The 57671-nt window shown below is 70.8% G+C and carries 49 protein-coding genes (2 of these 49 cut by a window edge); 16 read left to right on the plus strand and 33 right to left on the minus strand.

The annotated features are described in order from the left end of the window. The 6 genes from ACW9TB_RS07415 to ACW9TB_RS07440 all read left to right on the plus strand — a co-directional run. Nucleotides 1–260, plus strand: the final stretch of a protein-coding gene (locus ACW9TB_RS07415) for a glycosyltransferase family 4 protein (protein ID WP_472747184.1). It extends 862 nt beyond the left edge of the window; only the last 260 of its 1122 coding nucleotides appear in the window; its start codon lies beyond the left edge, outside the window; the stop codon is at nucleotides 258–260. A 356-nt stretch (nucleotides 261–616) separates the two neighbouring features. After that, a complete protein-coding gene (locus ACW9TB_RS07420) occupies nucleotides 617–1654 on the plus strand; it encodes a Gfo/Idh/MocA family protein (RefSeq protein ID WP_472747185.1) in 1038 nt (345 codons plus the stop codon). Between the two features lie 228 nt (nucleotides 1655–1882). Further along, nucleotides 1883–4099, plus strand: a complete 2217-nt coding sequence (locus tag ACW9TB_RS07425) for an aminotransferase class I/II-fold pyridoxal phosphate-dependent enzyme (protein WP_472747186.1) — start codon at nucleotides 1883–1885, stop codon at nucleotides 4097–4099. Nucleotides 4100–4103: 4 nt separating this feature from the next. Beyond that, nucleotides 4104–4538, plus strand: coding sequence for an NUDIX hydrolase (locus ACW9TB_RS07430; protein ID WP_472747187.1), 435 nt, complete (start codon nucleotides 4104–4106; stop codon nucleotides 4536–4538). Beyond that, a complete protein-coding gene (locus ACW9TB_RS07435) occupies nucleotides 4535–5359 on the plus strand; it encodes an inositol monophosphatase family protein (RefSeq protein WP_472747188.1) in 825 nt (274 codons plus the stop codon). The genes ACW9TB_RS07430 and ACW9TB_RS07435 overlap by 4 nt, the downstream gene beginning before the upstream one ends. Next, entirely contained in the window at nucleotides 5331–6644 is a 1314-nt protein-coding gene (locus tag ACW9TB_RS07440; protein WP_472747189.1) for an MFS transporter, read from the plus strand. The genes ACW9TB_RS07435 and ACW9TB_RS07440 overlap by 29 nt, the downstream gene beginning before the upstream one ends. Before the next feature lie 165 nt (nucleotides 6645–6809). Here the strand turns inward: ACW9TB_RS07440 and ACW9TB_RS07445 are convergent, their stop codons facing one another. The 8 genes from ACW9TB_RS07445 to gltB all read right to left on the minus strand — a co-directional run bounded on the left by ACW9TB_RS07445 (nucleotide 6810) and on the right by gltB (nucleotide 23928). Continuing rightward, on the minus strand, nucleotides 6810–7847 hold the full coding sequence (locus ACW9TB_RS07445; protein WP_472747190.1) for an LLM class F420-dependent oxidoreductase: 1038 nt from the start codon (nucleotides 7845–7847) through the stop codon (nucleotides 6810–6812). Further along, a complete protein-coding gene (locus ACW9TB_RS07450) occupies nucleotides 7826–8668 on the minus strand; it encodes a thioesterase II family protein (protein ID WP_472747191.1) in 843 nt (280 codons plus the stop codon). Before ACW9TB_RS07450 ends, ACW9TB_RS07445 begins: the two co-directional genes overlap by 22 nt. Nucleotides 8669–8777: 109 nt before the next feature. Next, the gene (locus ACW9TB_RS07455; protein WP_472747192.1) at nucleotides 8778–13595 is read right to left on the minus strand and encodes a non-ribosomal peptide synthetase; all 4818 of its coding nucleotides are present in this window, start codon (nucleotides 13593–13595) and stop codon (nucleotides 8778–8780) included. Beyond that, nucleotides 13592–13906 carry an acyl carrier protein gene (locus ACW9TB_RS07460; RefSeq protein WP_472747193.1) on the minus strand — a complete coding sequence of 105 codons (315 nt, stop codon included), beginning with the start codon at nucleotides 13904–13906 and terminating at the stop codon, nucleotides 13592–13594. The genes ACW9TB_RS07455 and ACW9TB_RS07460 overlap by 4 nt, the downstream gene beginning before the upstream one ends. A gap of 290 nt (nucleotides 13907–14196) precedes the next feature. Continuing rightward, nucleotides 14197–15627, minus strand: a complete 1431-nt coding sequence (gene pyk, locus ACW9TB_RS07465; protein ID WP_472747194.1) for a pyruvate kinase — start codon at nucleotides 15625–15627, stop codon at nucleotides 14197–14199. Between the two features lie 258 nt (nucleotides 15628–15885). Then, a complete protein-coding gene (locus ACW9TB_RS07470; protein ID WP_472747195.1) occupies nucleotides 15886–17601 on the minus strand; it encodes a S8 family peptidase in 1716 nt (571 codons plus the stop codon). A 278-nt stretch (nucleotides 17602–17879) separates the two neighbouring features. Beyond that, complete coding sequence (locus ACW9TB_RS07475; protein ID WP_472747196.1) at nucleotides 17880–19358, minus strand: glutamate synthase subunit beta; 1479 nt, start codon at nucleotides 19356–19358, stop codon at nucleotides 17880–17882. A 64-nt stretch (nucleotides 19359–19422) separates the two neighbouring features. After that, nucleotides 19423–23928, minus strand: a complete 4506-nt coding sequence (gene gltB, locus ACW9TB_RS07480; RefSeq protein ID WP_472747197.1) for a glutamate synthase large subunit — start codon at nucleotides 23926–23928, stop codon at nucleotides 19423–19425. 199 nt (nucleotides 23929–24127) lie between these two features. Between gltB and ACW9TB_RS07485 the strand changes: the two genes are divergently transcribed. After that, nucleotides 24128–26005 carry a bis-aminopropyl spermidine synthase family protein gene (locus ACW9TB_RS07485; protein WP_472747198.1) on the plus strand — a complete coding sequence of 626 codons (1878 nt, stop codon included), beginning with the start codon at nucleotides 24128–24130 and terminating at the stop codon, nucleotides 26003–26005. Here ACW9TB_RS07485 and ACW9TB_RS07490 read toward each other — a convergent pair. The 14 genes from ACW9TB_RS07490 to ppk2 form a co-directional block, all read right to left on the minus strand. Beyond that, on the minus strand, nucleotides 25980–26594 hold the full coding sequence (locus ACW9TB_RS07490; RefSeq protein ID WP_472747199.1) for a hypothetical protein: 615 nt from the start codon (nucleotides 26592–26594) through the stop codon (nucleotides 25980–25982). The genes ACW9TB_RS07485 and ACW9TB_RS07490 overlap by 26 nt on opposite strands. Nucleotides 26595–26630: 36 nt before the next feature. Continuing rightward, nucleotides 26631–27473 (minus strand): hypothetical protein, encoded by an 843-nt coding sequence (locus ACW9TB_RS07495; RefSeq protein ID WP_472747200.1) that lies wholly within the window; start codon nucleotides 27471–27473, stop codon nucleotides 26631–26633. Then, nucleotides 27470–28189, minus strand: a complete 720-nt coding sequence (locus ACW9TB_RS07500) for a VIT1/CCC1 transporter family protein (RefSeq protein ID WP_472747201.1) — start codon at nucleotides 28187–28189, stop codon at nucleotides 27470–27472. The genes ACW9TB_RS07495 and ACW9TB_RS07500 overlap by 4 nt, the downstream gene beginning before the upstream one ends. Nucleotides 28190–28322: 133 nt before the next feature. After that, the gene (gene lgt, locus ACW9TB_RS07505; RefSeq protein WP_472747202.1) at nucleotides 28323–29678 is read right to left on the minus strand and encodes a prolipoprotein diacylglyceryl transferase; all 1356 of its coding nucleotides are present in this window, start codon (nucleotides 29676–29678) and stop codon (nucleotides 28323–28325) included. A gap of 26 nt (nucleotides 29679–29704) precedes the next feature. Continuing rightward, nucleotides 29705–30469, minus strand: coding sequence for a DsbA family protein (locus tag ACW9TB_RS07510; protein WP_472747203.1), 765 nt, complete (start codon nucleotides 30467–30469; stop codon nucleotides 29705–29707). Next, nucleotides 30469–31002 carry a MauE/DoxX family redox-associated membrane protein gene (locus ACW9TB_RS07515; protein ID WP_329424438.1) on the minus strand — a complete coding sequence of 178 codons (534 nt, stop codon included), beginning with the start codon at nucleotides 31000–31002 and terminating at the stop codon, nucleotides 30469–30471. Before ACW9TB_RS07515 ends, ACW9TB_RS07510 begins: the two co-directional genes overlap by 1 nt. A gap of 200 nt (nucleotides 31003–31202) precedes the next feature. After that, nucleotides 31203–31997 (minus strand): tryptophan synthase subunit alpha, encoded by a 795-nt coding sequence (gene trpA, locus ACW9TB_RS07520; protein WP_472747204.1) that lies wholly within the window; start codon nucleotides 31995–31997, stop codon nucleotides 31203–31205. 69 nt (nucleotides 31998–32066) lie between these two features. Beyond that, nucleotides 32067–33287 (minus strand): tryptophan synthase subunit beta, encoded by a 1221-nt coding sequence (gene trpB / locus ACW9TB_RS07525; RefSeq protein ID WP_472747577.1) that lies wholly within the window; start codon nucleotides 33285–33287, stop codon nucleotides 32067–32069. Between the two features lie 27 nt (nucleotides 33288–33314). Next, nucleotides 33315–34124: an indole-3-glycerol phosphate synthase TrpC gene (gene trpC / locus ACW9TB_RS07530; protein WP_472747205.1), complete on the minus strand. Its 810-nt coding sequence runs from the start codon at nucleotides 34122–34124 to the stop codon at nucleotides 33315–33317. Between the two features lie 169 nt (nucleotides 34125–34293). Continuing rightward, nucleotides 34294–34713 carry a DUF2752 domain-containing protein gene (locus tag ACW9TB_RS07535; RefSeq protein ID WP_472747206.1) on the minus strand — a complete coding sequence of 140 codons (420 nt, stop codon included), beginning with the start codon at nucleotides 34711–34713 and terminating at the stop codon, nucleotides 34294–34296. A gap of 231 nt (nucleotides 34714–34944) precedes the next feature. Then, nucleotides 34945–35376 (minus strand): DUF4190 domain-containing protein, encoded by a 432-nt coding sequence (locus tag ACW9TB_RS07540; RefSeq protein ID WP_472747207.1) that lies wholly within the window; start codon nucleotides 35374–35376, stop codon nucleotides 34945–34947. A gap of 323 nt (nucleotides 35377–35699) precedes the next feature. Beyond that, a complete protein-coding gene (locus ACW9TB_RS07545; RefSeq protein ID WP_472747208.1) occupies nucleotides 35700–36347 on the minus strand; it encodes a Trp biosynthesis-associated membrane protein in 648 nt (215 codons plus the stop codon). Then, on the minus strand, nucleotides 36344–36691 hold the full coding sequence (gene hisI / locus ACW9TB_RS07550; protein ID WP_472747209.1) for a phosphoribosyl-AMP cyclohydrolase: 348 nt from the start codon (nucleotides 36689–36691) through the stop codon (nucleotides 36344–36346). Before hisI ends, ACW9TB_RS07545 begins: the two co-directional genes overlap by 4 nt. A 249-nt stretch (nucleotides 36692–36940) precedes the next feature. Then, the gene (gene ppk2 / locus ACW9TB_RS07555; RefSeq protein WP_472747210.1) at nucleotides 36941–37897 is read right to left on the minus strand and encodes a polyphosphate kinase 2; all 957 of its coding nucleotides are present in this window, start codon (nucleotides 37895–37897) and stop codon (nucleotides 36941–36943) included. A 308-nt stretch (nucleotides 37898–38205) separates the two neighbouring features. Here ppk2 and ACW9TB_RS07560 point away from each other — a divergent pair, with 308 nt between their 5' ends. The 4 genes from ACW9TB_RS07560 (at nucleotide 38206) to ACW9TB_RS07575 (ending at nucleotide 41625) form a co-directional block, all read left to right on the plus strand. Continuing rightward, nucleotides 38206–39261: an amino acid ABC transporter permease gene (locus ACW9TB_RS07560; protein ID WP_472747211.1), complete on the plus strand. Its 1056-nt coding sequence runs from the start codon at nucleotides 38206–38208 to the stop codon at nucleotides 39259–39261. After that, on the plus strand, nucleotides 39258–40022 hold the full coding sequence (locus ACW9TB_RS07565; RefSeq protein ID WP_472747212.1) for an amino acid ABC transporter ATP-binding protein: 765 nt from the start codon (nucleotides 39258–39260) through the stop codon (nucleotides 40020–40022). Before ACW9TB_RS07560 ends, ACW9TB_RS07565 begins: the two co-directional genes overlap by 4 nt. A 47-nt stretch (nucleotides 40023–40069) precedes the next feature. Further along, entirely contained in the window at nucleotides 40070–41065 is a 996-nt protein-coding gene (locus ACW9TB_RS07570) for an ABC transporter substrate-binding protein (RefSeq protein WP_472747213.1), read from the plus strand. A gap of 116 nt (nucleotides 41066–41181) precedes the next feature. Next, on the plus strand, nucleotides 41182–41625 hold the full coding sequence (locus ACW9TB_RS07575) for a GNAT family N-acetyltransferase (RefSeq protein ID WP_472747214.1): 444 nt from the start codon (nucleotides 41182–41184) through the stop codon (nucleotides 41623–41625). Nucleotides 41626–41630: 5 nt separating this feature from the next. Here the strand turns inward: ACW9TB_RS07575 and ACW9TB_RS07580 are convergent, their stop codons facing one another. Together ACW9TB_RS07580 and ACW9TB_RS07585 are read right to left on the minus strand one after the other, a co-directional pair. After that, complete coding sequence (locus ACW9TB_RS07580) at nucleotides 41631–43409, minus strand: ABC transporter ATP-binding protein (protein ID WP_472747215.1); 1779 nt, start codon at nucleotides 43407–43409, stop codon at nucleotides 41631–41633. A gap of 49 nt (nucleotides 43410–43458) precedes the next feature. Then, nucleotides 43459–45261, minus strand: a complete 1803-nt coding sequence (locus ACW9TB_RS07585; protein WP_472747578.1) for an ABC transporter ATP-binding protein — start codon at nucleotides 45259–45261, stop codon at nucleotides 43459–43461. Nucleotides 45262–45412: 151 nt separating this feature from the next. Between ACW9TB_RS07585 and ACW9TB_RS07590 the strand changes: the two genes are divergently transcribed. Further along, a complete protein-coding gene (locus ACW9TB_RS07590) occupies nucleotides 45413–46042 on the plus strand; it encodes a TIGR03085 family metal-binding protein (protein WP_472747216.1) in 630 nt (209 codons plus the stop codon). 58 nt (nucleotides 46043–46100) lie between these two features. Here the strand turns inward: ACW9TB_RS07590 and ACW9TB_RS07595 are convergent, their stop codons facing one another. The 6 genes from ACW9TB_RS07595 to ACW9TB_RS07620 all read right to left on the minus strand — a co-directional run bounded on the left by ACW9TB_RS07595 (nucleotide 46101) and on the right by ACW9TB_RS07620 (nucleotide 52605). Next, entirely contained in the window at nucleotides 46101–46910 is an 810-nt protein-coding gene (locus tag ACW9TB_RS07595; protein WP_472747217.1) for a DUF1295 domain-containing protein, read from the minus strand. Beyond that, entirely contained in the window at nucleotides 46903–48453 is a 1551-nt protein-coding gene (locus ACW9TB_RS07600) for a class I SAM-dependent methyltransferase (RefSeq protein WP_472747218.1), read from the minus strand. Before ACW9TB_RS07600 ends, ACW9TB_RS07595 begins: the two co-directional genes overlap by 8 nt. Beyond that, on the minus strand, nucleotides 48450–49676 hold the full coding sequence (locus ACW9TB_RS07605; protein WP_472747219.1) for a class I SAM-dependent methyltransferase: 1227 nt from the start codon (nucleotides 49674–49676) through the stop codon (nucleotides 48450–48452). The genes ACW9TB_RS07600 and ACW9TB_RS07605 overlap by 4 nt, the downstream gene beginning before the upstream one ends. Beyond that, nucleotides 49673–50296, minus strand: coding sequence for a DUF1365 domain-containing protein (locus tag ACW9TB_RS07610; RefSeq protein ID WP_472747220.1), 624 nt, complete (start codon nucleotides 50294–50296; stop codon nucleotides 49673–49675). Before ACW9TB_RS07610 ends, ACW9TB_RS07605 begins: the two co-directional genes overlap by 4 nt. Before the next feature lie 179 nt (nucleotides 50297–50475). Further along, entirely contained in the window at nucleotides 50476–51735 is a 1260-nt protein-coding gene (locus tag ACW9TB_RS07615; protein WP_472747221.1) for an NAD(P)/FAD-dependent oxidoreductase, read from the minus strand. Between the two features lie 51 nt (nucleotides 51736–51786). Continuing rightward, nucleotides 51787–52605: an alpha/beta fold hydrolase gene (locus ACW9TB_RS07620; RefSeq protein WP_472747222.1), complete on the minus strand. Its 819-nt coding sequence runs from the start codon at nucleotides 52603–52605 to the stop codon at nucleotides 51787–51789. A gap of 424 nt (nucleotides 52606–53029) precedes the next feature. Between ACW9TB_RS07620 and ACW9TB_RS07625 the strand changes: the two genes are divergently transcribed. From ACW9TB_RS07625 to ACW9TB_RS07640, 4 genes are all read left to right on the plus strand, one after another. Further along, nucleotides 53030–53191: a hypothetical protein gene (locus tag ACW9TB_RS07625; protein WP_329093223.1), complete on the plus strand. Its 162-nt coding sequence runs from the start codon at nucleotides 53030–53032 to the stop codon at nucleotides 53189–53191. A gap of 557 nt (nucleotides 53192–53748) precedes the next feature. Continuing rightward, on the plus strand, nucleotides 53749–54144 hold the full coding sequence (locus tag ACW9TB_RS07630; RefSeq protein WP_472747223.1) for a hypothetical protein: 396 nt from the start codon (nucleotides 53749–53751) through the stop codon (nucleotides 54142–54144). Between the two features lie 321 nt (nucleotides 54145–54465). Beyond that, a complete protein-coding gene (locus ACW9TB_RS07635) occupies nucleotides 54466–55860 on the plus strand; it encodes a glutamine synthetase family protein (RefSeq protein WP_472747224.1) in 1395 nt (464 codons plus the stop codon). 135 nt (nucleotides 55861–55995) lie between these two features. Beyond that, a complete protein-coding gene (locus tag ACW9TB_RS07640; RefSeq protein WP_472747225.1) occupies nucleotides 55996–56292 on the plus strand; it encodes a hypothetical protein in 297 nt (98 codons plus the stop codon). A gap of 79 nt (nucleotides 56293–56371) precedes the next feature. On the opposite strand, the gene ACW9TB_RS07645 is transcribed toward ACW9TB_RS07640, so the two are convergent. The 3 genes from ACW9TB_RS07645 to ACW9TB_RS07655 all read right to left on the minus strand — a co-directional run. Then, the gene (locus ACW9TB_RS07645; RefSeq protein WP_472747226.1) at nucleotides 56372–56914 is read right to left on the minus strand and encodes a Uma2 family endonuclease; all 543 of its coding nucleotides are present in this window, start codon (nucleotides 56912–56914) and stop codon (nucleotides 56372–56374) included. A gap of 164 nt (nucleotides 56915–57078) precedes the next feature. Beyond that, nucleotides 57079–57543, minus strand: a complete 465-nt coding sequence (locus ACW9TB_RS07650) for a (2Fe-2S)-binding protein (RefSeq protein WP_472747227.1) — start codon at nucleotides 57541–57543, stop codon at nucleotides 57079–57081. Then, on the minus strand, nucleotides 57540–57671 hold the 3' portion of the coding sequence (locus ACW9TB_RS07655) for an FAD binding domain-containing protein (protein WP_472747228.1). 753 nt of this gene lie beyond the right edge of the window; the window shows 132 of its 885 coding nt (coding positions 754–885); its start codon lies off the right edge, out of view — the gene reads right to left on this strand; it ends in the stop codon at nucleotides 57540–57542. Before ACW9TB_RS07655 ends, ACW9TB_RS07650 begins: the two co-directional genes overlap by 4 nt.

The following is a 57671-nucleotide window of genomic DNA, read 5'->3' on the forward strand; positions in this document are numbered from 1 at the left end:
TCGCTTCGGACACCGGTGGGCTGAGCGAGATCGTGCAGGACGGGCAGACGGGCCTGCTGGCCGCTCCGGGAGATGTCGAGGGCACCGCCGACCGCATCGCGATGCTTCTACGAAATCCTGACCTGGCGGCAAAGATCGCGATCGACGCACGAGCGGCGGTCGTTCGTGACTTCGACCAAAGCTCCACTTACGCGCGAACCCGGGATGCGTACAGTCAGTTGCTGGGCGATAGACGAACCCCGAAAGAAGAAAACGACTAACGGAGCCGGGCAGGGAACAGCCCCGCGGAACACTGGCCGCACCTTGACTCTGTCCATCAGTGCGGCGATGAGCCTTTGAGGTGAATCAGGCTTCGTCTGGCACCTTTTCTGGTACGGCTTCACGACGAGGCCCTCGTCGTATACCCCTCCAACGTGGAACCTCTTTGGCACCGCGGTGCGGTAAGGCCGTCCGGGAGTTATTCCCCGGGGCCCTGTGGCATGTCTCTTGCTTGATTCGACCCAGGCGAACCATCGCACCGGAATCGTCTTGCCGATCGTTTCCCGCACGGTTGCGATCAAGGCTGGCTTGCGGAAACAGCACATCAGGATACGCCATCTCAGATGGGGGAAAAACTATGCGTATCGCTGTCGTCGGAGCGGGAAGAATGGCCGAGGTCAGGACCGCGGCACTGGCTGAAATCGACGGTGTCCAGATCTGCGGCGTCGCGGCCCGCCGACAAGAACGCGCACAGAGGTTCGCCGAGCGGATCGGCGGCGCGGTAAGTACCGAGCGGTACCAGGAGTTGGTCGAAACGAAGCCTGACGCCCTCCTTGTCGAGGTGCCGCACCAGGTTCAGGACGAAGTGGTGCGGTGGGGGCTCAAGTCGGGCCTGCATGTCCTTGTTGGTGGATGCCTCGCGTCCAACCTGTCGACCGCGCGTGAGGTGCGGCAGACGGCTGCGGAGCGGCGGCTGGTCGTTGAGGCCGGCTATGAATGCCGCTACAAGCAGGTCTGGCACACGGCCGCGGAGCTGCTCAGGTCAGGCGCGATTGGCCAGGTGCTCTGTGTACAGACCACCGCGTTGATCGACCAGGACCCGAACTCCTGGTACTACGACGAGGCCAGTAGTGGGGGCATGATCGTCACCCACATGAGCTACACATTCATCAATCCGCTCCGGTGGCTGTTCGGAATGCCCCTGACGGTGGCCGCCATCAGTAACCGCAAGGTGCACACGGGGCCGGGCACCGTCCGGCACGAGACCTGTGTCGCCACCTTTTCCTTCGCCGATGACGTCCTGTGCACCATGACCGCCGGTTACGTCAAACCCTCGGGGCTGGAAGCGTGGAGCGTCCGAATACTCGGATCGGCCGGGAGTTTGGAGATCACCCCCGGAGACATGGAACCCGGGAAGCTGCTTCACTACCCCCAGCACGGAGCCCCCAGAACGTACGACTTCCCTCAGAACAATGCCTTCCGCGAACAGGCCAAGGCGTTCGTCGCGGCTGTACGCGGCACGGGTAAGGTGCTCAACCCTCCCGATGACGCGATTCTCGACCTTGAGCTGTGCCATCTCATCGCGGACTCCGCAGCTGACGGAGGTAGACAGCGCACCGTCAGGCCAACACCTGATCTTGAGCGACAGATGGGCACGACCGTCGGCCAGGCGTGAGTCCCGTCTGAACAACCGGGTCGATCCACGCGAGGACCTGCCAGGCCGACAGCGACGTTTGAGGTGCAGGAAACACGTCGACTGGTGACCGTTTCCAGTTTCGGTCGCCCGATCGGTGACGTCGCTACCGAACCAGCCTCACGACCCCTCACCGCACCCGAAACAGGTGGCTGCTCAGAGCCATTCTTCGGCGTTCCACTGGTACCCCTGGACCCTGAGGAGAACGTTATGATCACCACAAACATCGTGCAGCAGGACGTCACTTTCCAGTCCGGCACCACTGGATCTCGGCGGGTCGTCGTCACCGGAGCCGGCGGCTATCTCGGATCTGTGCTCGTCCCCAAACTGCTGTCCGCCGGTCATGACGTCGTCGCGATAGACACGTTCTATTTCGGAAGAGAGGTGCTCGCAGAGGTAGAGGCCGATCCCCGCCTTCGCATCGTCGAAGCGGATGCCAGGGAGCTGTCGGGCGACCTGATCGAGGGCATCGACGTGGGAATCTGTTTGGCCGCGCTGAGCAACGACCCGGCGGGCGACATCAACGAGTCCTGGACCGAGTCGGTCAATGTGGAAGCCGCCATTCATTTCGCCCGGTTGGCGAAGGCGCAGGGCGCCAGGGCCTTCATATTCGCGTCATCGTGCAGCGTGTACGGGGTGAGCGACGCCGAATCGCTTGACGAAAGTGCCGACGTGTCCCCGCTGACGGCGTACGCCCGCTCGAAGGTCGCGGCGGAGGAGGCGATCGCGGCCGAGGCGGAGGCGGGGTTCACCGCGGTCTCCTTGCGCATGGGAACGCTCTTCGGCCCTTCTCCTCGTATGCGCTACGACTTGATGATCAACACGATGACCGCCTCCGCGGTGCTCCACAAGACGGTGAAGGTGGACGGAGACGGCAGGCAACGCCGACCACTTCTGCATGTCGCGGACGCGGCCGACGCGTATGTCACCCTTGTGAACGGCGCGGAATCCCTGCCGACGACTTCGGCCGTCTACAACGTGGTAAGCGCCAACGCATCGGTTCGCGATGTCGCCGAAGAGGTGGTGACCGCGGTGCCCGGCGCCTACCTGGCTACGACGAACAAGGGACTTGACGCGCGAGATTACGCCGCGGACGCGTCGGCGCTCAACCGTGACACGGGCATCGTCTCTCCTCACCTCCCCATTGACGGCATTCGTGAGATACAGGCGTTGGCTGTCAAAGAGGGCCTCACCCCTGTCCAGGTCGAGGAGGCCAGCACTGTCAACACGTTGCTGAGACAGGCGAGGAAGCCGGCACTTCTTGGCGGGGAGCCGGTCCGTCAGCGGTATTTGCAGCTGGCGGTCGCCGACATCGGTCCCGAGGAGGAGGCGGAGGTCATCGACACTCTGCGCTCCGGGTGGCTCACCACGGGCCCAAAAACCAGAAAGTTCGAGTCGATGGTGCGCGAGTACGTGGGAAGCCGGCACGCCATCGCGATGAACAGCTGCACCGGGGCGCTGCATGTGGCTCTCGCGGCGGCCGGTGTCTCCTCCGGGCACGAGGTCATCACGACGCCGATCTCCTGGCCCTCCACCGCGAACGTCATCTGGCACCTCGGTGCGCGCCCTGTTTTCGTCGACGTCGAAGCGACATCCTTGAACATCGACGCGAGGCTGATCGAGAAGGAGATCACGCCAAGAACGAAGGCCATCCTGCCGGTGCACATGGCCGGGCAGGTGTGCGACATGGACGCTATCGAGAGCATCGCCAACCGACACGGCCTGGTGGTCATCGAGGACGCCGCACATGCGATCGGCGCCACCTACGGGGGCGCACCGGTCGGGTCACGAGGAAACATGACCGCCTTTAGTTTCTATCCGACGAAGAACATGACGACCATCGAAGGGGGCATTCTCGCGTTGGACGACGAGGAGCTGGAAAATGTCGCGCGAATGCTTACCTTGCATGGAATATCCAGTGACGCATGGAAGAGGAACACCGCCTCCGGATCGATCCACTGGCAGTTGCACATGCCAGGTTATAAATACAATATGACGGATGTTCAGGCAGCCGTCGGCATACATCAACTGCCCAAGCTCGATCGGTACATCGACGCCCGTGAGCGCATCTCACAGAAGTACGACGAGCAACTTGCCGACCTTCCCTGGCTGGCGCCGCTGAACACCATCAGGCCCCTCGACCGGCACGCTCGCCACCTGTACATCGTCGCTCTCCAGGAGGGCATGTCGGAGGCACAGAGAGACAGCGTGATCGCCCACCTTCGCGCCGAGGGCATCGGAGCGGGGGTCCACTTCCGCGGGATGCATCTTCAGCCTTTCTACAGGGAGGTGTTCTCGGATGCCGAACGTGACCTGCCGGTGGCCACGTCGATGTCCGACAGAATCATTTCCCTCCCGCTCTTCCCTCTCATGTCGGACAGGGATGTGGAAGACGTGGTCTCCGCCCTGAGAAAGGTGCGGGTCTAGTCGTATGCCGAATCCCGAGGAACACACTCACGGCACTGTCGGCGCACAGGTGATCATCCTTACCGACGCGGACGAGGTCCTGCTTCAACTTCGTGACGACAAGCCTTCCATCGCGTACCCAAACACCTGGTGCATCCCGGGCGGCCATGTTGACCACAATGAGAATGCGCAAGACTGCATTATCCGCGAACTGTACGAAGAGATGCAGCTGGTTGTGCAGCCGGAAGACGTGAAGCACCTATGGTCGAAGCAACGGTCCTACGGATTTGAACATACTTTCTGGACGCGTACGCGGATCGATGTGAACGCCATCCGTCTGGTCGAGGGCCAAGCCCTAAAACTATTCACCCGAAGCGAAATCATCGGGATGAAGCTTGGCTACGAGGACAACGACGTCCTGGCCCACTTCTTCGACGCTCTCGAAGGAGGGAGGTTGTGACGGATGAGCCCGGGCGTCCCGGTGCCGCCAACTCGCCGTCTCGATGTGCCGACCTGGATCGGGTTCTCGCCCTGTCTGTCGAGATCGGGAGAGAAGTAGGAACCATCCTGAAGGGCGACTTCGTGAAAAAAGCCGCCAAGGCGATCCCCAAGAGCCCACACCAGCTGAGCAGTGCGGCCGACGTGTCGGCCGAGGATCGCATTGTCGGGAGGATCCTTCACGAATTCCCTGACCATCGGATCGTAGCGGAGGAGTCCGGGACGCATGGGCAGGGGTCCGACCACTCCTGGATTGTGGACCCCCTGGACGGGACGCACAACTTCCTGCGAGGAATTCCCGCTTGGGGTGTGAGCATCGCGTATGCTTATCAGCGCGAAGTCATGGTAGGAATGTTCTATGCTCCGGCAACGGAGGCCATGTACACAGCCAAACGCGGGAGTGGCGCTTACAAAAACGCTGTGCGTCTCCGCCCCAATCCTGTGGAGGACATCGCGCAATCCCTGGCGATCTGCTCGGCCTCGCACCCTCCTTGGAGAGAGGAAGCACAGGTGATCCTTCAGGGGCTCTGGGATTCGGTTCATGACCTGAGGATCACGGGCTGCGGCGGTGAGGCGCTGTGTCAGGTGGCAGAGGGAAGCGCGGACATCTTCGCCGAGGTGGACGGTGAAGCGTGGGATTACGCGGCGGGTGCGCTCATCGTTCAGGAATCCGGCGGAGTGGTGACCGACTTCGCGGGAGCGGGTTTCACGTCAGAGACCGCCAGTGTCGTGGCCGCCACGTCGAGGCGTCTTCATGCGCAAGTACAAGGCATCGTCCACTGATTATCTCAGCCAGCCCGCCAGATCCGCGGTCGCGGTCAGCCGACAGGAAATTGGCCGCCCTCCTGATTTCGCGCGGATACGAGGAGACACGTTGTTGACCGAACCCGGCATTGATCCGAAGGCTCTTCGCCGAGCACGATGGGCTGTCATGGCGGCCTTCTTCGCCAATGGTGCGGCGTTCGCCACCTGGGCTCCACGTATTCCCTCGGTCCAGGAAGACCTGGCCATCAACGCGACGACACTGGGGATAGCGCTGACAGGTATTGGCCTGGGCGGAATGATATTCACGTTTTTCGCGGGCATGCTTGTGGATCATTTCGGGAGTCGCCGCGTGCTCCTGGTGGCGATCGCCACCCTGTGTGCGTGCCTGACGCTGCCCGCTCTGGCGCCGTCCTGGTGGGCACTGTTGCTGGCACTGGTGCTCCTCGGAAGCGCCGACGCGCTCATGGACGTCGCCATGAACGCGCACGGCGTTCTGGTCGAGCAACGACATGGACGGTCGCTGCTGAGCGGGTTTCACGCGTCATGGAGTATTGGGGCGGTGGCGGGAGGTCTGGTAGGAACGGGAGCCGCGGCTTCGGGCACGCCCGTCGCGGTGCACCTTCTGGTGGTCGGCGCCGTCCTCGGGACGGTGGCCTTGATGGCCGGAAGGGGCCTGCTCGCACAGCCAGGGGTGACGCTCCCGGAGCCGTCCCCCGGCGGGAAAGGCCACGGGGTCGCCCGGCCCACACCGGTGCTGTTGTTCCTCGGGCTGATGGTGCTGTTCGCCGCTTTCATCGAGGACGTTCCCCAGTCCTGGAGCGCGGTGTACCTCTCGGTCGATCTCGGCGCGGGGCCGGGGGTGGCCGGGCTCGCGTTCGTGGCGTTCTCGGTGTTCATGGCCGCGGGACGTGTCGTCGGCGATCGCCTGGTCGACCGGTTCGGGCCGACACAGGTGGTGGTGAGCGGCGGAGTGCTGGTGGCCGTGGCCTTCGCGGTCAGTCTCTCCGTGGCCACGCCGATCGCGGCGATCGCGGGTTTCGCCGTGGCCGGTTTCGGGGCCAGCCCGATTTTTCCGGTGGCTTTCAGCCTGGTCGGCCGACTGCCGAAAGTCGCCGCCGGTGCGGGGATCGCGATGGTTTCCCTGGTCTCACGAATTGGTTTCCTGGTCGCCCCTCTCCTGGTGGGAGTCCTGGTGGACCTGACGAACTTCCGGGTGTCGTTGTCCGTCGTCGTGATAGCCGGAACAGTGGTGGCCGCGCTCGCCCATCGGATGGGAAAATCAGTCACAGCCGCTCAATCGTGATATCCGGTTCACACAGCCGACCAGGTAGGCGAACGTGTGCCGGTGACGACGAACTCGTGTTCGCGTCGTAGCACACGAGCCCTCGCCGCTGTGGGAATCCGGCCCCGCGGTCGAACGCCGCCCACGCCCTGTTGACGCGGGCGTGGGCGGCGGGGAACCCGCGGCTCAGGTGACCAGGTCGGCGACCAGTTCCAGTTGTTCCAGGCGCAGGCGGAGCGTCGGGGTGACCAGGCCGACGACGATGGAGGTGGCGCCCGCCTCGCGGTAGGCGGCGACCCGTTCGCGGAGCTTGCCTGGCGGCCCGCACATCGTCATCGCGTCGACCAGGCCGTCCGGGAGCAGCGACATCGCCTCGCCCTGGCGACCGCCCAGGAACGCCTCCTGGATCGCCTCGGCCTCCTTCTCGAAGCCCAGGGAGCGGGCCAGGCGGTTGTAGAAGTTGGTCCGGCGCGAGCCCATGCCGCCCAGATAGAGGGCGAGCATGGGCCGCATCATGTCGTAGGCCAGTTCCTCGTCGTCGTCGACGAGGGTGAGGATCATCGGCGCGACGTCGAAGCCGTCCAGGCTGCGACCGGCCCGCGCCGCGCCCGCGCGCAGCTGGGCCGCGCGCTCGGCCAGGTGCTCGGGCGGGAAGTGGATCGCGAGCCAGCCGTCGGCCAGTTCCCCGGCGAGCGCGGTCGTCTCCGGGCCCATCGCGCCGAGATAGACGGGCAGGTGCTTCTGGGCCGGGGAGACGCCCAGGGACAGCTCCTTGCCCTGCCCGCCGGGGAGCGGCAGCGTCATGGTCTGGCCCGAGTAGCTCACCGGGCGCCCGGCCAGGGCCAGCCGCAGCACCGACAGGTAGTCGCGGGCGCGGGCCACCGGCCGGTCGAAGCGCTCCCCGTGCCAGCCCTCCACGACCTGCGGCCCCGACACGCCCACGCCCAGCCGGGCCCGGCCGCCGGAGATCTGGTCGATGGTGGCGGCCGTCATCGCCGCCACCACGGGCTTGCGGCCCGACATCTGCAGCACGCCGGTACCGAGCGCGATCCGCTCGGTCTGGCCCGCGATCCACGCCATCAGGCTCGCCGGGTCGGTGCCGTACGTCTCGGCGGCCCACACCGACTCGTAGCCCAGCCGTTCGGCCTCGCGGACCAGGGTGAGGTGGTCGGCGGGACCGAGCCCGGCGCCGCCCCAGTAGCTCATGCTGTAACCGAGACGCATCCGATCTCCTCTGCGATGACGGCGGCGAGCGGGCCCGGGGTCTCCTCGGCCAGCCAGTGTGAGGCGTCGAGCTCGCGCATCGACGGCCGCGAGACGCTCTGCCTGCGCCAGCCGAGCAGCCCGCCGCGCGACATGGAGCCGTCGCGGCTGCCGTACAGGACGGTGACGGGTACGGGCAGCGGCGGCCCCTTCCGGTGCCGGTATCGGGCGAGCATCCCGAAGTCGGCGCGCAGGGCGGGTTCGAGGATCGGCCTGAGCACCTCGCGCTCGGCCACCTCCGCCGGTACGCCGCCCAGTTCGATCAGCTGGTCCCAGAACAGCCACGACGGCAGGGACGGCAGCCTGCGCAGCAGGAGCGTGACGTCCGGCGCGGCGAAGGACCCCACCAGGAGCCGTTCGGGCCACCGGCCGGGCTCGGAGGACTCCGGTCCGGCGGGTTCCGGCGAGGGCCCCGGTCCTGAGGACGCCGGGAGTCCGGTCCCGGCCGGTCCGGAGGCCGGGGCGAGTTCGGTCAGGCGGCGGCAGACCAGGTAGGCCAGGAGCGCGCCGCTGCAGTAGCCGAACAGCGCGTACGGCTCGCGGGCGGTCGCCAGCAGGTCGCGGGCCAGGGTGTCGACGAGCGCGTCGAGGTCCTCGACCGGCGGCTCGGCCAGCCTGGCCTGGCGGCCGGGGAGGTTCACCGCCCACACGTCGACCTCGCCGGGGAAGTGCTCGGCCAGGCCGGTGAGCGAGGCGGGGCCGCTGCCCGCGTTGGGAAAGGTGTACAGGCGGATCCGGCCCCCCGGCCGCTCCCCCACCGGCACGAACCACGGCGCGGTCATCTGGGTCCTTCCAGCGCGGGGACGTCGGGCGCGGGTTCCGGGGAGCCCGGCCCCGGGGAGGAGGCCGGGGGCCGTGCGACGGCCTTCGGCCCCGGCTTCGGGGAGAGAGTCACGAGCCCGCCCCTTCCTGGATGAACGCGGCCAGCTCGGCCGGGGTGGGATGGTCGAAGACCGCGCGGACGTTGATCGCCCGGCCCGCGAGCTCCTCCAGCGGGGCGATCAGCCGTACGGCGAGCACCGAGTGTCCCCCGTTGAGGAAGAAGTTGTCGTGCTCGCCGAGTCCCGGGCGGCGCAGCGCCTCCCGCCAGAGCCGCAGCACCCCCTCGGCGAGTTCCGAGCTCGCCGGAGTACGGGAGGCGGACACCGGCTCGTCCTCGGGGACGGTCAGCCCCCGATAGTCGATCTTGCCGTTGGCGGTCGTCGGGAACCAGTCGGCCAGGACGATCCCCGAAGGGACCGCGTAGTCCGGCAGCCGCGTCCCCGCGTACCGCCACAGCTCCTCGCGCAGCGCGGCCCCCGCCTCCCCGTCGGGCAGGTTCGTGGGCTGCACGAACGCCACCAGCCTGTCGTCGTGGACGATGACGGCCGCGACCTTGACGGCGTCGTGGTGGTGCAGCACCGCCTCGATCTCGCCCAGTTCGATGCGGTGCCCGCGCAGCTTGATCTGACGGTCGTCGCGGCCCAGCAGTTCCAGGGTCGCGTCGTGCCTGAGCCTGGCCATGTCCCCGGTCCGGTAGAAGCGCCCGTGGCGGGGATGCTCGCCGAACCGCTCGGCGGTCAGCTCCGGCCGGTTGACGTACCCGGCGCTCACCCCGTCGCCCGCCACGCACAGCTCGCCCGGTACGCCCGGCGGGGCCTCGCGCCCGTCGGCGTCCCTGACGAAGATCCGGGTGTTGGCGAGCGGCACCCCGATCGGCACCGGGTCGGCCGGAGGGCCGAGGATCTCGGCGGCGGTGGACCAGATGGTCGTCTCGGTCGGCCCGTAGACGTTGAACAACCGGCAGCCCAGGCCCAGCAGGTCCGTGGCGAGCGCGGCGGGCATGGGCTCCCCGCCGCAGAGCACGACGCGCCCGGCCAGCTCGTCGCGTACCTCGGGGGCGATGAGCCGCCACGCCGTCGGGGTGGCCTGCACGACGCGTACGTCCCGCGCCGCGATGAGTTCCAGGAACCTGCGTGGCTGGAGCTGGTCGTCGTCGGAGGCGACGACCAGGGTGCCGCCGACGGTGAGCGGGAGCATCAGCTCCAGGGCGGAGATGTCGAAGGAGGTGGTGGTGGACCACAGCACCGCGTCGGCCGCGCCCGCCCCGAGCCGGTCGGCGAAGTCGAGGACGAGGTTCGCCAGGTTGCCGTGGGTGACGGCCACCCCCTTGGGCCTCCCGGTGGACCCCGAGGTGTAGATCACGTAGGCGATCGACTCCCCGGTGACCGTCGCGGCGACCTCGTCCGGATCCAGCCGGTACGCCGCACCAGTCGCTCCGGTCCCGGCATCGGACGCGGGGGCCTGCGGCATGGGGAGTACGGGAACCTCGCCCGCCCAGGGAGCCCCGGATTCGGCGACGACCAGGCGGGCCCCGCAGTCCTCCACCTGGTAGGCCAGGCGCAGCTCGGGCTGGCGCGGGTCCAGCGGCAGGTAGGCGGCTCCGGCCGCCCAGACGCCGAGCACGGCGGCGACCATCTCCGCCGAACGGCTCAGGCCGAGCGCCACGATGTCGCCGGGACCCGCACCGCGCGAGACGAGGGTGTCCCTGACGGTGGCCGCCCAGGCGAGCAGCTCGTCGTAGGTGACCTCCCGATCACCGTCAAGAATCGCCACCCCGGTACGAGTCTTCCGGTCACCGTCGTGGACGGCCGGGTTCTTACGGACGGTTTCCCGGCCACCGTCGTGGACATCCGGGTTCTCGCGGCTGGTTTCCCGGTCGCCGTCACGGACATCCAGGCTCTCACGAACGGTTTCCCGGCCACCGTCGTGGACATCCGGGTTCTCGCGGCTGGTTTCCCGGTCGCCGTCACGGACACCCAGGCTCTCACGGACGGCTTCCCGGTCGCCGGATTCAAGGTTCCCGGTGCGGGTGACGATCCGTTCCAGCAGCGTGGCCGGGCCGTCCCAGGTCCTGGCGGTGTCGTTGAGCCGGTCGAGCAGGTGCCGGTCGGCCGTGGACAGGGAGTCCAGCTCCCGCTGCGGCCGGTGCGCGTCCTCGGCGGCCCGCCGCAGCAGCGCGGTCATCCGCGCGACGAACGCGGCGATCTCCGCCTCGTCGTGGACCTCCGTGCTGTGCCAGACCCTGAGCGTGAGCCTGCCGGGCTCCTGCACCGCGATGCACTGCAGGTCCAGGCGGCTGCGGTCGAACAGGTCCTCGACGTACTCGGGGACGGAGCCCAGGATGCTGATCTGGTCGTCGGTCCACGGCCGGTAGTTGAACATGTGCCGGAACAGCGGCACCCTCCAGTCTCCGGTGCCGTGCCCGCGTTCGACCAGTACCGCCTCCACCGAGGCGTCCGCGTGCTCGACCCCCTCGAAGAAGACGTCCTCGACCCGCCTGACCAGGGCGGCGAACCCCTCGTCCGGGTCGGCGCGCACCCGTATCGGCAGGGTGCTGACGCCGTAGCCGATGTGGCCGCGCATCGCGGCCGTCCTGGTGGTGACCGGCATCGCGGCCACCAGCTCGGGACCGGCGCCGTGGGCGCGCAGGGTGAGCATGAACGCGGCGGCCAGCACGATGTTGTCGGTGGTGCGCAGGCCGGTCCGCAGCGTGTCGAGCGCCCGCCGCGTGTCCGCGTCCACCTCCCAGGAGCAGGTGTGCCCGGCGAAGGTGGGCCGGGCGGGCGACGGCCTGCTGCCGGGGAGCACCATCGCGGCCGGATCGACGTCCCTGAGCCGGTCGAGCCAGTAGTCCAGCGACTCCCGCGACGCCTCCCCCGGCTCCAGCATGGGCGCGGTCCCGGAGAGCGCGGCGGGGAGCGGCTCCCGGCTCGTCTGCGCGTCGTAGAAGCCGCCCAGCTCCTCGACGAGGGACTGTATCGAGGCGCCGTCGATGACGATGTGGTGGGTCACCAGGCAGACCACGCTCCCGCCGCCGTCGGGCAGCGTGAAGTGCCCGGCCCGGAAGAGCAGGTCGCGCCCCAGGTCGAAGGGCTCGTCCAGGAACCTCTGGAGGTCGGCGACCAGCGTCTCCTCCGTGGTCTCCCCGCTCACCAGCCTGATCTGCGCGTCCTTCGGGGCGGTGAGGTGCCGTACGGGCGCGCCGTCCACCTCGGGGAACCGCAGGCGCAGCGCGGGGTGCCGCTTGAGCAGGCGGTTCACCGCGATCTGCAGCGGGAGTTTGCGCAGCGGCTCGCGGGTCCTGAACGCCACCGCCAGATTGGACACCCCGCTCGACCCGGCGAGCTGCTCCAGCATCCAGAACGAGTACGGGACCGCGCCGGGGCCGCGAAGCGGCTCGGCGGGCTCCGGCAGGCCCTCCGGGACCGGCGACGCGCCCTCACGCTCCCGCGACGCGGCAGCCGGTACGGGAACGGGTGTCGCCGGGATGTCGCGACGTCCTCCCGGGACGGGGAGGCGCTGGAGGGGGTGGTCGGGGTCGAGGGCGACCCAGTCCACCGGGCAGCCGAGTGTCCACAGCCGGGCGAGCGCCGTGAGCAGGCCCCGGCGGTCGTCGCCGCAGCCGATCGTCCTCTCGTCCGCCGGTCCCCCGGCCGTCCCGACCAGGAGGGTCAGCGTGCTCTCCGCACCGGCGAACTCCCGCCCCGGGACCGTCTCACGACGGGTCTCCGGCTCGGGCACCGCCAGGTCGTCCGGCACCGATTCGGGCGGCACCAGGCCGTCCGGTACCGGCTCGGACACCGCCATCGCGTCGTCCGGCACCTGCTTGGGCACCGGCTCGGACACCCGCTCCGGCGGCGTGACGGAGGCGGCCACCCGGGCGATCGCCTCGTCCAGTCCCAGCGTTCCCGAGAAGGCGGCGGCGGTGAGCGCGCCGACGCCCTCTCCCGTACAGCCCAGGGGGGTGACACCCCAGCCGGTCAGGGTCGCCGCCAGGGAGTAGGTCACCGCGAACGTCACCGGGTCGTCGTCACGTTCCCCGGCGAGCCAGGCGTCGCAGAGGTCGACGCCGTGCCGCTCGAAACCTTCCAGGCAGACGTCCATCGCCTCGCTGAACAGCCGCTCGGCCCCGTACAGCGAGGCCCCCAGCCGTCCGGCGCCACCGGCGGGGAAGACGAACCTCACGCCCGTCCCGGCCACAGCGCCGGGTGGGGCCGCCGGGGTCACGGCGAGGGCGGCGGACGCCTCCGCCGGGGTGGCGGCCACGGCCGCGCCCCGTACGGGATGCGGGGTGCGCCCCCGCTGGAGGACGGCCACGGCGTCGGCGAACCGGTCGGCGGCGAGGGTGGCGAAGAACCCCGCCAGGCCTTTCCCTACGGTGTCGGCCTCCTCCGCCGTACGTCCCGACCAGGCGACGACGCGGGGCCGGGAGTCCGCCGGGAGGTGGACCGGCGGGAAGCCGTCCCTCACCGTCAGCGGGTCGTGCAGACGCGCGGCCGAGCCGCCACCGGACCCGCTGCGGGCGGGATCGGTGCCGGAGGGAACGGTCCCGGGCGGGTGGTCGATCACTGCCTCGATCACCGCGCGTACGAGGTCGCCGTCGAGGAGGGCGTCGTTCAGGCGCCTGAGCGCGATCGCGGTGCCCCGTTCCGCGACGGCGCCCAGGCCCGGTCCCGAGACGGTGACCGCGAGGTCGCAGAGACCCAGGGCGAGGGCCAGGCAGGCGGCCTCGGCCGTGTCGTGGACGGCGAGCACGCCCGGCGGGCGCGCGGGGTCGTGTCCGGCGTTCTCCAGCGCGGCCTCGGCGGCCTCGCCCGGGACGGCACCGGAGGAGAGCTGGGCGCGCGGGCCCATGCCGATCACCGCGATCGGCGCGGTACTCGTCACCGAGGTGACCCGCCGTCCCGGCGGATACGGGCGCGTATGTCCCTGCGGCTGCCCCCGACGGGGCGCGGGCGCGCGGGTTCGCTCCTGACGGGTTCCCGCGCGCCCTCGACGAGGCGGCTGAGGGCCCGCACGTTCGGCCGGGTGAACATCGAGGTGACCGGAATGTCGATACCGAGCACCCCCGTGATGTCCGCGTGCAGCTCGACCAGCGCCATCGAGTTGAGCCCGGCCTCGAAGAAGTTCTCGTCGGGGTCGACCGTCCGGCCCAGGCGGGCCTCGATCATCTCCGCGACCGTGTCGGCGGCCGACACGCGCTGCCCCGGCCGGCCCGGTTGGCCTGGCTGGTCTAACCGGCCCGGTTGGCCTGGAGGTTGCCGCTCTGCTCCCACCGGCCGACTGCCCTGGATCATCCGGCGCCTTTCGTGATGTTTGTCCGATTAACGAGGCGAGCCCTGTCCGGGCATGCCATGCACCGATCCTCTGACACCTATTTGGACACGACAAGAGCGTATTTTTCGGCTTTTTGAATACGCGGTCGCGCGGTGACCCCGGAAACGCGTACGGCCACCGCCGGAGCGGTGGCCGTACGCGATCGAGCGGGTCAGGCGGGGTTGGAGACCGCCGCCCCGATGGTGTGCACGCGCAGGGCGTTGGTGGAGCCCGCGGTGCCGGGAGGCGAACCGGCGACGATGACGACCTTGTCGCCCTTCTCCAGACGGGAGTTGGCGAGCAGCGACGCCTCCACCTGGCGGACCATGTCGTCGGTGTGGTGGACGAACGGCACCTCGAAGGTCTCCACGCCCCAGGTCAGCGCGAGCTGGTTGCGGACGTGGCGGGCGGAGGTGAAGGCCAGCAGCGGGATCGGCGAGCGGTAGCGGGCCAGGCGGCGGGCCGTCTCACCGGACATGGTGAACGCCACCAGCGCCTTCGCGCCGACGATGGCGCCGACCTCGGCCGCGGCGCGGGCGATGGCGCCGCCGGTGGTCTCCGGCAGCCGGTCGAGGCTGTGCGTGGCCTGCAGGGAGCTCTTCTCGGCGGTCGTGGCGATGCGGCTCATCGTCTCGACGACCTCGATGGGGTAGTTGCCGACCGAGGTCTCCCCCGAGAGCATGACCGCGTCGGCGCCGTCCATGACGGCGTAGGCGACGTCGGAGGCCTCGGCGCGGGTGGGACGCGGGGAGGTGATCATCGACTCCAGCATCTGGGTGGCGACGATGACCGGGCGGGCCTTCTCGCGGCAGAGCTCGATGGCGCGCTTCTGCACGATGGGCACCTCCTCCAGCGGCAGCTCGACACCGAGGTCACCGCGGGCGACCATGATGCCGTCGAAGGCCTCGATGATCTCCGGGAGCCGCTCCACGGCCTGCGGCTTCTCGATCTTGGCGAGCAGCGGGAGGCGGATGCCCTCCTGCTCCATGATGTTGCGCACCACGTCGGCGTCGGAGGGACGCCTGACGAAGGAGAGGGCGACCAGGTCGAAGCCGGTGCGCAGCGCCCAGCGCAGGTCGGTCTCGTCCTTGTCGGTCAGGACGGGGGCGCTGACGTTGACGCCGGGCAGGTTGAGGCCCTTGTTGTCGGAGATCATGCCGCCGATGATCACGCGGGTGGTGACGCGCTGGCCGTCGATCCGGGTCACCTCCAGCCGGACGCGGCCGTCGTCGACCAGGATGCTGTCCCCGGGATTGACGTCCTTGGGAAGCCCCAGGTAGGACGTGGAGACCTGCTCACGGTCGCCGGGGACCTCCTCAGTGGTGATCGTGAAGACGTCACCGAAGCCAAGGCGGACGGGGCCCTCACCGAACTTGCCGACCCGGATCTTGGGGCCCTGGAGGTCGGCCAGCAGACCCACGCCACGCCCGAGCTCGGCGGCGGCCTCCCTCACCCTGTCGTAAACCTCCTTGTGCAGCTCGTGGCTGCCGTGGCTGAGGTTGAAACGGGCCACGTCCATCCCGGCCGCGATGAGTTCGCGGAGGCGTTCGGGAGAGGAGGTGGCGGGGCCGAGAGTGCAGACGATTTTCGCGCGACGAGTCACGGATCCCACCCTAATTGGTACAGACCACTTGGTCGTGACGTTGGTCATAGCGCCGATGAAAAATTCGGTGACACAAAGCTACCCTGGGTGAACGGGAGGTTGCGAATCGTCTCTCGCGCCCACTCGCGAGCCCTGACGCCACAGGAACACCCGCGGGCGCGCGCCCCGGACGACCGGTCGCGCGCCACGGACGTTCCCCGCGTTTCCGACGAGAAAATCCCGATGAGAAGTTCCCGGCGCGAGGTCCCGACGAGAGGGTCAGGGCGTGAGGGGGGCGGCCTTGGCGGCCTTCTCGGCGCTGATGACGCCGTGGCCGTAGAAGCCGTTGCGCGACTTGGGACCCTCACACTTGTGGACCGCGTCCATCACGAGGTCGATCTTGTAGGCGTACTCGCGCGGGGAGGGGCAGCCCTTCTCGGTGGCGGTGGAGTACAGCTGGCTCTGGACGTCGGCGGGGGGCATCGTGAGACCGCCCTTGCCGGGCTTGCCGAAGCGGCTGATCAGGATGGCGGCGACGCCGGTGGCGTGCGGGGCTGCCATGGAGGTGCCGACGAGATACTGGTAGTAGGCGCAGGTGCCGCCCTCGCAGTCCCGGATGATCGACTCGGACTTCGGCGTGCCGTCGGCGGCGATCTGCCCCTTGGCCTTGAGCGCGTTCTCCGGCGCGGCGGCCAGGATGCCCCTGGTGGTGTCGTAGGTGCCGCTGCCGTCGAACTCGTCCCCGCCGGGGGCCGCCAGGTCGGCCTGCTCGACGCCGTAGTCGGAGTAGTAGGCCTTGCGCCCGCTCTGGCCCACCGAGGTGACCGAGATGACGCCCTTGGACTCGGCCGGGACGTTGAGGCAGGAGTTGTCGACCTTGCGGGTGCGCTCGGCGTCCTTGGGGTAGTCGGGGCTGGTCGCGTCCTTGCTGGGCCTGCCGAGGTCGGTGGAGCCGTTGCCGATGGCGCTGATGAGGGTGACGCCGCGCTTGCGGGCGTAGTCGAGGGCACGCTGCATGCCGGTGATGATGCCGCGCTGCTCCAGCTGCTCGGCCTTGGAGTCGCCGGGGTTGGCCTTGCAGTTGAACAGCCACGGGTCGACGTAGAAGCTCATGTTGACCACGTCGATCCCGGCGTCGGCGGCGTAGGTGAGCGCGTCCATGCTGGGCTTGAGGAAGAACAGGCCGGAGTCCTGTCCTGCGCGCAGGTTCACCAGGGACACCTGGGGGGCCACCCCGGCGATGCCCACACCGTTGAGCGGTGAGGCGATGGTGCTGGCCACGTGGGTGCCGTGGCCGTCGTCGTCCCAGTCGGCCGGGTCCTTGCAGCTCGCGAACTCGCAGGGCCCGTCCAGGGCCTTGCCGTTGGGGTCCTTGGGCCGGTCGGTCACGAAGTTGCGGCTCAGGGCGCGGTTGAAGTTGGGGGCGATGTCGGGGTGTTTGCCGTCGATGCCGGTGTCGATGACGCCGACCAGCACCCGCTTGTCACCGGGCTCGGTGGCGTAGGAGCCCTCCGCGGTGGCGCCGATCATCTTCATGTCCCACTGCCGCCCGGCCAGCGGCTCCGGCGTACCGGCGGCCGGTGCCGGGGAGCCGGGGGTGCCCGCCAGTCCCAGGGCGTCGGCGGAGGGGAAGACGCGCGGGGTCCCGTTCTCGAACGCGGCCGGCGCGGCGGGGATCGCGGTGGCGGAGCCGATCCTGCGGTCGGAGGAGACTCCCTCGACGGCGTCGCTGGCGGCCAGGCTCTCCACGAAGCGGGGGCCGGGACCGCTGGCGAGGACGTAGCCGATCCTGGTGTCGGACGACAGGGCCGTGCCGCCGCTCGCGCCGATCGCGTCGATCGCCCGGTCGCGGGCGCCGTCCGCGTAGAAGACCAGGTACTCGCGGGTCTGGCCCGTGCCCGCCGTGGTCCCGCCGCCCAGGGCGCCCGCCGTGAGGGTCGCCGCCAGGGCGAGCACCGTCGCCGCGCCCGTCAGGCTTCTGATCCCGCGATTCATCGATCCTCCGCACCTGGCCTGATTAAGAAAGTTTATTTTTCAGGCATATATCCGCCGAAGCAATCCGAACTACGGCTCTGCGCATTTCTACCTGATACCGCTGGTAAAACTCCCCACTCACCGGATGGGCCGTAACCTGCCCGGACCCGCCGCGTCCCCCCGGAGCGACCTCGGCCGGGCCGGATCGGCCGGGGCACACACGAACCGGCCCCGAAATACGTGAGCCGGTCCGGATACGCATGAGTCAACCATGACATACCCGGACCGGCCATAACGTGTCAGACCAGAGGTCGCGCCGTCGGCGGGATCGCCACCGGCAGGGCCGTCCGGCCCGTGAGGTAGCGGTCGGCGGCCGAGGCGGCCGAGCGGCCCTCGGCGATCGCCCACACGATCAGCGACTGGCCCCGGCCCACGTCCCCGGCGACGAAGACGCCGTCGACCGAGGACATGTAGCCCTTGTCCCTGGCGACGTTGCCCCTGGCGTCGAAGAACTCGCCCCCGGCGACCTCGGCGAGCTCCTCCAGCAGACCCTTCTTCTCCGGGCCCACGAAGCCCATCGACAGCGTGACCAGCTCGGCCGGGATCTCCCGCTCGGAGCCGGGCACCGGCTTGAACCCGGTCGCCGGGCCGCCCACCTCGACCAGGCGCAGCGCCCGGACGTTGCCGTCGGCGTCGCCGACGAACTCGGTGGTGGAGACCGCGTAGACCCGGGCGCCCTCGCCGTCGGCCAGCTCCTCGTGGGCGCTCTCCATCTTGAACAGGATGGGGAACGTGGGCCACGGCTGGCTGCCGGGACGGCTCGCCGGGGGCTGGGGCATGATCTCCAGCTGGGTGACCGAGGCGGCCCCCTGCCGGATCGCGGTGCCGATGCAGTCGGCGCCGGTGTCGCCGCCGCCGATCACGACGACGTGCTTGCCCTCGGCGCTGATCGGCGAGACCGGGAAGTCGCCCTCCTGGACCCGGTTGGAGGGCGGCAGGTACTCCATCGCCTGGTAGACGCCCTTCAGGTCGCGCCCGGCGACGGGCAGGTCCCGCCACTGGGTCGCGCCACCGGCCAGGACGACCGCGTCGAACTCCTCGCGCAGCCGCGCCGCCGTGATGTCCACGCCGACGTTGACGCCGGTACGGAACTCGGTGCCCTCGGCCCGCATCTGGTCGAGACGGCGGTCGATGTGCCGCTTCTCCATCTTGAACTCGGGGATGCCGTAGCGGAGCAGGCCGCCGATCCGGTCGGCCCGCTCGAACACGACCACGTCGTGCCCGGCCCTGGTGAGCTGCTGCGCGGCGGCCAGGCCCGCGGGGCCAGAGCCGACGACCGCGACCCTCTTACCGGTCTTCGAGGTGGGGATCTGGGGGGTGACCCAGCCCTCGTCGAAGGCGCGGTCGATGATCTCGACCTCGACCCGCTTGATCGCGACCGGGTCGGAGTTGATGCCGAGCACGCACGCCGCCTCACACGGAGCCGGGCACAGGCGGCCGGTGAACTCCGGGAAGTTGTTGGTGGCGTGCAGGCGCTCGATGGCCTCGTGCCAGTCGTCCCGGTAGACCAGGTCGTTCCACTCGGGGATCAGGTTGCCCAGCGGGCAGCCGTTGTGGCAGAACGGGATGCCGCAGTCCATGCAGCGCGCGGCCTGCTTGGTCAGCGCGGGCTTGGAGAAGTCCTCGTAGACCTCGCGCCAGTCGCGGATGCGCACGTCCACCGGTCGGCGCGCCGGCAGCTCGCGTCCGTGAGCGAGGAAACCCTTGGGGTCAGCCATCGGTCGTACCTCCCTTATCCCTGAGAAACCCGAGAAATCTGAACGAAACAAACGGACATCGGCCTCACCCCTGGACCGCAGCCGTCATGACGGCCTCGTCGATGTCGCGGCCCTCCAGCCGGGCGGACTCGGCGGCCCGCAGGACCCGCTTGTAGTCCGTCGGCATGATCTTGCCGAAGCGGGACGGGTCCCAGTCGGCGAGGAGCGCCTTGGCCACCGTGGAGCCGGTCTCGGTCAGGTGGGCCTCGACGATCTCGCGCAGCGCCTCGGAGTCGGCCTCCCCGACCTCCTCGATCTCGACCATCTCCCGGTTGACCCGCTCGGCGTCGAGGTCGAGCAGGTAGGCGACGCCGCCCGACATGCCCGCCGCGAAGTTGCGGCCGGTCGGGCCGAGGACGACCACCTTGCCGCCGGTCATGTACTCGCAGCCGTGGTCGCCGACGCCCTCGACCACCGCGGTGGCACCGGAGTTGCGGACGCAGAACCGCTCCCCCACGACGCCGCGGATGAAGGCCTCACCGGAGGTCGCGCCGTACAGGCCGACGTTCCCGGCGATGATGTGCCCCTCCAGCGGGGCCGCGTCGTGCGGCTGGACCGAGATCCGGCCGCCGGACAGGCCCTTGCCCACGTAGTCGTTGGCGTCGCCGGTCAGCCGCAGGGTGATGCCCCTGGGCAGGAAGGCGCCGAAGGAGTTGCCCGCGGAGCCGGTGAAGCGCACGTCGATGGTGTTGTCGGGCAGTCCCGCGCCGCCGTACCGCTTGGTCACCTCGTGGCCGAGCATGGTGCCGACCGTGCGGTTGACGTTGCGAATGGGCAGGTCGAGCGTGACCCTGGCACCGCCCTTGAGCGCGCCCTCGGCGAGCTGGATCAGCGTGTTGTCCAGCGCCTTGGCCAGACCGTGGTCCTGGTCCACCGTACGGCGCAGCGAGGCGCCCTCGGGCAGCTCGGGCTGGTGCAGGATCGGCGCCAGGTCCAGTCCCGAGGCCTTCCAGTGGCTCTCCGCAGGGGTGGTGTCCAGCAGCTCGGCGTGGCCGACGGCCTCCTCGACGCTGCGGAAGCCCAGCGCGGCGAGATACTCGCGGATCTCCTCGGCGACGAACTCGAAGAAGTTGACCACGAACTCGGGCTTGCCGGTGAACCGCTTGCGCAGCTCGGGGTTCTGGGTGGCGACGCCGACCGGGCAGGTGTCCAGGTGGCAGACGCGCATCATCACGCAGCCGGAGACGACCAGCGGGGCCGTGGCGAAGCCGTACTCCTCGGCGCCGAGCAGCGCGGCGATGACCACGTCGCGGCCGGTCTTGAGCTGGCCGTCCACCTGCACGACGATCCGGTCGCGCAGGCCGTTGAGCAGCAGCGTCTGCTGGGTCTCGGCCAGGCCGAGCTCCCAGGGGGCGCCCGCGTGCTTGAGCGAGGTCAGCGGGGAGGCGCCGGTGCCGCCGTCGTGGCCGGAGATGAGCACGACGTCCGCGTGGGCCTTGGACACGCCCGCCGCGACCGTGCCGACCCCGACCTCGGCCACGAGCTTGACGTGCACGCGGGCGGCCGGGTTCGCGTTCTTCAGGTCGTGGATGAGCTGGGCGAGGTCCTCGATCGAGTAGATGTCGTGGTGCGGCGGCGGCGAGATGAGGCCGACGCCCGGGGTGGAGTGCCGGGTCTTGGCGATCCACGGGTAGACCTTGTGGCCGGGCAGCTGGCCGCCCTCGCCGGGCTTGGCGCCCTGGGCCATCTTGATCTGCACGTCGTCGGCGTTGACCAGATACTCCGACGTCACGCCGAACCGGCCGGAGGCCACCTGCTTGATCGCCGAACGCCGGGCCGGGTCGTGCAGCCGCTCGGGGTCCTCGCCGCCCTCGCCGGTGTTGGACTTGCCGCCCAGCCGGTTCATCGCGATGGCGAGCGTCTCGTGCGCCTCCATCGAGATGGAGCCGTACGACATCGCGCCGGTGGAGAAGCGCTTGACGATCTCGCTGACCGGCTCGACCTCGTCGATCGGCACCGGCTCGCGCACGCCCTCGCGCAGCTTGAACATGCCGCGCAGCGTCATCAGCTTCTCCGCCTGGGAGTCCACCAGGCCGGTGTACTCCTTGAAGATCTCGTAGCGGCGCGAGCGGGTGGCGTGCTGCAGCTTGAAGACGGTCTCGGGGTTGAACAGGTGCGGCTCGCCCTCGCGGCGCCACTGGTACTCGCCGCCGACCTCCAGGCGGCGGTGGGCGTTCTCGGCCCGGGGGTAGGCGCGCAGGTGCCGCTGCGCCGCCTCCTCGGCCAGGACGTCGAAGCCGACGCCGCCCAGGCGGGACGTGGTCCCGGTGAAGCAGGCGTCCACGACCTCCTGGCTCAGGCCGAGCGCCTCGAAGATCTGCGCCCCGGTGTAGGAGGCGACCGTGGACACCCCCATCTTGGACATGACCTTCAGCACGCCCTTGCCGTACGCCTTGATGAGGTTGCGCACGGCCTTGTGCCGGTCGACCTTCAGGGCGCCGGAGTCGACCATGTCCTCGACGGTCTCGATGGCGAGGTACGGGTTGACCGCGCCCGCCCCGTAGCCGACGAGCAGCGCCATGTGGTGCGCCTCGCGCGCCTCGCCGGTCTCGACGACCAGACCGATCTTGGTGCGGGTCTTCTCGGCGATCAGGTGGTGGTGGACGGCACCGGTGAGCAGCAGCGAGGGGATCGGCGCCAGGGTCGCGGAGGAGCCCCGGTCGGACAGCACGATGATCCGCGCCCCGCCCTCGATCACCGAGGAGACCTCGGCGCGGATCTCCTGGATGCGGCGCAGCAGCGCCTCGCCGCCGCCTGCGACCTCGTACAGGCCGGAGACCACGTGCGGGTGGAAGCCCGGCAGCGCGCCCTCGTCGTTGATGTGGATGATCTTCGCGAGCTCGTCGTTGTCGAGCACCGGGTAGGGCAGCACGAGCTGGCGGCAGGAGGCCGGGCCCGGGTCGAGCAGGTTGCCCTCGGGGCCGATGGTGCTGGCCAGGGAGGTGACGAGCTCCTCGCGGATCGCGTCCAGCGGCGGGTTGGTGACCTGCGCGAACAGCTGGCTGAAGTAGTCGAACAGCAGCCGGGGCTTCTCGCTGAGCACCGCGACCGGGGTGTCGGTGCCCATCGAGCCGATCGGCTCGATGCCCGCCCTGGCCATCGGGCCCAGGATGATCCGCAGCTCCTCCTCGGTGTAGCCGAAGGTCTGCTGCCGCTTGATCAGCGCCTCGTGCGAGAGGACCTCGCGCGAGCGGGCGGGCAGCTCCTCGAAGCGGACCAGCCCGGCGTGCAGCCAGTCCGCGTACGGCAGCTCGGCCGCCAGCTCGGCCTTGATCTCGTCATCCTCGATGATCTTGCCGAGCTCGGTGTCGATCAGGAACATCTTGCCGGGCTGCAGGCGGCCCTTGCGGACCACGTCCTCGGGGGCGATGTCCAGCACGCCCGCCTCGGAGGCGAGCACGACCAGGCCGTCCGCGGTGACCCAGAACCGTCCCGGGCGCAGGCCGTTGCGGTCGAGCACCGCGCCGACCAGGGTGCCGTCGGAGAAGGTGATCGAGGCCGGGCCGTCCCAGGCCTCCATCATCGTGGAGTGGAACTCGTAGAACGCCCGCCGCGCGGGGTCCATCTCGGTGTGGCTCTCCCACGCCTCGGGGATCATCATCAGCACCGCGTGCGGCAGGCTGCGTCCCGCGAGGTGGATGAGCTCCAGCGTCTCGTCGAAGGAGGCGGTGTCGGAACCGGCCGGGTCGCAGATCGGGAAGAGCCGCGACAGGTTGCCCGGCAGGTTCGCCGTCCCCAGCATGGCCTCGCGGGCGCGCATCCAGTTGCGGTTGCCCTTGACCGTGTTGATCTCACCGTTGTGGGCGACGTAGCGGTACGGGTGCGCCAGCGGCCACGAGGGGAAGGTGTTGGTGGAGAAACGCGAGTGGACCAGCGCGATCGCGGTCTCGTAGCGCTCGTCGCTCAGGTCGGGGAAGAACTGCTCGACCTGCAGCGGGGTGAGCATGCCCTTGTAGACGATCGTCCGGGAGCTGAGCGAGGGGAAGTAGACGTTCGCCTCGTGCTCGGCCCGCTTGCGCAGGCAGAAGGCCAGCCGGTCCAGCTCCAGGCCGCTCTCGCCGTCCGGGGACGCCACGAACAGCTGGCCGAAGAACGGCATCACCGCGCGGGCGCTCGGGCCGGGAAGGTCGGGGGTGGTCGGGACCTCACGCCAGCCGAGGACCGTCAGGCCCTCCTCCGCGGCGATCTCCTCGATCAGCCGTACGGCGGTCTCGCGGGCCTGCGCCTCGGCGGGCAGGAAGGCCGTCCCGGCGGCGTAGGAACCGGCCGCGGGCAGGGGGAGGTCCGTCACCACGCGGAAGAAGGCGTCGGGGATCTGCGTCAGGATCCCGGCCCCGTCACCGGTGTCCGGTTCGCTACCCTGAGCCCCCCGGTGGTCAAGATTGCACAGGGCGGTCAGAGCCTTCGCGACAATATCGTGACTACGGCGACCGGCCACGTCCGCGACCATGGCGACACCGCAGGCGTCGTGCTCGTGTGAGGGGTGGTACAGGCCCTGGGGCTCGGGAAAGCCGAGGTGGGCAGCAGGCATTGAATCCCTCCCGTCGTCTTGCTTCTTGCGAACAAGCAAGGGACGACGTTGGCCCTGCTGCGTGGTGGGTAGAGATTACCGTACCCTGCCGGATACCTGCCTACCCGGTGAGATCCCGCCGAATTAGTGCAGGTTCGCCCGGTTCGTTTAACACGTCGCGATGGCACAACATTCCAGGTCCTGGCCCTAGGGTGGCCCAATGGAACCGAGCGACCAGGGCGAGCCCACCGGCCTGACAGACGGCGGCACTCCGGACGCCCCGGGCGTGTCGAGGCGGCCCGTCGCCCCGGAAATCGCCGGGGAGACCGGGGCCCGGGCGCTCGTCGCGCGGGCGGGCGTCGACGGCAGACGGCTGAGAAACGCGCTGGTGGCACTGGGTGCGGGCCGCTGGTGGACACTCGCCGACCTGGTCAGGGAGACCGCGACGTCGAGGCGGACCATCGAGGCTCTGCTGCGCGAGGTGGACGCCGAACTGGAGCGATCCGGCGACCGATTCAGGCTCCCGGCCCCTCCGGCCTGGCTGGAGCCGATCTGGCAGGGTCCTGCCAGGCAGGACCCTGCCAAACAGCGGGAGAACGCCTCCGTACCGGCCGGATCGGGGGTGAACGACCCCGGAGCGACCGGCTCGGAAGTGACAGGAGTGAACAGCCCCACACCGACAGGGCCGAGGGTGAGCGACCCCACACCGGCATCCCCCTCCGCACCGGCCGGACCAGGAGTGAACAGCCTCACACCGAGGGTCATCGCGCCCGCGGACCCCGTGGCCCATCTGCTCCCCGGCCGCGCGGACCTGGTCGCCCGCATGGACGAGCTGATCGCCAAGGCCCCCCGGGGCCGCCACACGCTGGACCACGTCGCCGCGACCGGCGAGACCGTGGTCAGGCGGGCGCTGCTGCTGGACGCCCGGTTCTGGCTGGACGGCGCCCGGCTGCTGTGCGTGGGCGACCACGACCTGACCTCGCTCGCCACCGCGATGCTGCACCCCGGCGTCGAGGTGACCGTCGTCGACGTCGACGAGCGCATCCTCGCCTACATCGCCGGTGAGGCCGACCGGCTCGGCCTCGCCGTACGGACCCGCTGGGCCGACCTGCGCCTGGGCCTGCCCGCCTCCGCCCACTCCTGGGCCGACCTGGCGATCACCGACCCTCCCTACACCCCCGAGGGCGTCGGGCTGTTCGTCGCCCGCTGCGCGGAGGGGCTGCGCGACCGCGAGCAGGGCCGGATCATGCTCGCGTACGGCGCCAGCGAGCGCACCCCCGCGCTCGCCCTCAAGGTCCAGCAGGCCCTGTCACAGCTCAACCTCGTCAACGAGGCGATCTACCCCGACTTCAACCGCTACCTCGGCGCCGAGGCCATCGGCTCGGCCGCCGACCTGTACGTCCTGCGTCCCACGACGAGGACCTGGCCCGCCGCGACCGCCCGCACCGAGGCGTCCGGCACCGCCATCTACACGCAGGGCCCCCAGTCCGTGGAGTCCGCGGGCTCCCCCGCCGCCCAGGCCCCGGACTCCGGCGACGGGTTCGTCCCTGAGGTGCTGGTGGGCGAATGGCCCCGCGACGTGCTGCCCAAAGCCCCCAGAGCGCGCCTGACGACCTGGCTGGCCAAGCCCTACGCCAGCGACCCGGCCCGGGTGGCGATCTCCGTTCCCGCCGGTCTGGAGGCCGCGCTGCCCCGGCTGCTGCTGGCCACCCGCGCCGGGGAGGTCCGTGTCACGCTGGCGGCGGCCCCGAAGGACCTCCCCGCCGACCTGCTCGCCCCCGTCTACGATCTCACCGCCGAGGGCACGTCCGTACGCGCCGTACGGGTCGCGTCACCCGCCGGGAACGCGGACGAGACGGACGCCGCCCGGATCCTGCGCCGCGTCCTGGACAACGCGCACGGCAAGCTCGCCAACACCTGGCGCGAGGCCCTGATCAGGGTGCGGGGCGACCTGACGAAGAAGCAGGCCAGGGCGGTCGTCGCCGCCGTGGCCCCGTGGGCGGGCGACGTCACCGTCCTCGAACTGCCCGCCCACCGGCTGCTGGAGCTCCGGGCCGCAGTGGAGAACTCCCTCAGCGCGTCAGCCGACGCTGGATGACCAGGCCGACGCCGTCCACCGCGACCTGCGGGTAGGTGAGATCCACCCGGCTTCCCCTGACCGCGGGGGCGACCCAGCTCACCGTGACGTAGTGCCCGAGGCCGCGGACCTGGGCCCAGCTGTGCGAGCCGTCGAAGCCCTCGGGCGTGCCGGGAGCGGGCCTGACGAAGCCGCCGCCCCTGAGCGCCGCCACGAGCCTGTCGGCGGCGGCGGAGTCGGCGAGATTGAAGATCAGGAACTGGCCGGAGACCGCGCCGTCCCCGGTCTCGTAGCGGGCCCGCAGCACCTGCGTACACCCGCCGAGCGCGTCGGCCACGCTCCCCCAGACGGCCTCGGCGCAGTCGGTGAGGGTCTCGGTGTTCTTGAGCGCGAGACTGGTCGTGCCCGCCGACACCGGGGGGCCGGGGAACATCTCGGCCACGGTCAGCGGCTGGGGGTCGAGGGCGCGGGTCGCGATGGGCGCGTAGTGGGCCGTACCGGGCTCCGCGCGCAGAACCGCGGCGCGCGGGGCGGGCTCGTCCCCGAACCACAGGAAGGCCCCCGCCCCGGCGAGTGCGGCCAGCACGACAACGATGATCCACTTGCGCATGAAAAAAGCTTACTGTGACCGGCGGGGCACCCGGGGCTACTGGGCCGGGGCGGGCGCCGGGGAGGCGGCGACGATGCGGCGGAAGATCGCCTTTTCCGTGGCGCGGACCGTCAGGGACAGCGAGACGAAGTCGTCCCTCGGGCCCGGCTCCACCCCGTCGGCCCTGCCGATCCAGACCAGGCCCGCGTAGTGGCCCATGGCGTGACCGCTGGCCTCGGTGTGGCCACCGGCGGGGAAGGCGGCCCTGGGCGCCTGGAGCGGCTGGACCCAGCCGCCCCGGTGCAGGGTGGTCAGCGTGTTCACCAGCGTGTCGGCGGAGGCGGTGTCGCGGAGGTTGAACAGGGTGTACTGGGCGACGTAGCGGCCGTCGGCGCTGGCGTACAGGCCCCTGGCCACCTGGGTGCACCCTCCCTGGGTGAGCAGGTCGACGAGCCCCTGACCCCAGACCGCCGCCGCGCAGTCGGTCTCCAGCCGGGGGTTGCCCGCCAGCCTCAGCGTGGTCCTGCCCTCCTTGAGGGTCTTGGCGAAGAGGTCCTTGGCCGTCAGCGGCTTGGGGTCGGCCCTGCTCTCCGCGATCGGCGCGAACACCTTGGAGGAGGGCCACCCCTTGTAGACGTCGGGGCGGGGTTCGGTGCCGATGACCGAGGCGGTGGCCCGCTCGGGCTCGAAGTCGTTGCCGATCGCGGAGATCGCGAGGGTGAGGCCGATCGCGGCGACCAGCACGCCCGCCAGCGATCCGAACACCACCACCAGCCGCTGCTGGGTCGGGGTCAGCCCCCACTCCTCCAGCTGGGGGACGCTCCAGGTCTGCGCCTTGCTGGGCGTACGGCGACGCTTGCGCCCGGGGGCGGGGGGCGGGGTCGAGGTTGGGGTGGTCACAGTCCGGTTCCTCCCAGGAAGGTGCCCAGGGCGAAGGTCAGGCCGGCGGCGACCGCGCCGACGACGAGCTGGCGCAGCCCGCTGTACCACCAGCTGCGCGCGGTGACCCGGGAGACCAGCGCGCCCGCGCCGAACAGCGCCAGGCAGGAGATCACCGCCGAGGCCACCAGGCTGGTGACACCGAGCAGGTACGGCAGGAGGGGCAGGAGCGCACCCGCGCCGAACGACAGGAACGAGGAGACCGCGGCGATCCTGGGCGAGGGCAAGTCACGGAAGGTGACCCCCAGCTCGGCCTCGGTGTGCACCTCAAGGGCCCTGTCGGGGTCCATCGAGATCTGCCGGGCCACCTCCGCCGCCACGGCGGGATCGACGCCCCGCTCCTCGTAGAGCTTGGCGAGCTCCTCAAGCTCGGCCTCGGGGTGGCGTTCGAGCTCGCGCCGCTCGACGTCGATCTCGGCCAGGGCGAGCTCCCGCTGGCTGGCCACCGAGACGTACTCGCCACCGGCCATGGAGAACGCGCCCGCGGCCAGCCCCGCGACGCCGGCCAGCAGGATGACCCTGGTGCTCGCGGCGCCACCGGCGACACCGGCGATCAGGGCGAAGTTGGAGACGAGGCCGTCCATCGCGCCGAAGACGGACGGCCGCAGCCAGCCGCCGTTGACGTCGCGGTGCCGGTGGTGCATCTCGGCACGCCCCCCGGAGGCGTCCGAACTCACCCTGGTCCTTGGGACGGCAGGCCCCGGGGCTCAGGCGAACCACCGGTCTCGGCCCCGGAGGGGAGACACGCCGGTGTGCCGGACGATCCGGCGGCGTGTCCGGGGCCCCGGGGCCTCGACCGTGGGAAGAACGTCAACGTCGTTCTTTCTCGCCCTCGGGAACGACCTTCGTCGCGGTCTCCTCGCGGAGATCGCCTCTCTCCGCATCCGAGGCGGTCCCGTCGGAGGCCGCACCGGCCGTGCTTTCAGAGATCGTGCTCTTGGAAGCCGTGCTCTCCGAGGCGGCCTTGTCCACGGCGGCCTTGTCCGGGGCGACCGTGTCGGAGGTGGCCTTGTCGGCGGCGGCCTTGTCCGGGGCGGTGGCGGCCGGAACCGGCTCGCCCTCAGCTCGGTCGTTCTCCACCGGCTCGGCCTGGTCCGACGGATGGGCCGGATCGACCGAGCCCGCGGCCTCGGCCGCGAGCGTCGCCGAGGCGGGCCGCGCCTCGTCGTCCCGCCCGGCCGCGCCGTCGTTCTCGGCCTCGTCGGCCTGGTCGGACGGGTGGGCCGGATCGACGGGATCCCCCGCGCCCGGCGCGGCCAGGGCGGTGGCCCCGTCCTTCGCCGGATCCTCGTCCTCGTCCTCACCCGAAGCGGTGGCCCCGTCCGTGAGGTCGGCGGGGTCGGCCGGTGGCATGACCCGCTCCTCGCCGGTCTTGTTCCTGGTGAGCCAGAAGTAGGCCATCGCCCCGACGAACAGGATGATCGAGGTCCACTGGTTCAGCCGCAGGCCGAGGATGTGGTGGGCGGTGTCGACCCGCAGGCCCTCGATCCAGAAGCGGCCCACGGTGTAGCCGGCGACGTAGAGGGCGAACAGGCGGCCGTGGTGGAGCAGGTACTTGCGGCCGATCCAGACGAGGACCAGTGCCAGGCCCAGGTCCCAGATCGACTCGTACAGGAACGCGGGGTGGTAGGTGTCCTCGCCCGGCACCGTGCCCGGCCGGTCGGGGTCGATCTCCAGCCCCCACGGCAGGTCGGTGGGGCTGCCGAACAACTCCTGGTTGAAGTAGTTGCCCCAGCGGCCGATGGCCTGGGCCACCGCGATGGCGGGGGCGACGGTGTCGGCCACCGCGGTCAGGGAGATGCCCCGGCTGCGGCAGCCCAGCCAGACGCCCACGCCGCCGAGCGCGACGGCACCCCAGATGCCCAGGCCGCCGTTCCAGATGAACAGCGCCTCGATCGGCTCGTTGGGCGCGTCCGGCCCGAAGTAGAGCTGCCAGTCGGTGATGACGTGGTAGAGGCGTCCACCGACCAGGCCGAACGGCACGGCCCAGACGGCGAGATCCACCATCGTGCCGGGGACACCGCCGCGGGCACGCCAGCGGCGCTCGCTGATGGCGACCGCGACGACGACGCCGAGCACGATGCACAGTGCGTAGGCCCGAATGGGGACCACGCCGAAGAGATGCCAGACCCCCTGGGAGGGGCTGGGAATCGAGGCGAGGGGCATGTCAGCTGACGTTACCGTGTCGCGCGTTATTTGGCGGCATCAAGAACGGCCTCGCGTAGCTCGGCCGGTTTGAAGGCCACGGCGGTGTCCAGCTCGGCGCCGTTGAGCTTCAGCGTCGGGGTGCCCGTGAGCTTCTGGGTCTCCAGGACCTTGGTGCTGTAGGCGAGGTGCCCGGCCGCTTTCTCCTGGCTGGTCACGCACGCGTCGAAACCGGGATCCGTCACCCCGGCCTCCTTGCCCCAGGCGATCAGGTCCGGGATCTTGAAACCCTCCTCGGTCTCTGAGGGCTGTTCGTCGAAGAGCCTGTCGTGGAACTTGCTCCAGGCGGCGCCTCCGGGGATGCAGCGGGAAGCCGCGGCGGCGCGCAGGGAGTTGCCCTTGGTGATGCCCCTGTTGGTCTGGTCCTGGAAGATCGTGATCGGGTGGTAGACCACCTTGGCCTTGCCCTCGGCCGCCAGGTTCTTGATCGTGGCACCGCTGGTCTCCTCAAGCGCCCGGCACGCGGGGCACTGGAAGTCCTCGAAGACGTCCAGGACCGGCTTCTCCACGCCCGCCTTGGCCATGACCACCGAGCCGTCCGAGGCGACGGTGATCGGCGCGAGCTCGGCGCCGATCTGCTCGGACCTGCTGCTCTGGGCGGCGAACCACCAGCCCGCCCCGACGGCGGCGATCGCGAGGACGGCGGCCGTTCCGATCGTCGCCATACGCTTGCGCCTCTCCTTCACCAGCTGCTCTTCGCGCTGTGCCTTGATCCGATCACGCGCCGACTGTTCCCGCGCGGCCTTGCCCATCAGTCAGTCTCCTTTTCCTGGTGCTCCTCCTCGTCGTCGCCCTCAAGGTCGTCGTACGGCTCCCGTCCCGGGGTGAGCCCCAGGGCGGAGTCCAGCGCGAAGCGACCCGGAGGGAACCAGGCGACGAGCACACCGAGTCCGAAGAGACCGAAGTCACGCAGGATGTCGATGAGGTAGTCGGGCTCCACCCCGGCGGCCAGCTGACCGCCGCCACCGAAGCAGCCGCAGTCGATGCGCAGCCCGCGCGCCCACGCCGAGGCGATCCCGATGACAAACGCCAGCATGAGCAGTGCCGAGATGACACCCGCCGCCCGGGTGAGCAGCCCGACGACCAGCAACACCCCTACGACGATCTCCAGGATCGGCAGGCCGTAGCCGACCACCGTGGCGAGCGATTCAGGGAGCAGTTCGTATGCCTCGACCGCCTGAACCGAGAGCACCGGGGTGCCGATCTTGCCCCAACCCGCGACGATCAGCACGCCCGCCAGCACCAGCCGCGAGACGGTCGTTACCCAGGGTAGCGTCGAAATCACGATACGCGACCTATTGGGCGCGGGGTTATCAGAGGTCACGAGCACCATTCTCCTATTCCAGCCCCGGGCACGGACGTCTCCGGCGATCGCAAGGTATCCGAAGGAAACCTCATCACGGGCTGGATAAGCGTTGAATAAGCCTGCCTGACAGGCATAAGGCCAGGGTGCGGCCCCGCGGGAGGGCCGTCCCCGGCGAGTCCTCAGCCTCGGACGCCCGCCGCCAGCTCGGCGCCCAGCTCGCGGACGGACGCCAGGCCGGAGGCCTCGTCCGGGGCGTCCAAGACGCGGCGGATGAAGGCCGAGCCCACGATGACGCCGTCGGCGTACCCCGCGACCTCGGCGGCCTGCCGCCCGGTGCCGACGCCCAGGCCGACGCAGACCGGCAGGGAGGTGTGGAGGCGGGTGCGCTCGACCAGGCCCTGCGCGGCCTCGCCGACCGAGTCGCGGGCGCCGGTGACGCCCATCAGCGACGCCGCGTAGACGAAGCCGGTGCAGCTGTCGACGACGGCCTTGATGCGGGCCTCGGTGGAGCTGGGGGCGACCAGGAAGACCGTGTCGATCCCGGTCTCGGCGCTGGCCTCGCGCCAGGGACCGGCCTCCTCGGGAGTCAGGTCGGGCGTGATGGTGCCCACCCCGCCCGCGTTCGCCAGGTCCCTGGCGAAGCGGTCGGCGCCGTAGCGGTCGATCGGGTTCCAGTACGTCATGACGAGGGTGGCGGCACCGGTGGCGGCCACGCCCTCGACCGTGCGGAGCACGTCGGCGATGCGGGTGCCGTTGGTCAGCGCCAGGTGGACGGCGTCCTGGATCGTCGGGCCGTCCATGAGGGGGTCCGAGTAGGGAAGGCCGATCTCGATCACGTCACAGCCCGCCTCCACCATGGCGGTGGCGACGGCGATCGCGCCGTCCTTGCTGGGGAACCCAGCGGGCAGGTATCCGATGAGGGCGGCGCGGTCGTCCGCCTTAGCCTTGGCGAACACCGTCTGAAGAGTCGTCATCGTTACTTCCGTTGCGGTTCGTCCCCTTCGGCCCGCCGAAGGGGAGGCAAGTCGGCCGTCAGAGGGATGTCAGAGGTTGAAGTACTTCATCGCGGTGCCCATGTCCTTGTCGCCCCGGCCGGAGAGGTTGACCAGGATCGTCGCCTCGGGACCCATCTCGCGGCCGAGCTTGAGGGCTCCGGCGAGCGCGTGCGAGGACTCGATCGCGGGGATGATGCCCTCGGTGCGGGCGAGCAGCGAGAAGGCGTCCATCGCCTCGGCGTCGGTGATGCCGTGGTAGGTGGCGCGTCCGCTGTCCTTGAGCCAGGCGTGCTCGGGGCCGACGCCGGGGTAGTCGAGCCCGGCCGAGATCGAGTGCGACTCGATCGTCTGGCCCTCGTCGTCCTGCAGCACGTAGGTGCGTGAGCCGTGCAGCACGCCGATGGAGCCCGCGGTGAGGGTGAGGGCGTGCTCGCCGCTCTCCAGGCCCCGGCCGCCCGCCTCGTAGCCGTGCAGCTGGACGTCCCGGTCGTCGAGGAAGGCGTGGAAGACGCCGATGGCGTTCGATCCCCCGCCGACAGCGGCGGCGACCGCGTCGGGCAGCCTGCCGGTGAGCTCCAGCATCTGGCGGCGGGCCTCGACGCCGATGATGCGCGCGAAGTCGCGGACGATCTCCGGGAACGGGTGCGGTCCTGCGATGGTGCCGAAGAGGTAGTGCGTACGGTCGACGTTGGCGACCCAGTCGCGGAACGCCTCGTTGATGGCGTCCTTGAGGGTCTGGCTGCCGTTGGTGACCGGGACGACGGTGGCGCCGAGCAGCTTCATGCGGGCGACGTTGAGCGCCTGGCGCTCGCAGTCGACGGCCCCCATGTAGATGACGCACTCCAGGCCCATCAGGGCGGCGGCGGTCGCGGTGGCGACGCCGTGCTGTCCGGCACCGGTCTCGGCGATCACCCGCGTCTTGCCCAGGCGCTTGGTCAGCAGGGCCTGGCCGAGCACGTTGTTGATCTTGTGGGCGCCGGTGTGGGTCAGATCCTCGCGCTTGAGGATGATCCGGGCACCGCCCGCCTGCTCCGCGAAACGCGGGATCTCGGTCAGCGTGGTGGGCCGCCCGGCGTAGGTGCGCAGCAGGTGGTCGAACTCCCGCAGGAACGCCACGTCGTTCTTCGCCTTGTCGTACTCCGCCGCGACCTCGTCCAGCGCCGGGATGAGCGCCTCGGGCACGTAGCGTCCGCCGAAGACGCCGAACTTGCCGTGGACGTCCGGGTCGTTGCCGTGGGCGGCGTTGCCCGCGAGGTCGGCGGTGGTGATGACGGTTCCCTCGTGCGTTGTCACTGCTTACTGCCCCTCGGGTCGGGATGCGGGATGGGCACCGGCGGTGACCAGGTCGACCACGGCGGCCCGCGGGTCCTTGCCGGTCACCAGGCTCTCGCCGACCAGGACGGCGTCGGCGCCCGCCCTGGCGTAGGCGAGCAGGTCGTGGGGGCCGCGCACGCCCGACTCGGCGATCTTGATGATGCCCTCGGGGATCTTGGGAGCCAGCTTGGCGAACACCTCGCGGTCGACCTCAAGGGTCTTGAGGTCCCGCGCGTTGATACCGATGATCTTGGCTCCGGCGGCGAGCGCCCGGTCGAGCTCCTCCTCGGTGTGCACCTCGACCAGCGGGGTCAGCCCGATCGACTCGGCCCGCTCGATGAGCGAGACCAGCGCGTTCTGGTCGAGCGCCGCGACGATCAGCAGCGCCAGGTCGGCACCGTAGGCGCGGGCCTCCCAGAGCTGGTACGAGGTGACGATGAAGTCCTTGCGCAGCACCGGGATGTCGACGACGGCGCGCACGGCGGCCAGGTCGTCGAGGCTGCCGCCGAAGCGGCGCCGCTCGGTGAGCACGCTGATGACGTGCGCGCCGCCCGACTCGTAGTCCCCGGCCAGCGCGGCGGGGTCGGCGATCGCGGCCAGGGCCCCCTTGGACGGGCTGGAGCGCTTGACCTCGGCGATGACCGCCACCTGGTCGCCGCCCAGCGCCGCGTACGCGTCACGGGGGGAAGGTGCCCGCCCGGCCCGCTCCTTGAGCTCGGCCAGCGTCACCCGCTCCTGCCGCTCGGCCAGATCGGCGCGGACTCCTTCGAGGATTTCCTCAAGCACGCTCACTTGCCCTCCTCGCGAAGCTCAGGGGCCGGGTTCGCGAACACCGCCGCATTCGTGGTTCGCTCGCTCCGCTCGCTCACGAGTAAGGCCCCTCCCGGTCGACTGCCCTTGTTCCGCCGATGCTATCGGCCCGGCCGGGGTCGCCCTGCCACGGGGTGAGACCTATCGGTGACTATGGGGCTAGGAAATCCCCAAAAGGAAGATTTCGCACTATCCAAAACGCGACCATCACGGCGAGCGACAACCACACGTAGGCCGGGCGGACGGATTTCCCAATAAATCCGCCCCCCGACCAGGCACGCAGCGTCCACCGGCCCCAGAGCAGGACCAGCACCGGGATCATGAGCACGACGAGCGGATTGAGCCCCAGGGCCGTCACGGGATCCCCGTGGACGAGCGCGTACACCGTCCGCAGGCCGCCGCAGCCGGGACAGTAGAGGCCGGTGAGCAGGAGGAACGGGCAGGTCGGATAGTGGCCGGGCTCGTTGGGGTCCACCGCCCCCACGAACGCGACCGCCGCGCCCGCCGCCAGCGCGGCCCCGAGCGGCGCCAGCACGGCCACCGCGCGCGAACCCGCGATCTTCCCCGTCACCACGGCCCGTCAGCACCCTTCACCGGTGGCCAGCCCTCACCGGCCACCCTACTCACGCCACCCCGCGCCACCGGCGCGAACCTCCGCCCGCCCCGGGCCGGGCGCGTGCCCTGCGGGTAAGGGGCCGTGGCGGGTACGGGACTTTGCCGGGACCGGCGGACAGGGGACTGTACCGGGCACGCCATCGTGGCGAGATCGGGGCCGGTCGCGGACCGGGCGCCCGTCCCCGCGTCAGGCGCCCAGGGAGGCGCTGCCGACGATGGCGCCGATCGCGACCAGCCAGACCAGCAGCGCCAGCCAGCACAGGATGCCGAAGTAGGACAGGACCAGGCCCGCGATGGCCATGCCCCGCCCCTCCTCGCCCGTCCGCTTGATCTGTCCCAGCGAGATGTGGCCGAGCACCGCGCCCACGATCGAGGTGAGACCGCAGAGGAACAGCCCGGCGATGCCCATGATCAGCGCGGCGATGGCCATGCCGTTGTTGCCCCGCTGTGGCGGGCCGTAGCCACCGTAGGGGTCGTAGCCGCCACCGGGCGGGCCGTACCCTCCGGAGCTGTACCCTCCGGAGCCGTAGCCGCCGGACGAACCGTAGCCACCCGGGGAGCCGTAGCCGCCGCCCCCTGGGGGCTGGCCATAGCCACCCGACTGATCGCCATAGCTCATGAATGACCCCCAATTATCCGAGTTGCGGGCGAAATCCTAGCGAAAACGCTCCAGAAAGGAGGGGATCCGTTCACGCTTGTAAGCGCGTTGTGAGCAACTCGTAGCCGGGGGCACACGACCTCACCGCCCGGACGGCGAGATCGCGAGACGCGAACCACGGGGACCGTGGAAGCGTGAGGATCCGCACCGGGTGCCCGGAGGCGGCCCTCGCGAGGGGCCGGGTAGCCAGGAGCCGGTGCCCGCGGGAGCGCGGGCCGGGCGTCGAGGGTCGGCGCTCGCGGGGTCCGGGGTAGGCCCCGCTGCCGGGCCTTGGGTGACGAGGGTCAGCGCTCGCGGGGGTCCGGGCCGACCGTCGGGTCGGTGCCCTCGTCGATGGCGTCCCACAGGGCCCGCTCGCTGGGGGCGCTCTCGGCGGGAGCGGGACGGCCCGCGTCACCGGGAGCGGTGCCCTGCCGGTCGTACCGGCCGGACATGCCCGGCCAGCGCCCGCCGCGCAGGATCACCGCCACTCCCCCGGCCAGCAGCAGAAGCCCCCCGGCGGAGGCGACGACCGGCCAGGCGACGGCCGCCACGACCTGAGGCGTGGCGCCCGCGGACATCGGCGCCCGCTCGGCGGAGATCCGCAGCGCGGCGTTCGCGCCGCTCCCCCACCAGGATCCGACGATCATCCCGGCCCCGCCGAGCGCCATCACCGCTCCGACGAGCCCGCGCCACACGCCTCCCGTCGCGAGGACGGCGACCACCGCGGCGAGCGTCGCCCAGGCGGCGGGACCGAGCGCGGGGACCAGTTCCGCGGCGGAGACCGCCACCTCGCGGGTGCCGTACGTCACGGTGAACCAGTCGCGCCCCGAGGCGAGGAGCACGAGCGCGGCGCCCGCGACGCACACCGCCAGCCAGGTCCACAGCTCCCGCCTGGCTCTCACACTCGGGTCGCCGTCGGTCGTCACGCCCGGGTCGCCGTCGGCCGTCACGCCCGGGTCACCGTCAGCTCGTCGGCGTCGAAGCACGTCCGGTCGCCGGTGTGGCAGGCGGCGCCCACCTGGTCGACCCTGAGCAGGACGGTGTCGCCGTCACAGTCGAGCGCGGCGGACTTGACGTGCTGGACGTGACCGGAGGTGTCGCCCTTCACCCAGTAGGCCCCGCGGCTGCGCGACCAGTAGGTGGCCCTGCCGGTGGTGAGCGTGCGGTGCAGCGCCTCGTCGTCCATCCAGGCGAGCATGAGCACCTCGCCGGTGTCGTACTGCTGGACGACGGCGGGGACCAGCCCGTCGGCGGTGCGCTTCAGCCGGGCCGCGATGGCGGGGTCAAGGGACATGTGGCAATTGTGCCGCAACCGGGGGGAGGGGTGGCGTCCGGCATGGCCTCGTGGGCGGGCCGGGGATTCCGTGAGACGGGCAGGTCAGAGATCCTGCGAAGCGAGCGGGCCCGGGGTCCTCCGAGGCGGGCAGGCCGGGGGTCCGGTGAAGGATGCTTTGAGGTGGGCGGGCCGGGGGTCCCTTGGGGATCGATCCGGGCCCCCGGCGGTGGCCTGACGTGGGGCCGTTGCGGCCGGTGTTCCGTCGTCTCAGCGGGTGCGGTCGTCGTCGAGCACGTCGACGGCGTGGACGACGATCTTGGGGTCGGGGGAGCCGACGATCTCGTGGTCCTTGTTCTCGTACTCGAACAGGCTCAGGACGTGGCGCATGGCCTCGATCCTGGCGCGCTTCTTGTCATTGCTCTTGATCACCGTCCACGGGGCCTCCTCCGTGTCGGTGTTGACGAACATGTCCTCCTTGGCGGCGGTGTAGTCCTCCCACTTGTCGAGCGACTCCAGGTCCATCGGCGACAGCTTCCACTGCCGTACCGGGTCGACCTGGCGGATCACGAACCGGGTGCGCTGCTCGGAGCTGGAGACCGAGAACCAGAACTTCACCAGGTGGATGCCGTCACGGACGAGCATGCGCTCGAACTCCGGGGCCTGCTCCAGGAACTCCAGATACTCCTCGGGGGTGCAGAAGCGCATCACCCGCTCGACCCCGGCGCGGTTGTACCAGGAGCGGTCGAAGAAGACCATCTCCCCGGCGGCGGGCAGGTGGGAGATATAGCGCTGGAAGTACCACTGGGTGCTCTCGCGCTCGCTCGGCTTCTCCAGCGCCACCACGTTCGCGCCCCTGGGGTTGAGGTGCTCCATGAACCGCTTGATCGTGCCGCCCTTGCCCGCGGCGTCGCGTCCCTCGAAGAGGATGACCAGGCGCCCCCCGGTGTCCTTGATCCAGTACTGGAGCTTGAGCAGCTCGATCTGGAGCAGCCGCTTGAGGCGGTCGTACTCCGCCCGCTCCATCCGCTTGTCGTAGGGATACTTCTCCCGCCAGGTGTCGACCGGACTGCCGTCCTGGCGGATCAGGACGGGGTCGTCGTCGTCATCGTCGTTGACCCTCAGGTCGGACAGCTCGTCGAGCAGGTCGCTGCGGTCTATGGCCGCGTGGACGTCCACCACGGGGAACTGGCTGCCCGAAGGCTCCCCGCCAACCAACTCTGCCATCGGTTCCTTCCCTAGGGCGGGCGTGGGGCCCGCCTCCGCCCTGCCTCTACCTCGCCCCGAACAGGCTAACCCTTCCCGAACGTCCCTGTTTTCCGGGCTCGACCAAAAACCTACTAAACCAGTAGGTCTTGACGGGATTGTGAACGTGTGTTGAAGTGATGCCGTGCGCCCAGAGCTCCACCCGGTGGCGAGCGGACCCCTCGCCCGCCCCTTCCCGTGTCGCCGCTGACCCTCCGACGATCCGTCCGCGAAGCACGCCCCGCGCCGCCCCCCTGCCCCGGTACAGACCAGCCAGAAAGGCCTCAACCATGCCCGTCGAACTCTCAGGCGCCGACGGCGGTGACACCCACGATCCCCTCGCCGCCCTCGCGAAGGCACCGCCCCCGGTGACAGGCGGCCGGGAACGCGCGCACCGGGGACACACGTGGAGCCGGGCCCGGCTCGTCTCCGCGTCGCCCCCCGGCGGGCCCCGCGTGATCCTGGCCGCCACTCCCCCCTCGGACGGGACCCCCGGCGGCCCGGACGGCGCGGAGGCCGGTGATCCCCCGCCGAGGGTGGTCACCACCCGCCACCCCGGGCGGTGGGTGGCGGCCCTGGGGGTCGCGGTACTGCTGGCCATGGCGGTCAGCGCGCTGGTCACCAACCCGGCCTGGGAGTGGGAGGTGGTCGGGGAGTATCTGTTCGCGCCCTCCGTGCTGCGCTCGGTCGTGTTCACCCTGGAGCTGACCGCGCTGGGAATCGTCTTCGGCTTCCTGCTCGGCACGGTCCTGGCGCTCATGCGGCTGTCGGGGAATCCGCTGCTCAACTCGGTCGCCTGGGGCTACATCGCCCTGTTCCGCTCCATACCGCTGATCCTGCAGCTGCTGTTCTGGTACAACCTGGCCCTGCTGTATCCGAGGATCTCCTTCGGCGTGCCGTTCGGCCCGGCGTTCTTCGACATCGGGACGATGGACCTGATCGGCCCGGTCACCGCCGCCGCGCTCGGCCTGGCCCTGCACCAGGCCGCCTACGCCGCGGAGATCGTCCGGGCCGGGCTGCTCTCGGTGGACCACGGCCAGCGGGAGGCCGCCGCCGCGCTGGGCATCCCCCGGACCAGGCAGCTGTTCCGGATCGTCCTGCCGCAGGCCATGCGGTCGATCGTGCCGACCGCCGGAAACGAGATCATCGGCCTGGTCAAGGGCACCTCGGTCGTCTACATCATGGCCCTGCCCGAGCTCTTCTACCAGGTCCAGGTGATCTTCAACCGCAACGGCAGGGTCATCGCCCTCCTCTTGGTGGCGACCATCTGGTATCTCGTCATGACCTCCGTGATGTCCGTCGCGCAGCACTACATCGAGCGGCACTACGGGAAGGGCCGGGCATGAGCGCCGCGATGGTCGAGCTGCGGGGCGTGCACAAGAGCTTCGGGTCGCTGGAGGTGCTGCGCGGGGTGGACCTGCGGATCGCCCCGGGCGAGGTCACGGTGATCCTGGGCCCCTCGGGGTCGGGGAAGTCCACGCTTCTCCGTACCGTGAACCACCTGGAGAAGGTGGACAGCGGGTCGGTCAGCGTCGACGGCGAGCTGGTCGGCTACCGCAGGTCCGGCGACAGGCTGTACGAGCTGCCCGAACGCGAGATCCTCCGCCAGCGGACCAAGATCGGTTTCGTCTTCCAGAACTTCAACCTCTTCCCGCACCTGACCGTGCACCAGAACGTCACCGAGGCGCCCCTGTCGGCCCAGCGCAGGCCGAGGGCGGAGGTGGACGCGCTGGCGGCCCGGCTGCTGGAGCGGGTCGGGCTCTCCGACAAGGCGCACTCCTACCCCCGCAAGCTCTCCGGCGGCCAGCAGCAGCGGGTGGCCATCGCCCGCGCCCTGGCCCTGGAGCCCAAGGTCATCCTCTTCGACGAGCCGACGTCCGCGCTGGACCCGGAGCTCGTCGGCGAGGTGCTCGACGTGGTGAAGGGCCTCGCCGGGAGCGGCACCACCATGATCGTCGTCACCCACGAGGTCGGCTTCGCCCGCGAGGCCGCCGACACCGTGGTCTTCATGGACGAGGGCCGGATCGTCGAGCGGGGCACCCCCGCCGAGGTGCTGGACGCCCCCCGGCACGAGCGCACCCGCCTCTTCCTCAGCAAGGTCCTCTGACCTCCCGCACAGCCCAGTCCCACCACCCGATCCCAGCAAGGACCGACATGTCGTTCATATCGAGGCTCGCCCCCGCCGTCGCCGCCCTGCCTCTCCTCCTCGCCGCCGCCTGCGGCACCGGAACCTCAGCCGGTACGACGGACAAGGCGGCCGCCGCCCCGGCCGCGGCCCCGTCGGGAACCGGCGGAATAAAGATCAACACCTCGCCCGAGCAGAACCGCGTCCGCGCCGACAAGGTGGAGGCGATCGCCGCCAAGGTCCCCGAGGGGATCCGGTCCAAGGGCGCGCTGACCGCCGGATTCAACGGCGAGGGCGCACCGCCCCTGGTGTTCCTGGCCGACGACGACACCACCCTGGTCGGCGTGGAGACCGACCTCGCCCACCTGATCGCCGACGTGCTGGGCCTGCCCCTGAAGGAGGAGAACACCTCCTGGGAGAACCTGTTCCTCGCGGTCAAGTCCGGCAAGTACGACCTAGTGCTCAACAACGTCACGGTGACGGAGGAGCGCAAGGACATCTACGACTTCGCCACCTACCGGGTGGACCAGCTCGCCTGGCAGGTGGGTAAGGACAGCGCGATCGCCAAGATCGAGAAGCCCGCCGACATCGCCGGGCTGAACGTCTCCGTCGGATCCGGCACCAACCAGGAGAAGATCCTGCTGGAGTGGGACGCGCAGAACCAGAAGGCCGGGCTCAAGGCCGCGAACATCCAGTACTACCAGAAGTACGGCGACGTCCTGCTCGCGCTGAAGTCCGGCCGCGTCCAGGCCTACCTGGGCCCGAACCCGCCCATCGCCTACCAGGTCGCGGTGGGCGGCGACAGCAAAATCGTCGGGACGCTCTCGGGCGGCGGGTCGGCCGAGGGCCTGATCGCGGTGATGACCCTGAAGGGCAACGGCCTGGTCCAGCCGGTCAACGAGGCGATCAACACCCTCATCGAGAACGGCAAGTACGCCGAGGTGCTCAGGCGCTGGGGCCTGGACAACGAGGCGCTGCCCACCTCGAAGATCAACCCGCCCGGCCTGCCGAGGCAGCCGAAGTGACGATCGACTCCGCGCGGCCCGCCGCCCCGGGCACCGAACGTCCCCTTCGCCCGGCGTCGTCCACATACCCGAACCACGCTCCACCGGCACCGGGCGGGTCCTTCGAGGTGCGGTACGTGGCCGTCCGCAACCCCGGGGTCGCACCGCTCCTGGAGGACCTGCACGCCGAGTACACCGGCCGGTACGGTCCCAACGACGAGATCAGCCGCTATCCCGACGAGCGGTTCACCCCGGAGCACGGGGGCGCGTTCCTCATTCTCGTCGAGCGCGGGCGGACCGTCGCCGGGGGCGCGTTCTTCCGTCACGACGAGGAGACCGCCGAGTTCAAGCGGATCTGGACCCATCCGGACCACCGGAGGCGGGGCCTGGGGGTCGCCGTCGTCCAGGAGCTGGAGCGGGAGGCCGCGCGGCAGGGCTACCGCAGGGTCTATCTGACCACGGGCCCCCGGCAGCCGGAGGCCGCCGGGCTGTATCTCTCGACCGGGTACACCCCGCTCTACGACCTGGGGGCCGACCCCGAGACGGTCGGCCCCCACCCCTTCGAGAAGACCATCGGATGATCCCGCTAGGAGCGGGCGGCCGAGACCCAGGAGGCGTGCAGGTCCGCGTAAACGCCGGGCTCGCGTACCAGCTCGGCGTGCGGGCCGCGCTGCACGATCCGGCCCCGGTCGAAGACGAGCACCTCGTCCGCCGCCTCGGCGGTGGAGAGCCGGTGCGCGATGGAGACGGCGGTGCGGCCCCGCGTGGCGCCCTCCAGGGCGCGGGCCAGCCGTACCTCCGTCGCCGGGTCCACCGCGGAGGTGGCCTCGTCCAGCAGCAGCAGGTCGGGATCGGCCAGGTAGGCGCGGGCGAGCGCGACGAGCTGGCGCTCGCCCGCCGACAGCGACTCGCCGCGCTGGCCGACCCTGGTCGACAGGTCGGCGGGCAGCCCCTCCAGCCAGTCGGTGAGCCCCAGCTCGGTCATGGCCAGCCGGATCTCCGCCTCGGTCGCCGAGGGGCGGCCGAAACCGATGTTCTCCGCCAGGGTGCCGTCGAACAGGAACCCGTCCTGCGGCACCATGACGATGCGGCGGCGCAGCGAGGAGAACCGGATGTCCCGCAGGTCGTGGCCGTCGACCGTGATCCGCCCGGAGACCGGGTCCATCAGGCGGGTGAGCAGCTTGGCGAAGGTCGTCTTGCCCGACCCCGTCTCCCCCACCACCGCGATCCGCGAGCGCGGCGGGATGTCCACCGAGACCTCGTGCAGCACCGGCACCCCGCCGGGATAGGAGAATCCCACGTCCTCGAAGGACACCGAGATGGGGCCGCGCGGCAGCTCGACGCCCTCCTCGCCCGGGTCGGCGACGTCGGCGGGGGTGTCGAGCACGCCGAGGACGCGCCGCCACCCGGCCACCGCGTTCTGCGCCTCGTTGAGCACCTCGGTGGCGACCTGCAACGGCGAGACGAACAGCGTGATGAGGAACAGGAAGGCGACCAGCCGCCCCTGGCTGATGTCGCCCGCCAGCCCGAGCCGCACCCCGACCAGCACCACGGCGGCCAGGGCCACGGCGGCGACGATCTCGGTCAGCGGGAACACGGTCGCGACGATCCGCTGGGTGCGGGTCTGCGCCGCCATGTTGGCGTCGATCGCGACGTCGAGCCGCTCGGCCGTACGGGCCTCGGAGCCGTGGGCCCTGATCACGGCGGCGCCCACGACCGACTCGCTGACGGCCGAGAGCATGTCGCCGGTGCGCTCGCGGACCCGCGTGTAGGCGCCCGACAGCCAGCGCTGGAAGCGTGGCAGCACGACCATGAGCGGCAGGAAGCACAGCCACACCATCAGGGCGAGCTGCCAGGAGTAGACGAACATCAGGCCGGTGGCGACCAGGAGCTGCCCCAGGGCGATGATGATCATCAACCCGCCCCACTGCATGAACACGCTGATCTGGTCGACGTCGCCGGTGACCCGCGAGACGAGGGCGCCGCGCCGCTCGGTGTTCTGGGTGAGCACCGACAGGTCGTGCACGTGCCGGAAGCCGCGCACCCTGAGAGTGGCGAGGGAGGACTCGGTGGCCCGGTAGAGGCGGACGTTCATCAGGTACGCGCACAACGCGGTGAGCACCACGGCGGCGGCGCACAGCAGCACGGCGGTGCGGATGTAGGCCACGTCGGGGGCCCCGTCCCCGAGCCCCGTGTCGATGGTCTGCTGGACGGCGATCGGCACGATGATCTTGCCGACGGTGGCCAGCACGGCCAGCGCGAGTGTCCCGGCCAGCCCCTTGCGGAACTCCGGGGTGAGCGACAGGCCGTGTCTGACAGTGGCCAGTCCCGAGCGTTCGATCCCCTGGAACGCGCTCACCGGCACCGTCCTCCCAGCGGGCCGTGGCCCCGCTCGCCCGGCCGGATGTGCTTCCTCACGCGCTGACCTCTTTTTCTCGTTCCGCGGCGAGCGCCTCGCGCTCGGCGCCCTGGCGTTCGTAGGCGGTGACCAGGTTGCGGTAGCCCTCGCATCGGGCGAGCAGCTCCGCGTGGCCGCCCCGGTCGACGACCCGGCCGTGGTCGAGGTAGACGACCTCGTCGGCCAGGGCGATGGTGGCCATCCGGTAGGCGATGACGACCACGGTGGAGGCCTGGGCCGCGTCCCGCAGCCCGTACAGGATCCTGGCCTCGACCTGCGGGTCGACACTGGAGGTGGCGTCGTCCAGGACGAGCAGCCGGGGGCGGCGCACCAGCGCGCGGGCCAGGGCGATCCGCTGGCGCTGGCCGCCCGACAGGCTGGTGCCGCGCTCGCCGACCCGGGTGTCCAGCCCCGAGGGCAGGGCGCTGACGAACCCCTCGGCCTGCGCCAGGCGCAGCGCCGCCCAGACGTCCTCGTCGCCGACCGGCAGGCCGAGGGTGACGTTGCCGCGTACGGTGTCGTCGAACAGGAACGTCTGCTGCGGCACCAGCGCCACCGCGTCGCTGACGCCGTTCCCCGCGATGTCGCGCAGGTCCGTGCCGTCCACGAGCACGACGCCCTCCGCCGGGTCGACCAGGCGGACGAGGGTCTGGGCGAGGGTCGACTTGCCCGAGCCGGTGGGGCCGACCAGGGCGACCGTGCGCCCGGACCCGACCTCCAGGTTCACGTCGCGCAGGACGGGGAACTCGCCGTCGCCGTACGCGTAGCCGAGGCCGCGGACCTCCAGCCTGGCGGGTTCGGTGCCGGACAGCTCGACGGCGCCGTGCTCCATGGAGCCGGTGGCGTCGAGCACGGCCCGGATCCGCTCGTAGCCGACGACGGCCCGGGGCAGCTCGGCGAGCACCCAGCCCAGCGCGCGGATCGGGAAGGCCAGCAGGGTGAACAGGTAGGCGACCTGGACGAGCACGCCGGAGCCGATCGCGCCGCTCTCCAGCCGCATCGCGCCGATCAGCAGCACGGCGAGCACGCCCAGGGTGGGCAGCGCCTCCAGGATCGGGTCGAACAGGCCGCGGACCCGGCCCACGGCGATGTTGGCGTCGCGCAGCTCGTTGGCCTTGGCCAGGAACCTGGCGGTCTCCTCGTCCTCGCGGCCCAGGGTCTTGACGACGAGGGCGCCGTCGAAGCTCTCGTGGGCGATCTCGCTGACCTCGGCGCGCAACTGCTGGGCGCGGGTGGACAGCGGGTTCAGTCTGCGCTGGTAGATCAGGTTGAGCACGGCGATCGCGGGAAAGACGAGGAACCCGACGAGGGCGAGGATCGGATCGGTGATCACCATTGCGACGGCGGCGGTGACCAGCATCACGACCACGCCGACCGCCATCGGCAGCGGGGCGAGCGGCGCCCAGGCGGCCTCCACGTCGGATCCGGCGTTGGACAGCAGCTGCCCGGTCGGGTGCCGGTGGTGCCAGGCCAGGGGGAGCCTCAGATACTGGCGGGTGACGTCGCGGCGGGAGCTGGCCTGCATCCGATACTGCATGACCCCGGCGAAATACCGCCGCCCGGCCACGCCCAGCGCCTTGAGCAGGGACGCCCCGAGGATGAGGAGCGCGCCGAGGGTGAGGGTGCCCGTCGTGATCTGCCCGTTCCTGAAGGCCGGGAGCACGACGTGGTCGGTGGCCCAGCCCAGCGCCCACGCCGAGGCGACGGTCATCACGCCGTACAGGGCGCTGGACAGCACCGCGGCGGAGAAGATCGGCTTCTCCGCCCGGATGGCCACCCCGAGAACCCCCAGTCCCCTGCGCATGACTGCGGTGGTCATCTTGCTCGCCACGCGGGGATGTCCTTTCGACAGGGAACGGTGTTACCTAAGTCCCTATCACTGTGGATCAAGCGGTTATTCCCGAACCACCTTCGGTAGTGTCACGCCTACCGCTCTGGTTGCCCGTACAACGACGTCGTGAGGATCACAGATGAACTACGCCCGCGCCGAACGCGCCGCGCTCAGCGACCTGTTCGCCCAGCTCGGCCCGGATGCCCCCACGCTCTGCGAGGGCTGGACCACCTTCGACCTCGCCGCCCACCTCGTCGTCCGCGAGCGCCGCCCCGACGCCGCCGGAGGCATCATCCTCAAGCCCCTGGCCGGGCACACCGCCAGGGTGCAGGAGTCCGTGAAGAGCAGGAAGGGGTACGCGGGCCTCGTCGGGCTCGTACGTTCCGGCCCCTCGGGGGTCTACCGCCTTCCCGGCCTGGACGAGGCGGCCAACACGACGGAGTTCTTCGTCCACCACGAGGACGTGCGGCGGGCACAGCGGGTCTGGGAGCCCCGGGAGCTGCCCGCCGACCTGGAGGAGAGGTTCTGGAAGCAGGTCCACCGCGGCGCCCGGCTGTTCCTGCGCCGCTCCCCCGTCCGGGTCGTCCTGCACCGCGTCGGCGGCGGCGTCGCCCTCGGCGGTCCCAAGGAGGGCCCGCGGGTCGAGGTGACGGGCACGGCCGGGGAGCTGCTGCTGTTCTGCTTCGGCCGCCAGTCCCACGCCAAGGTCGACGTGAACGGCGACGAGGAGACCGTGGCCAGGCTGATGGACGCCTCCCTGGGCGTCTGAGCGCTCCTCCGGGGAGCGGCCGGGCCCGCCCCGACCTCCGCTCGCGACACGACGCCCCCTACGCGCCGTCCGTCCCGCGCGGGGCCCTGGGCGGGAGCGGCAGGAAACCGCTGGTGCGGCGGACGTAGTCGGCGTAGCCGGGGCGGGACCTCGACAGCTGCGCCTCCAGCAGCGGCTTGCCGGTCTTGCCCGCCAGGAAGTACGTCATGAGCAGCGGGGAGAGCACGGTCAGCACCCCCGGCCACTGGTCGGCGGCGACCAGGAACAGGCCCCACCACACGCAGGCGTCGCCGAAGTAGTTGGGATGACGGGTGTAGCGCCACAGCCCCGTGTCCAGCACCTTCCCCTTGTTTCCGGGGTCGGCCCTGAACCGGGCGAGCTGCCGGTCGCCGACCGCCTCGAACAGGAATCCCACCAGCCAGAGGGCGGCCCCCGCCCAGGCGACCCAGCCCGGCGGCTCCGTACCGAGCACGGCCACCTGGACGGGGAGGGAGACGAACAGCAGGACGGCCCCCTGGGTGAGGTAGACGACACGGACGGCGTACAGGGTCCGGTTGCCGGTGGCGCGGCCGAGCATCCGCTCGTAGCGGGGGTCCTCGCCCTCCCCGGCGTTGCGCCGCCCGATGTGCACGGCCAGCCGGATCCCCCAGATCGCGGTGAGCGTCAGGGCCAGCGCCCCGCGGACGGGATCCCCGTCGGACAGCAGGTAGGACACCAGGGCGACGAGCGCGAACCCGAGCCCCCAGGCCACGTCGATCACCGAGTGGCGTCCCACCCGCAGCGCCACGGCCAGGGTCAGCGCCAGCAGCACGGCGAGGGCGGCGGCCGAGCCGAGCAGGGACCAGCCGAGAGCGGAGAGGTCAAACATCCCGCACCCCCGACCGCCCGGCCGAACCGGACACGGGACCGGACGCGGGGTGAGGCACGCCGGACGCCGGACCGGACACGGGGTGAGGCGCGGAACCGGACGCGGGGTGAGGCCCGGATCCAGACACCGGACCGGACGCCAGGCCCGACACGACGTGAGACGCGGAACCGGATACCAAACCGGACACGGGGCGAGACGAGGAACCGGACGCCGGACCGGACGCGGAGTGAGACACGCTGGACGCCGGACCGGACACAGGGTGAGACGCGCCGGACGCCGGGCCTGAGGGCGCCGGAAGCTCCCGGCCGCCCCCGGGGTCGGCGGGTCTCCTCAGCAGGATCTGGTGGACGTCCATCCTGCCCTGCTCGAAGGCGAGGGCCCCGCCGACCAGGTACAGCCGCCAGACCCGGGTCATCTCCTCGCCGACCATCGCGACGGCCTCGGCGTGGCGGGACTCGAAGGTCCGGTACCACTCGTTCACGGTCGTGACGTAGTGCCCGCCCATCGCCTCGGCGTGCTCGAACACCAGCCCCGACGCCTCCAGCGACCCGATCGTCGCCCCGACCGGGCGCATGTGCATGTCGGGGGCGATGTACGTCTCGATGAACGGCCCGCCGCCCGGGTGGCCCGCGCCGCGCGACATCTGCTGGACCAGCACCCGGCCGCCGGGCCTCACCAGCCGGTGCAGGGCGGCGGCGTAGACCGGGTAGTTGTCCCGGCCGACGTGCTCGCCCATCTCGATCGAGCCGATCGCGTCGTAGAGGCCGTCCTCGACGTCGCGGTAGTCGCGCAGCAGGACGGTCACGTCCAGCCCCTTGGACCGCGACTCGACGAACGCCTTCTGCTCCTTCGACAGCGTGATCCCGGTGGCCGACACCCCGTACTCGCGGGCGGCGTGCAGGATCAGCGAGCCCCAGCCGCAGCCCACGTCGAGCAGGCGCATCCCGGGCCGCAGGCGCAGCTTGCGGCAGACCATGTCGAGCTTGCGGCGCTGGGCGGCGGCGAGGGTGTCGCCCGGCTCGAAGTACGCCGAGGAGTAGGCCATCGACTCGTCCAGGATCAGCGAGTAGAAGTCGTTGGACAGGTCGTAGTGGTGCGAGATCGCCGCCCGGTCCCTGCTCCGGGTGTGCGCCCTGCCGCCGAGCCTGGCCTCGGTGGCGGGCGGCGGCAGCGGGCGGCCGAGCGCGCCGCGCACCCCCGCCAGCGCCCGTGCCGCGCGCAACGGGGAAACCCTCACCCCAGCCGTACGGGCCGTATGGGCCGTGGCCCAGACCCGGCGCAGCCCGTCGGCCAGGTCGCCCTCCACGTCCAGATCACCGGTCACGTACGCCCTGGCCAGGCCGAGCTCTCCGGGGCTCCACAGCAGGCGGCGCAGCGCGCGGGGCGAGCGCAGCAGGACGGCGGGGGCGTCCGGCGGCCCGTACGCGCCGCCGTCCCAGGTGCGCAGCCGCACCGGCGGCTCCCCGCCGAACAGGCCGCGCAGCAGCGGCGCGAGCACCGCCGCGGCGCCGGTGGCCGAGGGTGTGGGTGCGGTGACGGTCATGCTTCCCTCCCAAGGGTGAACTGCCAGACGTCCAGGTAGCGCGAGCGGAACCCCGCCTCCGAGTAGGCGAGATAGAGCGTCCACATCCGGTGGAAGACCTCGTCGAAGCCGAGCGCGCCGATGGCGTGGACGCGTTCCAGGTAGCGTTCCCGCCACAGCCGGAGCGTCTCGGCGTAGTCCTCCCGCAGCGAGAACCGGTCCACGACGCGCAGGGCCCCGAGGTTCTCCTCGACCGCCCGCACCGAGGGCAGCATCCCGCCGGGGAAGATGTACTTCTGCACCCAGGTGTGGGTGTCGAGGGTGGCCAGCATCCGGTCGTGCGGCATGGTGATCGCCTGGATCGCGATCCTGCCTCCGGGGGCGAGAAGCTCCTCCAGGGTACGGAAGTAGACGGGCCAGTAGCGCGCGCCGACCGCCTCGATCATCTCGACGCTGACGATCGCGTCGTAGCTGCCGCCCACCTCGCGGTAGTCGGCCAGCAGGATCTCCACCCGGTCCGACAGCCCCGCGCCCGCGGCCCGCGCGGTGGCCAGCTCCCACTGCTCCTGCGACAGCGTGACGGTGGTGACGGCCGCGCCGCGCGAGGCCGCCCGCAGCGCGAGCTCGCCCCAGCCGGTACCGATCTCCAGCAGCCGGGTGCCCGGCCCCACCCGCGCCCGGTCCAGCAGCCGGTCGATCTTGGCCCGCTGGGCGTCCGCGAGCGTCCCCCACGAGGCGGGCCCCTCGAACAGGGCCGCGGAGTACGTCATGGTCTCGTCGAGGAACTCGGCGAACAGCTCGTTGGACAGGTCGTAGTGGCGGTGGACGTTGCGCCGGGTGTCCTCCTCCGCGCCCAGCTCGTCGCCGGGCATCCTGCGCACGGCCAGCCGCCGCAGCCGCTGCAACGCGGGCGGGACGAGCGTGGTCAGCCGCTCGGCCATCACGGTGAGCACCGCGACCAGGTCGTCGGCCTCCTCGGCCTCCCAGTCACCCGCCATGTACGCCTCACCGAAGCCGATCAGCCCCGAGGCGCCGATCCTGCGGTAGAAGTCGCCGGGGCGGCGTACCCGCATCACCGGGCCGCCGGTGCCGAGCCGCTCCCCGCCGGGCAGCTCGACCGTGAGGGGCAGCCGCCGTACGGCGCGCAGGAAGAGCCGCCGGGCGAGGGCGCCGCGCAGGCGCGAGGCGGGAACGGCGGAGACGTCTGGCCAGAGCGCGGGGGCGCGCCCGGTCGTCGTGGTCATCTGGGTCCTCCGGGGGGAATGATCTTCAGGCCGCGCAGGTACAGGGAGACGCCCTGGCGGCGGATCCTGGCGCTGCCCGCCAGGGGGGCCATCGGGTGCCTCGCGGCCAGGCGGTAGAGCCAGGCCCCGGTCGCCGGGCGGCGGCGCCCGCGCACCCCGGCCACGAAGGGCGGCTGCCCGTCGCGGTGCAGGACGACGCTGAGCGCGAGCCGCTCACCGGGCTCGGGGAGGCTGAGCCGGTAGCGGCCGTCCACGCCGTTGAACGGCGAGACGCGGAACTCCTTGGCCACCTCGCGCTCACCGGGGCGCAGCAGGTAGCGGTGGCGCCCGCCGTAGGTGTTGTGCACCTCGGCGACCACGGCCACACCGTCGGCGGTGTCGCACCAGTAGACGGTCAGCGGGTTGAACACGTGGCCGAGCACCCGGGCGTGGGTGAGCATCCTGACGCGGCCCGCGGTGATCCCGTGCCCGGCGAGGAAGGCGTCGACGTTCTGCCTGATGCTCAGCGCGGGGTCGCCCGCGTGGTCCCGTGCGCGGAACGCGGCCAGCCACCGGTCGCGCGGCATCCGGTCCAGGTCGACCAGCCACATGTAGGAGCCGTAGGCGAACTCGTTGCGCACCGGCGCCGACCGGACATGAGTGATCACACACTCGTACAACGCGCTCTCGGGCGTCTCGGGCGCGCTCTCCGGCGGTGTGTGCTTGGGTGTCTCGGGCGGTGTGCGCCTGGACGTCTCGGGCGTCTCGGGTGGTGTGCGCTCGGGCGTCTTGGACGTCTTAGGTGCCTCGGGCGGTGTGCTCACCAGCGTGCCCCGAGCGCCTCGGCCGCGCGTACGCCCGAGCGGCATCCGTCCTCGTGGAAGCCCCAGCCGTGGTACGCCCCCGCGTAGGCGACCACGTCCCCGCTGAGGCCGGGGAGCCGCTCCTGGGCGGCGACCGACTCGGGGGTGTAGACCGGGTGCTCGTAGACCATCCGGGCGATCACGTGCTCGCCGGGGATCTCGGCGCCGAGGGTCACCAGGTGCGGTCCGGGCGCGTCGAGCCGCTGCAGCCGGTTCATGTCGTACGTGACCCGCACCCCGCCCGTGCCCCCCGCGTCCCCGTCGCCCTCGCCGCACGATTCCATCCGGTAGTTCCACGAGGCCCGCGCGCGCCGCGCCCCGGGCAGCACCGAGGGGTCGGTGTGCAGGGTCGCCGGGTTGCGGGAGTAGCGGAACGCGCCGAGGACCTCGCGCTCGTCGGGCGTGGGGTCGGCCAGCAGACGCAGCGCCTGGTCGGGGTGGGTGGCGACCACCGCCGCGTCGAACCGGTGGACGGCGCCGTCGGCGTGGATCTCCACCCCCTCGCCGGTGCGGCGCAGCGCCCGCACCGGGGTGGAGGTGTGCACGGCGGTGAGGGATTTGGCGATCCTCTCGACGTACTCGCGCGAGCCCCCGGTGACCGTACGCCAGCGGAGAGAGCCCGAGACGCCGAGCATGCCGTGGTTGGCCAGGAACGCGAACAGGTAGCGAGCCGGGTAGCGGCCCGCGACGGACGGGGGACACGACCAGACCGCGGACACCAGCGGTGTCGCGAAGTGGGCGACGAAGTACGGGGAGAAGCCCGCGACGAACTCCCCCAGCGTGCGGTCGTCACCGCGCTCCAGCGCCTCGCGGGCCAGCCGGTGGAAGCGCGGCACCTCGGTGAGCATCCTCAGGTACGCGGGGCGGGCCAGGCTGGAGGGCCTGGCGAACAGGCCGGGCGCCTTCCTCCCGCCCGCGTACTCCAGGCCGCAGCCTCCGCACGAGACCGACATGCTCATCTCGGACGGCTGGGTGCGCACGCCCAGCTCGGCGAAGAGCCGGACGAGGTTGGGGTAGGTCCGCTCGTTGTGGACGATGAACCCGCTGTCCACCGCCAGCGTCCGGCCGTCACCGGACGGTACGTCGTGAGTGTGGGCGTGCCCGCCGATCCGGTCGTCGGCCTCGAACACGGTGACGTCGCCGCTCCGCCGCAGCACGTACGCCGAGGTCAGTCCGGCCACCCCGCCGCCGATGACGGCGATCCTGCGCCTTTCCATCAATGTCCTCTCACGTGGGTCTGATCCGCGTACACCGACACCTCGGGGCGTTCAGACCGTCAGGTGGGGCAGCCCGGCGGCGGCTCTCGTGAAGGCGTTCGTCACCGGCCCCGCCTCGGATGGCCGACCAAGCGACAAAAGGGTGAACTCCACCGCGAGCCGGTGCCAGAGCGCGGCCCGGCGGAGCATCGCGTGCCCCTCCCCCGCCACCTCGATCGCGGCCACCCGTGCGCCGGTCGCCGTCGGGGAGACGGGCATCGAGGAAGCGGGCGCCACGGCGTCGGCCGCCCGGGTGTGGGCCGTCCGGGTGTCGTCCGGCCGAGTGTCCGCCCCTGCCGGGAAGGCGGACGTCACGGCGTCGGGCCCCGGTCCCCGTGAGGCGGATCCCCCGGTGTCGTGCGCCCGCGCGGAGCCGCGCCGCGACCGCTCGGCGTAGGCCCAGGTGGCGTGCGGATCGGTGACGGTGTCGCGGTCGCCGTGCGCGAGCAGCACGCGCGTACCGCCGAGGTGCCCGTCCGGCTCGCCCGCGGGCAGCCAGGGCGCCAGCGCCGCGACCGCGACCACCAGGGGGTGCCCCGCCATCCGCAGCGCGGCCCGCGCGCCCATCGAGTGGCCGATGAGCACGGTGGGCACGCCGAGTCCCTCCACGATCTCGTGCAGGTCCGCGACCGGCGAGGCCTCCACACCGTTCCATCCGCGCACCCGGAACCTGGGCCGCGAGACCACGACGTCCAGCCCGCGCACGGCACGGCGTACAGCCCGCTCGAAGGGGATCATCCGCAGGACGGCGAGCTGGGTCGGTGCCGTGGGCTCACGGCCGTGAGCACGCCCGCCATGCAGGACAAGAACAGCACGGGCAAATCGGGTCATAAGGGGCCCCTCGGGTCGGTTCGCCCCTTCATTCGGAACCGCCGGGTGATCGGATGCCCCGAAATACTAAGTTCCCTTAGTTTTTTCCCGCCCGCTCGTTCCCCGCCCGCGAGACCCCGGCGCGGGGCGACACGCCCGGCCGGTCACCCGATCGGCGGTGACCAGCAAAAACAATGTCCAAGATCGGCATACTCTCGGCGCAGGGCTACCCCTACCGGTATACCTGGCAATGAAGATTGGACAGGAGCGCTTCGCGACCGCACGATGGCGGGTGTGACCTATGCCAAACTCGCGACCAGACCATGGCTTGCCACCGTGGGACGGGTATGATCATCAAAATCCGGGAGCCACCCGGGCCGCAGATGCCAAAGATCGATAAAATTCAGGTATATACGGCTGGGATTGGAACTGCCAGGAGGCCCCCATGCAGGTCAAGAAGGTCCTCACCTACCTCGCGGTAGCGTTCGTGGTCTTCTATCTGTTCACCAAGCCCGCCGAGGCGGCGAGCGCGGTCAACGGAGTCTTCGACGGGATCATAAGGGGGGCAGACCAGTTGGCTCTGTTCTTCACCCGAGTGCTCACCTAACCGCCCGGCGGGATCCCCCGCCCCGAGCCGCGTCACCCGCGCTCCCGGCTGATCCACAGGGGAGCGCACACCCCCAGCGTCGAACGCCATGCCGTCGATCCCGCCGATCCCGGAAACGTATCGCGACGATCGCCGGAAGCCCCCGTACCCGCGAGCCAGCCAGCCACGAGGTCACACCCGCGCCCCGCCGCCCGAGGCCGCGCGGCCCCGCGCCGTACAGAGTGGTACGGAAACAGGGTGGTACGAACCCCACCCACGTGACGTGACACGGAGACCACCCGTACGGCGAACGCCCTGACCCGATCTTGGATGACCACGGAAGACATCGCGGCACTCCCTTGATGATCTTTCCGGCACCCTGAGGGGAAGTCCGTTTCTCGTACGGGGGATCGTTCATGCATGGCAGGCAGAGTTTCCCCAGGGTCGGGGCGATCGTCGCCGGGGCAGTCACGTGCGGCGTGCTGGCGACCCCGGGAATCGCCCTCGCGGACCCGGTACCGCCTTCCCCCCAGAGCCCGCCCCCGGCGTCGCCTCCTTCCGTTCGGAACCCGACCCCGATGCCGCCCCCGGCTCAGTCCTCCGTCGCCGGGCGGCCTGCCGCGCTCTCGGCCCATCCGTTCCTCGGTCACTTCGGCGTCGCCGTCGACCGGCCGCTGAAGGGAAAGATCACGCTGGTCAACCCGACCGGCGAGACGCCCGCCTTCAAGGTGATCAACCCCACGCTCCTGCCCGCCGGGATCACGCTCGACGCCGACGGCCTGCTCGGCGGCACCTCCCGGGTGCCCGGCACCTGGACGATCCCGGTCGAGGGATGTGTTCCCTCCGGTGGTTGCACCACCGGCACGGTGACGATCACCGTCACCTGCCGGTGCGCCGAACCGCTCCCCCCGCCTCCCGCCCTTTCGAGTACGCCCTGCTCCGACGGTGACACGAGCGAAGTGGTCACCGCGTAACCTTCCCGGACCGCCTCGTAACCTCGCGATTTCCCTCATCACCACGTAACCGCCTGACCTTCCCGGGCCACCGCGTAACCTCCTCGGGCCACCCCGTGACCTCGCGACCTCCCGCATCAGCACGTAACCGCGAGCCGGAACCCCGTGACCCCCTCAGGTCATCAGGTCACCGCGTAACCGCGAGCCAGAACCCCACGATCTTCCCAGGCCACCCCGTGACCTCCTCGGGGCACCGCGTAACCGCGAGCCGGAACCCCGTGACCCCCGGGGCGGGCGTCCCCGGTGCTTCCCCTCCCTCCGAGGACGTGTTACGCAGGAGACATGGGAGATCGCCAGGCCGTGACCGGCCCGTACACGCTCGACGCGGCGGCGCTGCGCGCCGTCGAACGCGCCGACACCGAGGGCGTCGAGCTGGTCCGCGTCCTGTACGCCGACCACGGCGGCGTGATCAGGGGCAAGGCCACCTCCCGCTCCCGGCTGGCGGAGCGGCTCCACACCGGCATCGGGCACACCGTGGGCATGATGGCGATGAACATGCTCGACGAGCTCCAGGACGTCGAGGGCCTCGGCCCGGTCGGGGAGGTCCGCCTCGTCCCCGATCCCGCGACGTTCGTCCACCTGCCCTACGCTCCCGGCGCCGCGGCCATGCTGGCGGACCTGCGCCAGGTCGACGGCTCCCCCTGGCCCGTCTGCCCGCGTACCTTCCTGCGCGAGGCCGTCGCCGCCCTCGCCGCCGAGGGGCACGCCCTCGTCGCCGCCTACGAGCCCGAGTTCACCCTCGGCCGCCGCGAGCCCGACCCCGCGGGCGGCCTGGACCGCCTCGTCCCCGCCGACGACAGCCTGTGTTACTCCACCGTCGGCTTCAACCAGCTCCACGACTACACGATGGCCCTGGTCCGGGCCCTGGAGAGCCAGGGGCTGCGGCCCGAGCACTACCACCCAGAACTCGGCCACGGCCAGCACGAGCTGTCGATCCACCACGCTCCCGCCCTCCGGGCCGCCGACAACCACGTGATCTACCGCGAGACGGTCAGGGGTGTCGCCGCCCGCATGTCGATGTGGGCCTCCCTCGCCCCCAAGCCTCTCGCCGACCAGCCGGGCAACGGCGCCCACCTCCACCTCTCCCTCTGGGATCCGGAGCTCGGGACCAACGCCTTCGGCGACCCCACGGATCGCTACGGCATGTCGGCCACGGCCTATCGCTTCATCGGCGGCCTGGTCGCCCACCTCCCGGCACTCACCGCGCTGACCTGCGGCTCGGTGAACAGCTTCCGGCGCCTGACACCGAGGTCGTGGTCGAGCGCGTACGCCTGTTACGGCATGGACAACCGCGAGGCGGCGGTGCGGATCTGCTCGCCCACGGGACGCGACGCAGCGGCGTCCGCCAACCTGGAGCTCAAGCCCTCCGACTCCTCGGCCAACCCCTACCTGTCGCTGGGCGCCGTCATCCACGCGGGCCTGGACGGCATCCGCCGAGACCTCGACCCCGGCGACCCCGTCAACGTCGACCCCGCGACCCTCCCCTCCGGGCGCGTCCCCCGCCTCCCGGCCTCCCTGGACGAGGCCCTGGACGCCCTGGAGGCCGACGACGTCCTCATGGGCGCCCTCGGGCCTCTCCGCGCCGCCGCCTACCTGGCCGTCAAACGCTCCGAGGCCCGGTCCTTCGCCGCCCAGGACGCCGCCTACGAACTGTTCCACCACTTCCGGGTTTTCTAGGTCCTGATATCGCCGCATGCCGCGACACGTCCGGGAGGCGCGACAAAGACCAGAACCGGGACAGTCCTGGCGCTCACCCTCCTGCTCGGCGGATGCGGCCTCGGAGACGGGCGGGACGCGTCTCCGGCTCCGTACGTGACACCGTCGGCTCTGCTCCCCGAACCGTCACCGTCCCCCCGGCCCGCGTCGCTGCGGTCGCAGGCGATCCGCCGCTCCGGACCGGCCACGGACCCGAACGGCGGGAAACCGCGCCCCCAGGAACGCCTGGCACACCCCCGGACGGCCGCCGACTACGACGGCGACGGCCGGGACGAACTACTCCCGACCTGGTCCCCCACCGGCCACGTCCCGGAATGGGGCTCGGCCCTGTCCCTGTGGTGGGCGACGGACGGCGACCGCGACAAGAGCACCTTCGGCAGCGGCGGCTGGTAGGGCAGGACACCCGACGACCACCGGAGCCGCGCGGGCGGGAGCCGAGGAACGAATCCCGGGCCCGGCGAAACCATCGCCGCTACAGGGCGGCCGGGTAGCTCTCCGTATCGATCGTCAGCAGCACCGGCTCCGGCAGCGTGAACGGCTTGCCGAAGGGGCTCACGTTCTCGCAGGTATAGCGGTTGACATCGGGCTCGCTGAACACCCTGATGGTCCCGCACTCACGATCGACTATCACGTAAACGGGGATCCCCATCGAGGCGTACGCCTCCGGCTTGTCGCCGTAGTCCTCGGAGCGGGTGTTCTTCGACACGACCTCGATGACCGCCGCCACGATCTCCTTGCGGACGGGGTTCTCGTCGTCGCTGAGGCTTCCGGCAGGGATGATCACGATGTCAGGCTGCGGTCCCCGATGGTCACCCGGGGTCCCGACCCCCATGTCCGGCAGGGCCCACCAGGCGTCGGAGGGAATCTGACGGATCGTCTCGCTGACGATCAGATTGTGAAAGGCGGACGCGGACGCCTGCATCACGATCTTCCCGGCGTACCACTCGACCTTGTACCCGTCACGCTCCGCCGCCAGCGCGAGGAGCTCACTGAACGTCCTCGAATCATCTGACATCTCGAAACCCCCTCGCTTCGCCCGCCTCCAATAATGCCAGCGAACGAGACACGGCGCCGCATCGAACGGATCTTCTCCAGGTCGTGGTGATCACGACTGTCTTGGTGCGTGATCGTAAGGTCGTTTGTGGCAGCAGACGAGACAGAGGACGACGCGACCGGTTCTCACCTCGCCGCGGCGCGCGTGATCGCGCGGCGGATCGGTTCGTAGCCGGTGCAGCGGCACAGGTTGGAGGTGAGCAGCTCCCGCAGCCGTTCCGGGTCGTTGGCGATCGCGGGGTCGGACTCCAGCGCGGCGGCGGCGAGCATGAGGAAGCCCGGGGTGCAGAAGCCGCACTGCAGCGCGTGCTCGGCGGAGAAGGCCGTCTGGAGCGGATGCGGCTCGCCGCCGGGGCCGGTGAGTCCCTCCACCGTACGTATCGGGCGACCGTCGCACTGCACGGCCAGCATGAGGCACGACCGCACCGCCCTGCCGTCCACCACGACCGTGCACGCGCCGCACACGCCCTGCTCGCAGCCCAGGTGCGTACCGGTCAGGCCGCAGTCCTCGCGCAGCACGTCGCCGAGGACGCGCCGGGGTTCCACGTCCAGGCTGTACGCCTGGCCGTTCACGGTGAGCGTGATGTTCATCGGCGGGCCTCCTCGTGGTCGGCGTACGCCCGGCGCAGCGCCCGGCCGACGAGGACGGCGACGACGTGCCGCCGGTACTCGACGTCGGCGTACGGCTGGGCGACGGGGTCGGCGTCGTCCTCGGCGGC

This window comes from Streptosporangium sp. H13245 (assembly GCF_055690525.1).

Bases quoted from the DNA above. Each gene is read 5' to 3' on its own strand.
- ACW9TB_RS07650 (WP_472747227.1), bottom strand. From the start codon at position 57,543: ATGAACATCACGCTCACCGTGAACGGCCAGGCGTACAGCCTGGACGTG.
- ACW9TB_RS07485 (WP_472747198.1), top strand. From the start codon at position 24,128: ATGGAACCGAGCGACCAGGGCGAGCCCACCGGCCTGACAGACGGCGGC.
- ACW9TB_RS07585 (WP_472747578.1), bottom strand. From the start codon at position 45,261: ATGACCACCGCAGTCATGCGCAGGGGACTGGGGGTTCTCGGGGTGGCC.
- ACW9TB_RS07615 (WP_472747221.1), bottom strand. From the start codon at position 51,735: ATGGAAAGGCGCAGGATCGCCGTCATCGGCGGCGGGGTGGCCGGACTG.
- ACW9TB_RS07645 (WP_472747226.1), bottom strand. From the start codon at position 56,914: ATGTCAGATGATTCGAGGACGTTCAGTGAGCTCCTCGCGCTGGCGGCG.
- lgt (WP_472747202.1), bottom strand. From the start codon at position 29,678: ATGCCCCTCGCCTCGATTCCCAGCCCCTCCCAGGGGGTCTGGCATCTC.
- ACW9TB_RS07570 (WP_472747213.1), top strand. From the start codon at position 40,070: ATGTCGTTCATATCGAGGCTCGCCCCCGCCGTCGCCGCCCTGCCTCTC.
- ACW9TB_RS07625 (WP_329093223.1), top strand. From the start codon at position 53,030: ATGCAGGTCAAGAAGGTCCTCACCTACCTCGCGGTAGCGTTCGTGGTC.
- ACW9TB_RS07510 (WP_472747203.1), bottom strand. From the start codon at position 30,469: ATGGGCAAGGCCGCGCGGGAACAGTCGGCGCGTGATCGGATCAAGGCA.
- ACW9TB_RS07450 (WP_472747191.1), bottom strand. From the start codon at position 8,668: ATGACCGCGCCGTGGTTCGTGCCGGTGGGGGAGCGGCCGGGGGGCCGG.
- hisI (WP_472747209.1), bottom strand. From the start codon at position 36,691: ATGTCCCTTGACCCCGCCATCGCGGCCCGGCTGAAGCGCACCGCCGAC.
- ACW9TB_RS07560 (WP_472747211.1), top strand. From the start codon at position 38,206: ATGCCCGTCGAACTCTCAGGCGCCGACGGCGGTGACACCCACGATCCC.
- gltB (WP_472747197.1), bottom strand. From the start codon at position 23,928: ATGCCTGCTGCCCACCTCGGCTTTCCCGAGCCCCAGGGCCTGTACCAC.
- ppk2 (WP_472747210.1), bottom strand. From the start codon at position 37,897: ATGGCAGAGTTGGTTGGCGGGGAGCCTTCGGGCAGCCAGTTCCCCGTG.
- ACW9TB_RS07425 (WP_472747186.1), top strand. From the start codon at position 1,883: ATGATCACCACAAACATCGTGCAGCAGGACGTCACTTTCCAGTCCGGC.
- ACW9TB_RS07540 (WP_472747207.1), bottom strand. From the start codon at position 35,376: ATGAGCTATGGCGATCAGTCGGGTGGCTATGGCCAGCCCCCAGGGGGC.
- trpA (WP_472747204.1), bottom strand. From the start codon at position 31,997: ATGACGACTCTTCAGACGGTGTTCGCCAAGGCTAAGGCGGACGACCGC.
- ACW9TB_RS07430 (WP_472747187.1), top strand. From the start codon at position 4,104: ATGCCGAATCCCGAGGAACACACTCACGGCACTGTCGGCGCACAGGTG.
- ACW9TB_RS07605 (WP_472747219.1), bottom strand. From the start codon at position 49,676: ATGACCACGACGACCGGGCGCGCCCCCGCGCTCTGGCCAGACGTCTCC.
- ACW9TB_RS07600 (WP_472747218.1), bottom strand. From the start codon at position 48,453: ATGACCGTCACCGCACCCACACCCTCGGCCACCGGCGCCGCGGCGGTG.
- ACW9TB_RS07635 (WP_472747224.1), top strand. From the start codon at position 54,466: ATGGGAGATCGCCAGGCCGTGACCGGCCCGTACACGCTCGACGCGGCG.
- ACW9TB_RS07475 (WP_472747196.1), bottom strand. From the start codon at position 19,358: ATGGCTGACCCCAAGGGTTTCCTCGCTCACGGACGCGAGCTGCCGGCG.
- ACW9TB_RS07630 (WP_472747223.1), top strand. From the start codon at position 53,749: ATGCCGCCCCCGGCTCAGTCCTCCGTCGCCGGGCGGCCTGCCGCGCTC.
- ACW9TB_RS07620 (WP_472747222.1), bottom strand. From the start codon at position 52,605: ATGACCCGATTTGCCCGTGCTGTTCTTGTCCTGCATGGCGGGCGTGCT.
- ACW9TB_RS07470 (WP_472747195.1), bottom strand. From the start codon at position 17,601: ATGAATCGCGGGATCAGAAGCCTGACGGGCGCGGCGACGGTGCTCGCC.
- ACW9TB_RS07590 (WP_472747216.1), top strand. From the start codon at position 45,413: ATGAACTACGCCCGCGCCGAACGCGCCGCGCTCAGCGACCTGTTCGCC.
- ACW9TB_RS07420 (WP_472747185.1), top strand. From the start codon at position 617: ATGCGTATCGCTGTCGTCGGAGCGGGAAGAATGGCCGAGGTCAGGACC.
- ACW9TB_RS07445 (WP_472747190.1), bottom strand. From the start codon at position 7,847: ATGCGTCTCGGTTACAGCATGAGCTACTGGGGCGGCGCCGGGCTCGGT.
- ACW9TB_RS07595 (WP_472747217.1), bottom strand. From the start codon at position 46,910: ATGTTTGACCTCTCCGCTCTCGGCTGGTCCCTGCTCGGCTCGGCCGCC.
- ACW9TB_RS07490 (WP_472747199.1), bottom strand. From the start codon at position 26,594: ATGCGCAAGTGGATCATCGTTGTCGTGCTGGCCGCACTCGCCGGGGCG.
- ACW9TB_RS07565 (WP_472747212.1), top strand. From the start codon at position 39,258: ATGAGCGCCGCGATGGTCGAGCTGCGGGGCGTGCACAAGAGCTTCGGG.
- ACW9TB_RS07440 (WP_472747189.1), top strand. From the start codon at position 5,331: ATGCGCAAGTACAAGGCATCGTCCACTGATTATCTCAGCCAGCCCGCC.